Origin of the sequence: Flavonifractor porci (assembly GCF_037572415.1) — a bacterium.
Taxonomy (GTDB): domain Bacteria; phylum Bacillota; class Clostridia; order Oscillospirales; family Oscillospiraceae; genus Flavonifractor; species Flavonifractor porci.
This window is the reverse complement of sequence record NZ_JBBHLB010000007.1, coordinates 1-57,671: the sequence shown is the minus strand read 5'-3', so window position 1 is coordinate 57,671 and position 57,671 is coordinate 1. Positions and strand designations below refer to the sequence as shown.

General features: G+C 57.4%; 50 protein-coding genes and 1 tRNA gene (1 of these 51 running past the window's edge). 19 read left to right on the top strand and 32 right to left on the bottom strand.

What is annotated here, in order from left to right:
- Together WHJ28_RS08025 and WHJ28_RS08020 are read left to right on the top strand one after the other, a co-directional pair.
- A protein-coding gene (locus tag WHJ28_RS08025) for an N-acetylmuramoyl-L-alanine amidase family protein (protein WP_340041403.1) crosses the window boundary here: on the top strand, positions 1-798 show its 3' portion. The gene continues 579 nt to the left of window position 1, outside the view; only the last 798 of its 1,377 coding nucleotides appear in the window; the start codon falls outside the window, past its left edge; its stop codon occupies positions 796-798.
- A 1-nt stretch (position 799) separates the two neighbouring features.
- Complete coding sequence (locus WHJ28_RS08020; RefSeq protein ID WP_340041401.1) at positions 800-1,261, top strand: phage holin family protein; 462 nt, start codon at positions 800-802, stop codon at positions 1,259-1,261.
- 131 nt (positions 1,262-1,392) lie between these two features.
- On the opposite strand, the gene glpK is transcribed toward WHJ28_RS08020, so the two are convergent.
- The 10 genes from glpK to WHJ28_RS07970 form a co-directional block, all read right to left on the bottom strand.
- Positions 1,393-2,877 carry a glycerol kinase GlpK gene (gene glpK / locus WHJ28_RS08015; RefSeq protein WP_340041535.1) on the bottom strand — a complete coding sequence of 495 codons (1,485 nt, stop codon included), beginning with the start codon at positions 2,875-2,877 and terminating at the stop codon, positions 1,393-1,395.
- A 39-nt stretch (positions 2,878-2,916) separates the two neighbouring features.
- The gene (locus WHJ28_RS08010) at positions 2,917-3,261 is read right to left on the bottom strand and encodes a DUF1667 domain-containing protein (RefSeq protein WP_340041399.1); all 345 of its coding nucleotides are present in this window, start codon (positions 3,259-3,261) and stop codon (positions 2,917-2,919) included.
- Entirely contained in the window at positions 3,258-4,517 is a 1,260-nt protein-coding gene (locus WHJ28_RS08005) for an NAD(P)/FAD-dependent oxidoreductase (RefSeq protein WP_340041397.1), read from the bottom strand. Before WHJ28_RS08005 ends, WHJ28_RS08010 begins: the two co-directional genes overlap by 4 nt.
- A complete protein-coding gene (locus WHJ28_RS08000; RefSeq protein WP_340041395.1) occupies positions 4,510-5,946 on the bottom strand; it encodes an NAD(P)/FAD-dependent oxidoreductase in 1,437 nt (478 codons plus the stop codon). The genes WHJ28_RS08005 and WHJ28_RS08000 overlap by 8 nt, the downstream gene beginning before the upstream one ends.
- 218 nt (positions 5,947-6,164) lie before the next feature.
- Positions 6,165-6,734 carry a glycerol-3-phosphate responsive antiterminator gene (locus tag WHJ28_RS07995; RefSeq protein WP_340041393.1) on the bottom strand — a complete coding sequence of 190 codons (570 nt, stop codon included), beginning with the start codon at positions 6,732-6,734 and terminating at the stop codon, positions 6,165-6,167.
- Between the two features lie 271 nt (positions 6,735-7,005).
- Positions 7,006-8,415: a uracil-xanthine permease family protein gene (locus tag WHJ28_RS07990; RefSeq protein ID WP_340041391.1), complete on the bottom strand. Its 1,410-nt coding sequence runs from the start codon at positions 8,413-8,415 to the stop codon at positions 7,006-7,008.
- Positions 8,416-8,591: 176 nt separating this feature from the next.
- Positions 8,592-9,098 carry a xanthine dehydrogenase subunit XdhC gene (xdhC, locus tag WHJ28_RS07985; protein WP_340041389.1) on the bottom strand — a complete coding sequence of 169 codons (507 nt, stop codon included), beginning with the start codon at positions 9,096-9,098 and terminating at the stop codon, positions 8,592-8,594.
- On the bottom strand, positions 9,091-9,978 hold the full coding sequence (gene xdhB, locus WHJ28_RS07980; RefSeq protein ID WP_340041387.1) for a xanthine dehydrogenase subunit XdhB: 888 nt from the start codon (positions 9,976-9,978) through the stop codon (positions 9,091-9,093). The genes xdhC and xdhB overlap by 8 nt, the downstream gene beginning before the upstream one ends.
- A 16-nt stretch (positions 9,979-9,994) precedes the next feature.
- Positions 9,995-12,280, bottom strand: coding sequence for a xanthine dehydrogenase subunit XdhA (xdhA, locus tag WHJ28_RS07975; protein WP_340041385.1), 2,286 nt, complete (start codon positions 12,278-12,280; stop codon positions 9,995-9,997).
- 38 nt (positions 12,281-12,318) lie between these two features.
- Positions 12,319-13,020 carry a Crp/Fnr family transcriptional regulator gene (locus tag WHJ28_RS07970; RefSeq protein WP_340041383.1) on the bottom strand — a complete coding sequence of 234 codons (702 nt, stop codon included), beginning with the start codon at positions 13,018-13,020 and terminating at the stop codon, positions 12,319-12,321.
- 197 nt (positions 13,021-13,217) lie between these two features.
- On the opposite strand from WHJ28_RS07970, the gene WHJ28_RS07965 reads away from it, so the two are divergent.
- The 4 genes from WHJ28_RS07965 to WHJ28_RS07955 all read left to right on the top strand — a co-directional run bounded on the left by WHJ28_RS07965 (position 13,218) and on the right by WHJ28_RS07955 (position 16,769).
- On the top strand, positions 13,218-14,108 hold the full coding sequence (locus tag WHJ28_RS07965) for a helix-turn-helix domain-containing protein (RefSeq protein WP_340041381.1): 891 nt from the start codon (positions 13,218-13,220) through the stop codon (positions 14,106-14,108).
- 86 nt (positions 14,109-14,194) lie between these two features.
- A complete protein-coding gene (locus WHJ28_RS16585) occupies positions 14,195-14,275 on the top strand; it encodes a DUF6219 family protein (protein WP_490374919.1) in 81 nt (26 codons plus the stop codon).
- 18 nt (positions 14,276-14,293) lie between these two features.
- Positions 14,294-14,563 (top strand): DUF6110 family protein, encoded by a 270-nt coding sequence (locus WHJ28_RS07960; protein WP_340041379.1) that lies wholly within the window; start codon positions 14,294-14,296, stop codon positions 14,561-14,563.
- 61 nt (positions 14,564-14,624) lie between these two features.
- A complete protein-coding gene (locus WHJ28_RS07955) occupies positions 14,625-16,769 on the top strand; it encodes a heavy metal translocating P-type ATPase (protein WP_340041377.1) in 2,145 nt (714 codons plus the stop codon).
- Between the two features lie 84 nt (positions 16,770-16,853).
- On the opposite strand, the gene WHJ28_RS07950 is transcribed toward WHJ28_RS07955, so the two are convergent.
- The 5 genes from WHJ28_RS07950 to WHJ28_RS07930 all read right to left on the bottom strand — a co-directional run bounded on the left by WHJ28_RS07950 (position 16,854) and on the right by WHJ28_RS07930 (position 23,779).
- On the bottom strand, positions 16,854-18,191 hold the full coding sequence (locus WHJ28_RS07950) for an ABC transporter permease (RefSeq protein ID WP_340041375.1): 1,338 nt from the start codon (positions 18,189-18,191) through the stop codon (positions 16,854-16,856).
- Positions 18,192-18,194: 3 nt separating this feature from the next.
- A complete protein-coding gene (locus WHJ28_RS07945; protein WP_340041373.1) occupies positions 18,195-20,669 on the bottom strand; it encodes a COG1361 S-layer family protein in 2,475 nt (824 codons plus the stop codon).
- Positions 20,659-21,393: an ABC transporter ATP-binding protein gene (locus WHJ28_RS07940; protein ID WP_340041371.1), complete on the bottom strand. Its 735-nt coding sequence runs from the start codon at positions 21,391-21,393 to the stop codon at positions 20,659-20,661. The genes WHJ28_RS07945 and WHJ28_RS07940 overlap by 11 nt, the downstream gene beginning before the upstream one ends.
- A 126-nt stretch (positions 21,394-21,519) precedes the next feature.
- Positions 21,520-23,115 carry a HAMP domain-containing sensor histidine kinase gene (locus tag WHJ28_RS07935; RefSeq protein ID WP_340041369.1) on the bottom strand — a complete coding sequence of 532 codons (1,596 nt, stop codon included), beginning with the start codon at positions 23,113-23,115 and terminating at the stop codon, positions 21,520-21,522.
- A complete protein-coding gene (locus WHJ28_RS07930; protein ID WP_340041367.1) occupies positions 23,105-23,779 on the bottom strand; it encodes a response regulator transcription factor in 675 nt (224 codons plus the stop codon). Before WHJ28_RS07930 ends, WHJ28_RS07935 begins: the two co-directional genes overlap by 11 nt.
- A gap of 258 nt (positions 23,780-24,037) precedes the next feature.
- On the opposite strand from WHJ28_RS07930, the gene WHJ28_RS07925 reads away from it, so the two are divergent.
- The 3 genes from WHJ28_RS07925 to WHJ28_RS07915 all read left to right on the top strand — a co-directional run bounded on the left by WHJ28_RS07925 (position 24,038) and on the right by WHJ28_RS07915 (position 26,147).
- Entirely contained in the window at positions 24,038-24,994 is a 957-nt protein-coding gene (locus WHJ28_RS07925) for an L-lactate dehydrogenase (RefSeq protein WP_340041365.1), read from the top strand.
- A 316-nt stretch (positions 24,995-25,310) separates the two neighbouring features.
- Positions 25,311-25,649 carry a hypothetical protein gene (locus WHJ28_RS07920; protein WP_340041363.1) on the top strand — a complete coding sequence of 113 codons (339 nt, stop codon included), beginning with the start codon at positions 25,311-25,313 and terminating at the stop codon, positions 25,647-25,649.
- 114 nt (positions 25,650-25,763) lie between these two features.
- Positions 25,764-26,147 carry a RidA family protein gene (locus tag WHJ28_RS07915; RefSeq protein ID WP_340041361.1) on the top strand — a complete coding sequence of 128 codons (384 nt, stop codon included), beginning with the start codon at positions 25,764-25,766 and terminating at the stop codon, positions 26,145-26,147.
- Positions 26,148-26,217: 70 nt separating this feature from the next.
- On the opposite strand, the gene WHJ28_RS07910 is transcribed toward WHJ28_RS07915, so the two are convergent.
- From WHJ28_RS07910 to WHJ28_RS07895, 4 genes are all read right to left on the bottom strand, one after another.
- Entirely contained in the window at positions 26,218-26,913 is a 696-nt protein-coding gene (locus WHJ28_RS07910) for an S-layer homology domain-containing protein (RefSeq protein ID WP_340041359.1), read from the bottom strand.
- 16 nt (positions 26,914-26,929) lie between these two features.
- Positions 26,930-28,372, bottom strand: coding sequence for a hypothetical protein (locus tag WHJ28_RS07905; RefSeq protein WP_340041357.1), 1,443 nt, complete (start codon positions 28,370-28,372; stop codon positions 26,930-26,932).
- Between the two features lie 46 nt (positions 28,373-28,418).
- Entirely contained in the window at positions 28,419-29,672 is a 1,254-nt protein-coding gene (locus tag WHJ28_RS07900) for a hypothetical protein (protein ID WP_340041355.1), read from the bottom strand.
- A gap of 114 nt (positions 29,673-29,786) precedes the next feature.
- Positions 29,787-30,533 carry a stalk domain-containing protein gene (locus tag WHJ28_RS07895; protein ID WP_340041353.1) on the bottom strand — a complete coding sequence of 249 codons (747 nt, stop codon included), beginning with the start codon at positions 30,531-30,533 and terminating at the stop codon, positions 29,787-29,789.
- 150 nt (positions 30,534-30,683) lie between these two features.
- Between WHJ28_RS07895 and WHJ28_RS07890 the strand changes: the two genes are divergently transcribed.
- The 3 genes from WHJ28_RS07890 to WHJ28_RS07880 all read left to right on the top strand — a co-directional run bounded on the left by WHJ28_RS07890 (position 30,684) and on the right by WHJ28_RS07880 (position 32,946).
- Entirely contained in the window at positions 30,684-31,010 is a 327-nt protein-coding gene (locus tag WHJ28_RS07890) for a helix-turn-helix domain-containing protein (RefSeq protein WP_204707188.1), read from the top strand.
- Positions 31,011-31,174: 164 nt separating this feature from the next.
- Positions 31,175-32,158 carry an RNA polymerase sigma factor gene (locus WHJ28_RS07885; protein WP_340041350.1) on the top strand — a complete coding sequence of 328 codons (984 nt, stop codon included), beginning with the start codon at positions 31,175-31,177 and terminating at the stop codon, positions 32,156-32,158.
- The gene (locus WHJ28_RS07880) at positions 32,134-32,946 is read left to right on the top strand and encodes a leucine-rich repeat domain-containing protein (protein ID WP_340041348.1); all 813 of its coding nucleotides are present in this window, start codon (positions 32,134-32,136) and stop codon (positions 32,944-32,946) included. The genes WHJ28_RS07885 and WHJ28_RS07880 overlap by 25 nt, the downstream gene beginning before the upstream one ends.
- 68 nt (positions 32,947-33,014) lie before the next feature.
- On the opposite strand, the gene WHJ28_RS07875 is transcribed toward WHJ28_RS07880, so the two are convergent.
- Positions 33,015-34,382: an MATE family efflux transporter gene (locus WHJ28_RS07875; protein ID WP_340041346.1), complete on the bottom strand. Its 1,368-nt coding sequence runs from the start codon at positions 34,380-34,382 to the stop codon at positions 33,015-33,017.
- 232 nt (positions 34,383-34,614) lie between these two features.
- Between WHJ28_RS07875 and WHJ28_RS07870 the strand changes: the two genes are divergently transcribed.
- The 3 genes from WHJ28_RS07870 (at position 34,615) to WHJ28_RS07860 (ending at position 37,163) form a co-directional block, all read left to right on the top strand.
- The gene (locus WHJ28_RS07870; RefSeq protein WP_204707182.1) at positions 34,615-34,857 is read left to right on the top strand and encodes a FeoA family protein; all 243 of its coding nucleotides are present in this window, start codon (positions 34,615-34,617) and stop codon (positions 34,855-34,857) included.
- Positions 34,848-36,983, top strand: coding sequence for a ferrous iron transport protein B (gene feoB / locus WHJ28_RS07865; RefSeq protein WP_340041342.1), 2,136 nt, complete (start codon positions 34,848-34,850; stop codon positions 36,981-36,983). Before WHJ28_RS07870 ends, feoB begins: the two co-directional genes overlap by 10 nt.
- Before the next feature lie 103 nt (positions 36,984-37,086).
- A tRNA-Arg gene (locus tag WHJ28_RS07860) sits at positions 37,087-37,163 on the top strand.
- A 372-nt stretch (positions 37,164-37,535) separates the two neighbouring features.
- Here the strand turns inward: WHJ28_RS07860 and WHJ28_RS07855 are convergent.
- The 8 genes from WHJ28_RS07855 to dpaL form a co-directional block, all read right to left on the bottom strand.
- Positions 37,536-38,822 (bottom strand): cytosine permease, encoded by a 1,287-nt coding sequence (locus WHJ28_RS07855; protein WP_340041340.1) that lies wholly within the window; start codon positions 38,820-38,822, stop codon positions 37,536-37,538.
- Positions 38,823-38,839: 17 nt separating this feature from the next.
- Positions 38,840-40,144 (bottom strand): amidohydrolase family protein, encoded by a 1,305-nt coding sequence (locus WHJ28_RS07850; protein ID WP_340041338.1) that lies wholly within the window; start codon positions 40,142-40,144, stop codon positions 38,840-38,842.
- 3 nt (positions 40,145-40,147) lie between these two features.
- The gene (locus WHJ28_RS07845; RefSeq protein ID WP_340041336.1) at positions 40,148-40,645 is read right to left on the bottom strand and encodes a nucleoside deaminase; all 498 of its coding nucleotides are present in this window, start codon (positions 40,643-40,645) and stop codon (positions 40,148-40,150) included.
- A 191-nt stretch (positions 40,646-40,836) separates the two neighbouring features.
- Positions 40,837-41,769, bottom strand: coding sequence for a carbamate kinase (arcC, locus tag WHJ28_RS07840; protein WP_340041334.1), 933 nt, complete (start codon positions 41,767-41,769; stop codon positions 40,837-40,839).
- Positions 41,770-41,781: 12 nt separating this feature from the next.
- Positions 41,782-42,990 carry a YgeY family selenium metabolism-linked hydrolase gene (locus WHJ28_RS07835; RefSeq protein ID WP_340041332.1) on the bottom strand — a complete coding sequence of 403 codons (1,209 nt, stop codon included), beginning with the start codon at positions 42,988-42,990 and terminating at the stop codon, positions 41,782-41,784.
- 36 nt (positions 42,991-43,026) lie between these two features.
- Positions 43,027-44,121 (bottom strand): 4Fe-4S binding protein, encoded by a 1,095-nt coding sequence (locus WHJ28_RS07830; protein ID WP_340041330.1) that lies wholly within the window; start codon positions 44,119-44,121, stop codon positions 43,027-43,029.
- Positions 44,122-44,138: 17 nt separating this feature from the next.
- Positions 44,139-45,173, bottom strand: coding sequence for an ornithine carbamoyltransferase (locus tag WHJ28_RS07825; RefSeq protein WP_340041328.1), 1,035 nt, complete (start codon positions 45,171-45,173; stop codon positions 44,139-44,141).
- 175 nt (positions 45,174-45,348) lie between these two features.
- Complete coding sequence (gene dpaL / locus WHJ28_RS07820; RefSeq protein WP_425461112.1) at positions 45,349-46,560, bottom strand: diaminopropionate ammonia-lyase; 1,212 nt, start codon at positions 46,558-46,560, stop codon at positions 45,349-45,351.
- A gap of 175 nt (positions 46,561-46,735) precedes the next feature.
- Between dpaL and WHJ28_RS07815 the strand changes: the two genes are divergently transcribed.
- A complete protein-coding gene (locus WHJ28_RS07815; RefSeq protein ID WP_340041326.1) occupies positions 46,736-47,323 on the top strand; it encodes a TetR/AcrR family transcriptional regulator in 588 nt (195 codons plus the stop codon).
- 29 nt (positions 47,324-47,352) lie between these two features.
- Here the strand turns inward: WHJ28_RS07815 and WHJ28_RS07810 are convergent, their stop codons facing one another.
- From WHJ28_RS07810 to WHJ28_RS07800, 4 genes are all read right to left on the bottom strand, one after another.
- Positions 47,353-47,691: an integrase core domain-containing protein gene (locus WHJ28_RS07810; protein ID WP_340041324.1), complete on the bottom strand. Its 339-nt coding sequence runs from the start codon at positions 47,689-47,691 to the stop codon at positions 47,353-47,355.
- A complete protein-coding gene (locus WHJ28_RS16510) occupies positions 47,583-47,840 on the bottom strand; it encodes an IS3 family transposase (RefSeq protein ID WP_425461114.1) in 258 nt (85 codons plus the stop codon). The genes WHJ28_RS07810 and WHJ28_RS16510 overlap by 109 nt, the downstream gene beginning before the upstream one ends.
- Positions 47,841-47,899: 59 nt before the next feature.
- A complete protein-coding gene (locus tag WHJ28_RS07805) occupies positions 47,900-48,214 on the bottom strand; it encodes an imidazolonepropionase (protein ID WP_340041322.1) in 315 nt (104 codons plus the stop codon).
- Between the two features lie 98 nt (positions 48,215-48,312).
- The gene (locus tag WHJ28_RS07800; protein WP_340041531.1) at positions 48,313-48,903 is read right to left on the bottom strand and encodes a TetR/AcrR family transcriptional regulator; all 591 of its coding nucleotides are present in this window, start codon (positions 48,901-48,903) and stop codon (positions 48,313-48,315) included.
- Between the two features lie 533 nt (positions 48,904-49,436).
- On the opposite strand from WHJ28_RS07800, the gene WHJ28_RS07795 reads away from it, so the two are divergent.
- The 3 genes from WHJ28_RS07795 (at position 49,437) to WHJ28_RS07785 (ending at position 57,249) form a co-directional block, all read left to right on the top strand.
- On the top strand, positions 49,437-51,599 hold the full coding sequence (locus tag WHJ28_RS07795) for an S-layer homology domain-containing protein (protein ID WP_340041320.1): 2,163 nt from the start codon (positions 49,437-49,439) through the stop codon (positions 51,597-51,599).
- Between the two features lie 79 nt (positions 51,600-51,678).
- Positions 51,679-52,356, top strand: coding sequence for a prolipoprotein diacylglyceryl transferase family protein (locus tag WHJ28_RS07790; RefSeq protein WP_340041318.1), 678 nt, complete (start codon positions 51,679-51,681; stop codon positions 52,354-52,356).
- 6 nt (positions 52,357-52,362) lie between these two features.
- On the top strand, positions 52,363-57,249 hold the full coding sequence (locus tag WHJ28_RS07785) for an S-layer homology domain-containing protein (protein ID WP_340041316.1): 4,887 nt from the start codon (positions 52,363-52,365) through the stop codon (positions 57,247-57,249).
- Positions 57,250-57,671 lie beyond the last annotated feature (422 nt).

The following is a 57,671-nucleotide window of genomic DNA, read 5'->3' as shown; positions in this document are numbered from 1 at the left end:
TACATCATCGTCTATGTAAAAAGAGAACCGGCGGAGGTGCCGCCGGACAAGGAGGATAAGCCTGTGAGCAAGCCTATTGTATGCCTGGACCCAGGCCACGGCCCTGGCAATGTCAACGGTTCCGCCGATGGGACCTATAAGGAGCGCGAGTTTACCTGGGATATGTACATCCGCCTGCGGCCTCTGCTGGAAGCCAAGGGTATTACGGTGGTAAGCACCCGGGAAAAGGAGAGCGATTATCCCAGCCAATCCGGCCGGGCCTCGGTGAGCAACCGGGCGGGAGCAGACCTGTTTGTCTCCCTCCACTCCAACGCCGCTGGAAGCACCGCACAGGGCTTTGTGGCCTTCACCTCCGCGCCCCCGGAGACGGCAGCGCGGAATAAGCTGGCGACTGCCATCATCAACCGCGTTCACGCCGCCGGTGTGGTGCTGTGGGGGAGCGGGCTGGCCCATGAGCTATACACGGTGCTGGCCTCCACTACCGCCCCGGCGGTGCTGCTGGAGTACGGCTTCCACACCAACACCCAGGACCTGGCCCTGCTGAAGGACGCCGCCTACCGGGACAAGCTGGCTCAGGCCACCTGCGCCGGGATCTGCGACTATCTGGGGCTGGAGGTCAAGGAGCCGGACCAGGAGAGCGGACAGCCCAATGAGCCGGATTCCTGGGCCAGGGCGGCATGGAGCAAGGCGGTGGCTGCCGGGATCTTCGACGGTACCAGGCCCCGTGACGGGATGACCCGGCAGGAGGCCGCCGTGGTGCTGGACCGGCTGGGGCTGTTGACGGAGAAAGGAGACTGACATGGAGCACATCAATTCCTTCAAAGCGGCGGTGGCCGCTGTCTGTGCCGCTCTTACCGCCCTGTGGGGATGGTTTGGCTGGGTGGTGGTGGCCTGGGTGGTGTGTATGCTCATCGACTACGCCACCGGCTCCGCCGCCGCCCTGCGGGCGGGGGAGTGGTCCAGCAAGACCGCCCGGGACGGCATCTGGCACAAGCTGGGCAGCGTGGTGGCCGTCATCGTGGCGGCCATCCTGGATACGGTCATTGGCCACCTGCTGGGCAACGTACCCGGGGTGGAGCTGCCCTTTACTTACACGGTACTCCTCTGTCCGTTGGTGGTGATCTGGTACATCCTGACTGAGGCTGGTTCCATTATTGAGAACGCCGGCGCCCTGGGGGCACCTATCCCGTCCTGGCTGACCAAGATGATCGCGGCACTGGAGGCCAAGGTAGATCAGGCGGGGGACAATCTGGAGGAGTAGAAACAGATTTTACATATTTAGTTAAAATACCCCGACAGCACCGTTATTGAGGTGCTGTCGGGGTATTTGTGAGTGAAATCAAACGAAGGCTTTGAAGGTGTAATTATAAGACACGATCAGGGGAAATGTTCTCAACGGCTCCAGTCCCGGCTGCGGCCCACCGCTTTATGCCAGTCGGCCAGCAGCCGCTCCCGCTCCGAGGGGGCCATGCGGGGAGCAAAGGTTGTATCGCACATCCACAGCTGACGGATCTCATCGGTATCCTGCCATACATGAGCGGCCAGACCGGCCAGATAGGCCGCACCCAGAGCGGTGGTTTCCCGGATGGCGGGGCGGCGCACCTCACGGTCAATAATGTCGGCCTGGAACTGCATGAGGAACTGGTCCCGGCTGGCGCCACCGTCAGCCTTCAGCTGGGTGAGGGGCACGCCGGTGTCCGACTCCATGGCGTGGACCAGATCGGCCACCTGGTAGGCGATGGATTCCTGAGCGGCCCGGATGATGTGCTCCCGGCGGGTGCCGCGGGTAAGGCCTACCAGAGTGCCGCGGGCATACATATCCCAGTAAGGAGCGCCCAGGCCGGTGAAGGCGGGTACCAGGTATACGCCGCCGTTATCGGGTACCTTTTGGGCGTAATATTCCGCATCCCGGCTTTCAGTAAAGAAGCGCATCTCATCCCGCAGCCACTGAATCACCGCGCCGCCCACAAAGACGGAACCCTCCAGGGCATATTGAACGCTGCCTTCACGGCCCACGGCAATGGTGGTAATAAGGCCGTTGTGACTTTCGCAGGGGACCGAGCCGGTGTTCATCAGCAGGAAACAGCCGGTGCCGTAAGTATTTTTGGCGTCGCCCGGCTCAAAACAGGTCTGACCGAACAGCGCGGCCTGCTGGTCGCCGGCGATACCGGCGATGGGTACCTTGACGCCCTGAATCTCGGTATAACCGTAGATCTCACTGGAGGAGCGCACCTCAGGCAGTATGGCTCTGGGAATATCCAGAGCCTCAAGCATGGTATCATCCCAGCAAAGCTTGTGGATATCGTAGAGCATGGTGCGGGAGGCGTTGGTCACGTCGGTGACGTGGACTGCCCCGCCGGTCAGCTTCCACAACAGCCAGGTATCTACGGTACCGAACAGGATCTCACCCCGGCGGGCCTTTTCCCGGGCACCTTCCACATGGTCCAGCATCCATTTGATTTTGGTGGCGGAGAAGTAGGCATCGGGAATTAGGCCGGTTGTTTTGCGGATGTGCTCCTCCAGCCCCTGAGCCAGCAGATCATCCACAATGCCGGCGGTACGGCGGCACTGCCATACGATGGCGTTGCAGATGGGGCGGCCTGTGGCCTTGTCCCACAGGATGGTGGTCTCGCGCTGATTGGTGATGCCAATGGCGGCGATGCGTGCCGGATCTATGCCGGATTGGGCAATCACTTCCATCATCACCGCATACTGAGAAGACCAGATCTCCATGGCATCGTGTTCCACCCAGCCCTCCTGGGGATAGATCTGGGTAAATTCCTTCTGACTGACGCCGATGATGTTTTGCTCCCTGTCAAAAAGAATGGCGCGGGAGCTGGTAGTGCCCTGATCCAGGGAGAGAATGTACGTTTCCATCATAATAATACCTCCCAATGGGTGCCGCGGTATCCGCGGTCACAGATCTCGCGTAGCTACAAAGGAAATGCCGGTGTTGCAGATGTTGGATAAAACGATGTCGCCCGTGTGCACGGGGACGGTCAGCTCCACGGCGTCCAGACAGCGGACCGCCTGCGGAATCAGGGCTTTGGGGATGGGGGCGTCCGTCTTGACCGGGCAGCGGGGATGAGCTCCGCCGGTGCAGCGAACGGTGGAGGTGACCACCCGCGTGGGATGGGTCAGTTCTATTTTACCATATTCTTCGCCTCTTGGACAGCTATTTCCGGACACTTGATAATCTTGTGTTTCGTCCACCTTCAGATGACAGCCCTTGGGGCAGACAATACAGATCAGTTCCTTCATTTCGTCGCCACCTCCTGGATGGATACGGTAATGGATTCCGAGGCCCGCTCCAGCAGAGCCTTGGGCAGGACGATGTGCTCCATCTCGCCTGGGGCCAGATGGTCCCGGGAGAACCGGGCGATAAGGGTATCCCCCGACTGTACCAGAATCTGACTGTCTTTGCAGATGCGGTTGACCCGGAAGAAGAGGTCGCAGGCCTTTTCCATCCGGCTGGGCCGGATGTGCTGGGGGACAGTGTAGGTCACCCCGTCGCCGGTGTGTACCTCCAGGACGGCAGGATCGGCATGGGCCGTGCCCAGCACATGATCTGCCGCAGCAGCACCTGCCCGCTGGCTTTCAGCGGTGACAAAGTCCACCAGGTCATGGACATGGGCCACGTTGCCGCAGGCAAAGACGCCGGGCAGGGAAGTTTCCATATTCTCATAAACCACCGCGCCGTTGGTACGGGGATCAATAGTGATGCCTGCCTGACGTGTCAGTTCATTCTCCGGGATCAGGCCCACCGACAACAGCAGGGTGTCACAATCAAATACCATCTCGGTGCCGGGGATGGGTTGGCGGCGTTCGTCCACCTGGGAGACCACCACCTGCTCCACCCGGTCCCGGCCGCGGATATCGGTAACGGTGTGGGAGAGATAGAGAGGAATGTCGTAGTCGTGGAGACACTGGACGATGTTCCGGTTCAGACCGCCCGAGTAGGGCATGACCTCCACGCAGGCCAGCACCTTGGCCCCCTCCAGGGTCATACGGCGGGCCATGATGAGGCCGATGTCGCCACTGCCCAGAATGACCACCCGGCTTCCCGGCATCCAGCCCTCCATGTTCACATAGCGCTGAGCAGCTCCGGCGGTAAAGACGCCGGCGGGCCGCTGGCCCGGGATGGCGATGGCGCCTCGGGTACGCTCCCGGCAGCCCATGGCAAGGATGATGGCTTTGGCTTCTTCCATGCGGTAGCCGGTATCTTTACCCACCATATGGACCTGTCGGTCCTCTGTAATGGTAAGGACCATGGTATCCAGCCGCACCTCAACACCGGTGTCCTCCAGCATTTCAATAAACCGTCCGGCGTATTCCGGTCCGGTGAGTTCCTCTTTGAAATAGTGCAGGCCGAATCCGTTGTGGATACATTGGTTGAGAATACCACCCAGTTCCTTGTCACGCTCCACGATGAGAATGCGTTTCAGGCCCTTTTCCCAAGCGGAGCAGGCGGCCGCCAGTCCTGCCGGGCCGCCGCCGATCACAATCAGATCATACATGGTCACAGCCTCCCTTCGTCTGGCTTGCCAGCAGCCAACTGCCTGCTTTATCCTGTACAATGGCGCCGGGACTGACCTTCTGTTCCCGTGCCAGGATCTCTACTACCCGTGGTCCGCAGAAGCCACCCTGGCACCGGCCCATACCGGCGCCCACCCGGCGCTTCACCCCATCCACCGAGCGGGGGGGGATGGGACTGCGAAGCGTGTCCAGGATCTCCCCTTCTGTAACAGTCTCGCAGCGGCAGATCACGCGGCCGTAGGCTGGGTTCTGCTCCACCAGTCGTGCTTTTTCCGCCGGGGAGAGGTCGTGGAAACGGACCCGGTGGCGCTGGCAGGAGAAGCTTTGCTTTTCTTCCAGTTCCAGTCCGTCCTGCTCCAGCAGCTGGGCGGCGTATTCCGCGATGGCGGGGGCGGCGGTGAGACCGGGGGAGCAGATGCCCGCCAGATCCAGAAACCCGGGGGTCGCCCATTCAATGATAAAATCCCCCCGGTCAGTGGAGGAGCGCACTCCTGCAAAGTTGCGGATGGATTCCCGGAAATTGACCGAGGGCACCGACTTGATGGCGGTGCTTCGTACAAAGGCCAGCCCGTCAGCGGTGGTGCCCACATCGGCTTCGGAGACGGGATCGGCGTTGGGACCCACGATCAGGTTGCCGTGGACGGTAGGGGCCACCAACACCCCCTTGCCGCTGGGGCCGGGGCACTGGAAGATCACATGGCCCACCCGGTTCCCCTCGCTCTTGTCCAGCAGGAAGTACTGGCCCCGGGAGGGATGGATGGTAAAGCTGGGGGGGGCCGCCATTTCGTGGATGGCCTGAGCGGACACACCGGCGGCGTTGATCACATACCGGCTGTGGAAATCACCTTGGTTGGTGTGGACCAGCCAGCCGCCCTCCAGCGGCTCCAGCCCGGTTACGGCGGTCTCCAAGTGGAGGTCCGCCCCGTTGCATACAGCAGTCTCCGCCAGAGCCAGACAATATTCCCAGGGTGAGCAGATGGCGGCGGTGGGCGCCCAGAGGGCAGCGGTGACCTGAGAGGACAGGTTGGGATCCATGGCTCTGGCCTGATCTCCGGTGAGTATCTCCAGACCGGCTACGCCGTTGTCGCGGCCCCGCTGACAGAGGGTATGCAGGGTGTTTTCCTCTTCAGGAGAGAAGGCCAGCACGAAGGAGCCGCACTGCCGGTAGGGTACATCCAGCTTGGCGCACAGTTCTTTGGCCAGAGCGGCCCCACGCACGTTGAGCCGGGCCATGAGGGTGCCTGGCTCCGGGTCGTATCCGGCGTGAAGGATGGCGGAGTTAGCCTTGGTGGTGCCGTCGGCCACGTCGTTCTCCCGCTCCAGCACGGCGAGCTTCAGCTGATAGCGGGAGAGGTGGCAGGCGGCGGCCGCGCCGGTAATGCCGCAGCCGATGATGAGAACGTCGTACATGATAAAACCTCCTGGCATGAAACTTCGTATATATATGTGGGCTGCGCGTATAAGCCGATGCCATGGCGTATGAAGCTTTTGCGCATATGGGCCGTTCCGGCCCATGCGCTGAAATCATTTTTTGCTACGCGTTGGAATCGTAAAAAAGAGCAAAACAAAACCTCCCCATGGGGGCAGCTTTGTTTCGCTCTCATTCTCCTGAAACCCGGTATTTGATTTTACATAGCCCAGACAGCAGGGTTGGTGGAGGATACCGCTACTGCGCCGGCGCCCAGGGCCCCCGTCACGTCCTCCTTATCGGAGATCAGGCCTCCGGCAATAATGGGTTTTCCGGTAGTCCGGTTCAGCTGCCGAATGATTTTGGGCATCAGGCCGGGCAGTACCTCCACCAGGTCGGCTGACTCCCGGGAAAAATGGCGCTCCACATTTTTCAGCGCCATGGAGTCCAAAAGAAAGACCCGTTGGATAGCCACCAGGCCCAGTTCCCTGGCTCGCTTGGTGAGAGGGGGCTTGGTAGAGATGACGCCATCGGCAGCGGTATACCGGGCGATAAAGTCGGCGGAGATCTCCCGGGCAGACAATCCGTCCACCAAGTCTAAATGGACAAAAGCCTTTTTGCCGGCCTGATGGATGCGCGCTACCTTGTCTCCAATGGTGAGGATATCTCCATAAAGAAGGAACAGTACAGCCACCTCACTTTTCAGAGCCGCGTCCAGCCCGGTATCATCCTTTACTGCGGCGATCACCGGACCGTCGGCCAGCAGGTCAAGCAGGCTTGTGCAATTCATGGTCGTCACCTCATTTCGGCCCCATCTATGGGGAAGGATATAAAAATGCGCAAAGCAACCGCTGGCTGCCTTGCGCACTCTAACACTCTCCTGCACAGAGGACAATATCATCATAGCAGGGACACAAACAAAAGGCAAGTAAATTTGATTCGGTATAGCAAATTTGGAGACAGTAACAAAAGAAAAAGGTAAAAATTAGTGCAGTTCGCCAAAAGAAGGCATACAGATAGGGACCGCATAAAATATGCGGTCCCTGTCTGTATGGAGGTGATCATTTCTGCTCAGAAGATTTATCTTTGGGGAGGATGAGGCTGAGCAGAAGAGAGACTACAAATACGCCGGCCACGGCGTTGCCATTGAAGATGTCGCCTACCGCCGGGGGGAAGGCGGCAAAGAAATTGCCGGAGGTCTGGGTCAGGCCGATGCCGATGCAGAAGGAGAGGGAGACGATGATCATGGTACGGTCGTTGAAGACACACTCCTTGAGCATCTTGATGCCCTCATACATGATGGATCCGAACATCATGACGGTACAGCCGCCCAGCACCGACTGGGGCAGAGAGTTGAAGAAGGCGCCCAGCGGGGGGAAGAGGGAGGCCAGGACCAGGATCAGCGCGCCCATGAGGATGGTAAAGCGGTTGATCACGCCGGTCATGGTCACCAGACCCACGTTCTGGCTGAAGGAGGTGAGAGGCAGACAGCCGAAGCAGCCGGAGATGGAGCTGGAAAAGCCGTCCACTGCCAGGGAGCCCTGCAGTTCCTCGATCTTCAGTTCACGGTCCAGTGCGCCCTGAGCAACAGCGGCGGTGGCGCCGGTGGTCTCCGCGGCGGAGACAAGAAACACGATGGCGATGGTGAAGAAGGCACCCAGATCAAATACAGGGAAGTGACTGGTGAGGAATACCGGCCTGGGCAGGCTGAAGAAGCCCACCTCGCCGATGGTTTTCTGGATACCGGAAAAGTCCACCATGGGGGCAACCCCGGCTACGGTTAGGATGGCGGCGGCCACATAGCCCACAATGAGGCCCACCAGAATGTTCAGATTCTTGTAAACGCCCTTCAGGCAGTAGCGGGATACCAGACATACCACCAGGGTAAAGGCGCCGATGGCCAGATGATACCAGGAACCAAAGTCGGCCGCACCGTTGCCGCCGCCCCAGGAATCCATGCCCACCGACAGCAGGGAAAGGCCGATGGCGATGACCACGCAGGCGGAGACCACGGGGGTGAGGAAGCGTTTCCAGTATTTGGCGCTCAGACCAACCAGACCCTCAAAGATACCGCCCAGAATGACCGCGCCTACCATGCCTTCATAGCCCAGAGCAGGATTGGTACAAATCATAAGCAGGCTGCCGAGGAAGGTAAAGCTGACGCCCATGACGATGGGCAGCTTGGAGCCGATCTTCCAAATGGGATAGAGCTGCAAACAGGTACCGATGCCGGCTGCAAACATGGCGCACTGGAGCAGCTGAGTGATCTCCGCGGGAGTGAGGTGAGAATCTGTTCCCCGCACGATAGCGGCGCTGCACACGATGAGTACTGGCGCCAGGTTGGCCACAAACATAGCCAGAACGTGCTGCAGACCAAATGGAATGGCCTTGGACAGGGGGACCCGCCCGTTCAATCGGTAGATGTTGTCTTCGCTGACGGTTGTGACTTGAGCTTCCTTGTTTTCCATCATTGACACCTCGCTTGCAAAATAAAAAATAATTATTTCAAATACATATTTTTTTGCACAAAAGGGTGTAAAGAACCCCTTCGGTCTGAGGCCGAACTGTTTAAAAAACGTTATGGCAGATCAACAGGACCGAAGGGGCGCAACGTAGGAATCGGGGGATGGCTGGCTGTGGGAAGAACTTACACGGCGTCGGCCTCGGCGTTTTTGCCCAGGCGGCGGAGCATGGTCTTTTTCACCGCCCGGAAGATGTTCTCATATCCGGTGCACCGGCACAGGTGGCCTGACATGAGCTTGCGGATCTCATCGTCAGAATACTCCTTGCCGGACTCCAGAATCTCGGCGGCGCTCATGATGAAGCCGGGGGTGCAGAAACCGCACTGGACAGCGGCCTCATCGATGAAGGCCTGCTGGATGTCGGAAATCTCGCCGTTGGGACCGGCCAGCCCCTCCAGAGTGAGGATCTCCTTGCCATCGGCCCATACGGCCAGATAGATGCAGGAGTTAAAGCACTCCCCATTGACCAGTACGTTGCAGGCGCCGCACTCGCCCACCTCGCAGCCCTTCTTGATGCTGGTGAGCCGGTAGTCGTCCCGCAGCATATCGGTGAGGGAGGCCCGAACGTCGATCATCTTTTCCACCTGTTTGCCGTTGATGGTGCAGCGGACCAGCTTATACTGATTACTCATGGATCACACCTCCTGCCAGACGAATGGATTCGGTCAGGGCACGCTCGGCCAGAGCCACGGCGATGTGCTGCCGGAAGTCCTTGGCGGCCCGCCAGCTGTCCCGGGGATTGATATCCTCCAGCACGGCCTGGGCAAAGGCACGAATCTCCGCTTTGGTGGTGGACTTGCCCTTGGCGTACGCCTCGGCGGTGGCGGCCCGCATGGGTACCGGTCCCGCCACGCCGTAGGCGATGCGGACGTCCTCCATGGTGCTCTTGTCCGCCGACAGTTTTACGTTCACCGAGCAGCCGGTGGTGGCGATGTCCATGGCATTGCGCATGGCGTATTTGATGTAGTGGCCCTCATAGCCCTCATAGGCGGCCTTGGGGATGAGAATGGCGGTCTGGAGTTCGCCGGGGCGCAGGTCCACCTGGCCCGCCTTGATGTAGAAGTCCTGGATAGGAATGCGCCGCACGCCCTCCGGTCCGGTGATCTCGATAATGGCGTCCCAGGCGAACAGGGTGGAGGCTGAGTCGGCGGAGGTGACGCCGTTGCAGGTGTTGCCGCCGATGGTGCCGATGTTGCGGATCTGGGGACCGCCCACCTGGTCCACCGCTTGACCCAGTACATTGATGTGGGCCTGGATGATGGGGTCCTTGGTGATGTGGGAGAAGCTGGTGAGGGAGCCGATGCGGATGGCGCCGTCCTCCTCAAAGGACACGCCCCGCAGTTCGTCCAGACCATAGATGCTGACCAGCTCCTTGCCGGCCCGCTTGCCCTCCCGGATCTGGACCAGCACGTCGCTGCCGCCGGCAATGATCTGGGCCTCGGGATGTTCCAGCAGCAGCTGGACGGCATGACTTACGCTCTCTGCCTCGTAAAGGGCTTTGATATCATACATGGCCGGGAGCCTCCTTTCAAATCAGTCCCTCTTCCTTGAAGCGGCGGAAGAGGATATGGGGATTGACGGGCGCCTCGTTGACAAAGACGCCGGTAGCCTGATAGACGGCGTTGCGGATGGCGGGAGCCACCGAGCAGGTGGGAGGCTCGCCCAGGGCCTTGGTGCCGAAGGCGCTGGTGGGTTCGGGATTTTCCACGAAAAAGGCCCGCAGCCGGGGGTGATCCATAAAGGTGGACAGCTTGTAGTCCAACAGGTTGTTATTCAGAGCCTTGCCGCTCTTGGGATCGAAGAGCAGCTTCTCCGACAGACCGAAGCCGATGCCCATGCTCATGCCGCCGTGGACCTGAGCTTCCGCCAGAGCCGGATTGATGATGGTGCCCGCGTCATGGACGTTGACCAGATCCAGCAGCTTCACCTTGCACATGGGGATATCCACTTCCACCTCGGCGAAGGTGCAGCCGAAGGAGTAGGCGTTGGACTTGATCTGGGCGGTGCTTTCAGCGGTGAGGTGCTGGCTGTGGGTCAGGCTGTACAAAGCCTCGGTGGCCAGATCGCCCAAGGTCATCAGCACCCGGCCGTCGGTGATGCGGACGATGTTGCCGTCCACAATGTCCAGATTATAGGGGGGCATCCGGGTCAGCTCGTGGGCATAATTAAGGATGCGTTCCTTCAGCAGGGAACCGGTCTGCCGGATGGCAAAGCCGGCGGTATAGGTCTGCCGGGATGCGTAGGCGCCGGTACCGAAGGGGGTGACGTCGGTGTCCTGGCAGGATACCACATGGACCTTGTCCAGAGGAACGCCCACCACGTCGGCGGTCATCTGGGAGAAGGTGGTGTCGGCGCCCTGGCCGATCTCGGTCTCGCCTACCTGGACCTGGAGGGAGCCGTCCTGGTTCAGAACCATGCGGCAGGAGGAGGTCTCCAGAGAGATGGGCCACACGGCGGTGTTGTACCAGAACACTGCCATACCGATGCCCCGGCGGACGTCGCCGGTCTGGTTCTGATAGGCCTTATATTTCCGCAGGTAGTCGGTGACCTCCATGCCCTTGTCCATGCACTGGTTAAAGGTATCGGCGTACAGCTCGTTTTTGGAGAAGGGATCGGTGTAGCCCACCGGCATCAGATTCTTCCGCCTGAATTCGATGGGGTCCATGCCCAGTCGGGCGGCCACATCCTCGGTGTGGCACTCAACGGCCCACATGGCCTGGGGAATGCCGTAGCCGCGCATGGCGCCGGCCACAGATTTGTTGGTGAAGACGGTATAGGCGTCCACCTCCACATTGTCGCAGGGGTAGAGCTGGGGGAAGGCACCGGCGCCCTTGGCGCAGATGCTGTGACCGTGGGAGGCGTAGGCGCCCTGGTCAGAGAAGGCCTCCAGCTTGCGGGCGGCGTAGGTGCCGTCGGGCCGCACCCAGGAGATGATGTGGCTGCGGATGGCGTGGCGCACCCGGTTGGAAACAAAGGTGTCCTCCCGGGGAACGTCCAGCTTTACCAGATGGCCGCCCAGCTGCATACACAGCCAGGCGCACAGGGGCTCATACAGCACATCCTGCTTGTTGCCAAAGCCGCCGCCTATGTAGGGCTTGATGATTTGGATGCGTCCCCACTCGATCCCCAGAGCCTGGCCCACCACCCGGCGGACAATGTGAGGGATCTGGGTGGAAGAGACGATTTTGATCCGCTCTCCGTTCATCTCGGCGAAACAAATAAAGTTTTCGATGTGGCAGTGCTGGACGGTGGGGGTCTCATACCAGCCCTCCACCTTGATGAGGCCGGGCTCCTTGATGGCCTCATCATAGTTGCCCTTGCGGATGGTGGTGTGTTTGAGGATGTTGTTGGGATAGGCCTCATGGAGTTGGGGTGCATCATCTTTCATGGCCTCCTGCACATCCAGCACGAAGGGATACTCCTCGTACTCCACCTTGATGGCCCGAAGGGCCTGAGCGGCAGCTACCTCATTCTCGGCCACCACCGCGGCGATGTCATCGCCGTAGAAGCGGACCCGGTCGGTGAGCACCAGCCGGTCAGCCACGTCCTGGTGGCTCTCGTCGGTGGACCAGGGATGTCCGGCAGTGGGGAAGTAGTGCTTCTCCTTCAAGTCAAAGCAGGTAAAAACTTTGACCACACCGGGAATTGCCTCCGCCGCGGAAGTGTCCATGGACTTCACCCGGCCGTTCGCGATGGTGGCGTGCAGGACTTGGGCGATATAGGCGCCCTTATCGCACAGGTCGTCGGTATATCGGGTGCGCCCAATGACCTTGTCATAGGCGTCCACACGGGTGGCTTTCTTTCCTACATACATGGCGCGTTCCTCCTGTCTGTTGATTGATTGTCTGAACTTCAGCCGTTGATGTGATGCTCGATGTGGGTCTTCATACGGCGGTAACCGTCTTCGGTGATCAGAATCTTGCCGCGCTGGACCCGGATCAGGCCCAGCTCCTCCAGCTTTTGAATGCTGCGGTCCAGGGTCTTGACGGAAAAGCCGATCTCGTCCGAGATCTGAGCCCTGGTCTGCTTCAGCTCCAGCTGCTGGGGTGTAGGGATACGCTGCTCGAATTTGCGGATCAGATGGACCATCAGCCGGTCCTTGCCCTCCATAAAGAGGTACTTCCGCGCCTCAGCGGTCTGGGTGATGAGCCGGCGCATATTCTCCTGCGTGCGCAGAAAAAGGGCGTCCACATCCATCCGCATCCAGTCCATGTAGGTGTCCGCTGGAATGGAGAGTACCCGGCACCGGGTGGAGGCTACGATGCTGATGCGGTATTGGGGGAGTCCGGCAAAGCATTCAATCTCGCCAAAAAAATCCCCCGGTCCAAAATCCTTGAAGGAATAGGGCCGCTCGTGCATGGGCCACTCTACGCCGGTCACCTTGCCGGAGAGGATCACAAAGATATGGGTACAGTCTGTGCCAGCCTTGATGAAGGTCCGGTCTGCCTCAATGTCGATCAGGGTCATGTAGTATTTGACCTCTTCGGTACAGTTCCGGAACAGAAACTCCATGTAGTTTCGTTTCTGCGGCGGGAGCTCCTTAAAAATATCCACAAGACTGCACCTCCTTGGTTGTATTATATCGTTACATTCCTACAAAAGAAAAGGCCATGTGTCTCATTTTTTTATTTTTTTTATGGGACATGAAAAATTCTGTGGTCTTCCGTACTTGCAATTTTGGGAAAAATATAGTATCCTTTGGTTAGTTAATGCTAACTAACGGAGAGCGGAAAGGGAGCGGAGGGCGCTTTATGCTGATGGAGCGGTTGAGAAAAAACGGGCCCGGAGCGCGGACAGACTGGGTGTCTGCAATGTCAGGGGTACAGGTGTGCAGCTTTGCGCTGGCGGGAGAGCAAACGCTGCCCCTATATCTGGAGCCGCTGCATTTTGAGACATTGTTCTGTCTGAAGGGCGGGATGACGGTGGAATGCGGCGGACGGGTGCTTCGGGCTGAGGCGGGGGACATCCTGCTGCTGTCGGACGGGGAGTGGCTGCACTCCGCCCGAATCTGTGGGGGACTGGAGGGAAGCCTGGTGGTCGTGGACGCCGGGAAAGCTGGAGAGAGCCTGCGGACGCTGTGCTGTCTGATGGGCTATCTGGAGCTGGATACCGCAGCGGTGCGGGAAATCATGGATCGCCGGAAGGGATGTGGGCTGCTGAAGCGTACGCCGTGGAGTCGGGCGGTGTTTGAGGTCCTGGAAAGACTGGAGGGAGTGGAGCAGGGCCGCTACTGTATCTGGAAGACGGTGGAACTGCTGTATTTGCTGTGCAAATGGAACGGTATGTTGGAGGAGCGCGGCAGTGACAGCCCTGTTTGGCGCACCGGAGCGGAGATAGGCGTTTATTTGGAGAGACATATGGGGGAAAAGCTGACCATAGCTGAGCTGAGCCGCCGGTTCTGCTTGTCCCAGACAGCGTTGAAAAACTATTTCCGGCAGGTCTACGGGGTGCCGGTCCATACCTGGCTGAGGCGGCGCCGGATGGAGCGGGCGGCCAGGCTGCTTCGGACCTCCTCTCTGTCGGTACTGGAGATCTCCCAGGCGGTGGGGTACGAGGGCATCAGCCAGTTCAACGTTACCTTTAAAGACTGTTACGGAATGACGCCTGGGACCTATCGAAAAATGTCTGAAACCGGAGGATGAGGACTGTTTCCGAAAGACGGGGAGGCCTGATTCTGGTATACTTCAAGACTCAAGGATCCGATGCCTGATCATAAGGAGGGAGCCCATTGAAGCGTCATCGATTTTGGGCCTGGGGGGCCGTGATCTGTATGATCATGGTCATGCTGACCGGCTATCAGCGGAAATAACCGAAAGGAAGTGCTTGTATGAAGGTATATGCCAAGCTGGCCTGCTTTGTGGGCGGCGCGCTGTTTGGCTCGGTGGGCGTAAAGCTGCTCACCAGTCAGGACGCCAAGCGGGCCTATGTCCATGCCACGGCTGCCGGACTGCGGATGAAGGACTGTGTCATGAAAACCGTGACCACTGCTCAGGAGAATGCCGCCGATATCCTGGCCTCAGCCAAAGATCTGAACGAAAGTCGGACTGCCCGGCAGGCTGAAGCCGACGCGGAGGCCCGGTTGGACGACGAGGAATAAGCCGAAGCTGAGGGGGAGCCGTGGAAACGGCTCCCCCTTTTCATGGAGGAGAACAGCAATCATGAAAGCCATTATTTTGCATGAGAGCAGAGGCCGTATCCGCCTGCGGGTGGCCGGAAAAGGCATGAGCCTGGCTCAGGCCGATCTGCTGGAGGCCTGGCTCCAGCGGGAGCCCTGGGTCAGAGAGGTGACGGTCCACGAACGGACCGGCTGCGTGATTTTGCGCTATCAGGGGGACCGGGCGGTTGTGCTGGCGGCCCTGCGACGGTTTTCCTGGCGGGAGGCGGCGCGTACCATAACGCTGCCCCCCCACAGCAGCCGGGCCCTGAACCGGGAATTTGAGGGAAAGCTGGTGGGCAAGCTGGTGTGGAAGGCGGCCACTACCCTCTTTCTGCCGCCTCCCCTGCGGATCGCCCGGGTGCTGTGGCAAATGTGCCCCTTCCTCCGGCGGGGGCTGAGCTGCCTGTTCCACAGACAGATGAAGGTGGAACTGTTGGATGGCATATCCATCGGTATTTCGGTGTTCCGCCGGGATTTTGCCACGGCGGGGGCGGTCATGTTTCTGCTGGAGCTGGGAGAGTTGCTGGAGGAGTGGACCAGAAAGAAATCGGTGGAGGATCTGGCCCGGTGTATGGCCCTTAACGTGGATCGGGTGTGGCTGAAAACGGACCTGGGAGAGGTGCTGGTGCCCCTTTCTCGGGTCCGGCCGGGGGACCGGCTGGTGGTCCGCTCCGGCAGCATGGTACCGGTGGACGGTGTGGTGACAGAGGGAGAGGCCACGGTGAACCAGGCCTCCCTTACCGGGGAATCCATCCCCGTGGCCAAGCGGCCCGGCGGTGTAGTGTATGCCGGCACGGTGGTGGAGGAAGGTGAGTGTATCCTGGAGGTGCGCCATGCCTCAGGTCAGAGCCGATATGATCAAATCATATCTATGATTGAGCGTTCCGAACAAATGAAATCGGCCACCGAGAGCCGGGCGCTTCATCTGGCGGACCGGCTGGTGCCCTATACCTTGGCCGGCAGTCTGCTCAGTCTGGCGCTGACACGAAGTCCTGCCCGGGCCCTGTCGGTGCTGATGGTGGACTTCTCCTGCGCTCTGAAGCTGGCTATGCCTCTGGCGGTTCTGTCCGCTATGCGGGAGGCAGGCAAACGCCATATTACCGTCAAAGGCGGCAAATTCCTGGAGGTGGTGGCCCGGGCGGATACGATTGTTTTTGATAAAACGGGCACCCTGACCCGGGCCTGTCCCCGGGTGGCTCAGGTGGTCCCCTTCAACGGCCGCTCTGAGACCGAGATGCTGCGGCTGGCGGCCTGTCTGGAGGAACACTTCCCCCATTCTATGGCCAACGCCGTGGTGGAGGAGGCCAGGCGCCGGGGCCTCACTCACGAGGAGTTCCACTCCAAGGTGGAGTATTTGGTGGCCCACGGCATTGCCAGTACGGTAAACGGACAGCGGGTGCTGATCGGCAGCGCCCACTTTGTGTTTGAGGATGAGAAATGTACCATACCGGTGGCGGAACAGGACCGCTTTGACGGGCTGCCTTCGGAATATTCCCATCTATATCTGGCGGTGGGTGGAGAGTTAGCGGCGGTACTGTGCATTTCCGATCCTCTGCGGGAGGAGGCGAAGCCGGTGCTGGCCGCCCTGAAGGATCTGGGCCTGACCCGGACGGTGATGCTTACCGGCGACAGCTGCCGCACCGCCGCCGCCATTGCCGCCCAGGTGGGAGTGGACCAGTTCCGGGCGGAGGTGCTGCCGGCAGACAAAGCGGACTATGTGGCGAAACTCCGCCGGGCAGGACATACGGTCCTGATGGTGGGGGACGGCATCAACGACTCTCCTGCTTTATCTGAGGCTGACGGCGGCATTGCGATTCAGGACGGCGCGGCCATCGCCCGTGAAATCGCTGATATTACCATCTCGGCGGAGAGTTTGTGGGAACTGGTGGAGCTGTGGCAGATCGCCATGGCCCTTATGAGGCGCATCCGGGCCAACTATCGCTTTGTGATCGGGTTTAACGGGACGCTCATTGCCCTTGGTGTGGCGGGGCTGTTGGCCCCAGCCGCCTCCGCCGCCCTGCATAATCTCTCCACCCTGGGGGTCAGCCTGCACAGCATGAGCCCTTTGAAGCAGAAGATCTCGCAAAGGAGTGGATTGTCGAAAATCGGCGGGGAACAGGGGCGAAGTCAGGGGATAGAGTCATAAGAAAATGATCCATATCATACAAAAGGCCCGCCGCAGGTGCAACAACCTGCGGCGGGCCTTTTGAGTGCTCTGTGGAGAGAAGGGCTATTCGCTTTTGATGGCCTCCAGGGCGGGTATGCGTACCGCCTTGTTGGCGGGATAATAGCCAGAGCCCAGACCGATAAGAATGGAGAATACGATGGCGAAGAGCAGCAGCCAGGGCGGGATCACAGAGACTCGTGTCACTGTCTCGCCGCCTACAATGGCGGGCAGCAGATTTTCCATGGATGGACCCAGTGAAACCAAGTTGATGGCCACCGAGGCGATAAAGCTGATGACGCAGCCGATCAGTCCGCCGATCAGTCCAATGGCTCCGGCCTCTGAGAGAAACATGACTCTGATATCCGAGACATAGCAGCCCAGAGATTTCATGATGCCGATTTCCCGAGTGCGCTCTGAGATGGACATGATCATGGTGTTGGTGATGCCCAGGGCGGCGACAAACAGAGAGATGGCGCCCAGGCCACCCAGCATCATTTGCTTCTGGCGGGCCTCCTTTTCCATAGGCTTACGGATGCTTTCCATAGATTCGGTGGGGTAGCCCATAGATTTGATCTCACGCTCCACTGATTCCACCTGGTCGATGCTTTTGACCTTTACAATAATAGAGTCATAGACCGGTTTCTTGCCTTTGCGGCCCTGAACCTTTTCCATCAGCTTCAGAAGCTCGGGCATATTGAGCAAAATCCCTTCAGAGGTCTCGAGGCCTTTGGAGTAGTCCTCCTTCACTGTGCCAACTGGGTTGAAGGGAAGGGTGAGCTTTCCGCTCTGAGTTTCTATTTCCATGGTAAGGGGCTGCTTCAGAGGGTCCAGATAAGGGGGGGGAGGATCGACGGGGTTACCGCTGTCATCAAACTCCCCGCTCCAGCGGTCTATCATGTTGCGTCCCTCCGGGCGCAGGGTATCCTTAAAACTGTAGGCCAGATATTGTCCGGTCAGGATCTCGCCCTCTCGCTTGGGCAGCACACCGGTAGTCAAATGGTATCCCATCTGTTCCAGTACTGCGGTATCAACTCCTACCACGGTAGTCCAGTCGGCAATATAGCGCTTTCCCGTTCCGGTGAGGAGACGAACGGAGTCTGCATTCAGGCTCAGTTTGGGGGTCAAGGCCTCCACGCCGGGCAGGTTCTTTAGTCGACGCAGCAACGGGTCGTCCAGCTTGGCCTTGCCCCGGCCGCCCTGAGGGGCGCTCACAGTAATGATGGTCAGGTCCCCCATTTCAGCCAGGGTCCTGTCCTGGGCCTCCTTCATGCCGATGCCCAGGGATACCATGATGACGATGGAGCAACAGCCGATGAGGACGCCCAACACGGTGAGGAAGGTACGGGATTTGCGGCGCATCAGGTTTTGAAGACAGATGCGCAGCATATCTTTTTGCTTCATGTTTTATTCCCCCTCATTGGAAGGCGGGGTGTCGTCCCAATCGTCCCAGCTATTTTCGTCGGTCTTGCCGCCCTTTTTCTTTTTCCAGATCAGCAGGCCTACGACGCTGGCCAGGACCGCCGCTCCGGCGACCAGTCCCACAGTCAGCCAGGGGAAACCGCCCTCCCTTATATCGGCGTCAAGGTCATCGGGGAAATCCTCCGGCGGCGGAGGAGCAGTCACATGGAGGGTGACGGGAAATTCCCGAGTCTGGACCTGTTGGTCGGCGTTTTCATAGCTGATCTTCAACACCACCTTGACGTCTCCCTCGGTGTTGGGTGTGAGGGCAAAACCGATGTTGCCGTTGGCTCCCGCTGTGACGTTGCCCAGATACTGAGTGCGGGCGGGAGTATCCACCCCTTCGCCCTCCACCGTGGCCTCCAGGTTGGCCATGTCATCCTTGCCCTTGTTCACATAGGCCAGCAGCAGTTCGGTCTCCTCGCCCAAGGACACTGTTTCCGGTACGGCGGGAGCGTTGATCTGAAAGCGGTCTGGCTGGTAGACGGGAATGGACAGCTTGACATCAGAGTTGGTCTGGGTGCGCTTTTCGCCATCCACAAACTCATACTTGAAAGAGAGCGTCAGACCCTGGGCGCCGCTTTTGCCGGTGGGTACGGCCCGCATGGGAATCTCCTGGCTCTGGCTGCCTCCGGCCGCCAGAGTCTTATAGAAGTAGGTGTTGGTGCTGGCGTCCATGGTGAAGGTCTCTCCGCCGTCCACAGTGACTACCACGTTGGAGATGGGCACGGCGCCGGTGTTCTCAAAGGTAAAGTTCAGAGGGAAGGAGCTGCCGGAGGGTACGGAACTCTTACCATAGGAATAGCTGCGCACCACCACGTTGGGTACGGAGGTATCCGACTTGGAGGAGGCGTTGGCGGCAATATTTACCTTGTCGGAAGAAGTAGCCTGGGTCATGGTTTCGCCATTGTCATAAAGGTATTTCAGTTCGGTGTTCAGAGACTGGTTGGTGGAGGAGAGTTCCTTGGTGGCCTGTACCTTGACGGAGATAGAGGTACTTTTTCCCGGCGCCAGGTCGGGCAGCAGGAAGGTGGAGGTGGGGTCCATCAGAATGAGGGACTCGGAGGTGGTGACAGATACCACCGGCTTGACCAGAGCGGTGGTGCCGGCATTCTGGAAGGTCAGGGTGACAGGCAGGGTCTCGCCAGCGGAGATGGGCTTGCCTGTGGCCGAGCGGGTAACCAGCACCACCGGCTGGGGTACGGTCTCCTTGGCCAGGGTGGGCACCACTACTTTGTCGGAGACGGAGGCCTGGGTCATCATGCCGCCGTTGTCATAGCCGTATTTCAGCTCGGTGCTCAGGGTCTGGCTGGTGCTGCTGTTGCCCCGGGCCACCTGGATCTGTACATCCAGACTGGCGGTGGAGCCTGGCTGGATATCAGGCAGCAGGAAAGTGGCGGCGTCATTGAGGATCATCAGGGATTCGGAGGGGGTGACAGCCACTACCGGCTTGACCAGAGGGGTGGCACTGGTATTCTGAAAGCGGATGGTAACAGTAGCGCTCTCGCCCACGGCCAGGGGGTGGGGCAGGGTGGAGCGGGTGACCAGCACCACCGGCTGAGGCACGCTCTCCCGGCCGATGGCGGGGATGGAAATCTTGTCGGTGACATTGCCTTGAACGGTGGAGACGTTGTTGTAGTAGTTGAACTTCAGATCCACACCTAAAGATTGGGCGGGGGAGGGGATGGCGCTGGCGCCCTTGACCGTGATCTCCAGGCTGACGCTCTTTTTTCCGGCGATATCAGCCAGGGGGAAGGAAGAAGTGCCGCTCCCCAACAGCAGACCATCGGAAGGGGTAAAGGTCACCACGGGGGATTTCAGCTTGATATTGCTCAGGTTCTGAAAGGTGACCTTCAGCTTGACCTCCTGCCCGGATTCAATGGGTTTCTCCAGTTCGCTGCGGGAAACCAGAACCATGGGGGCGGGAGCGGGATCAGGGGCGGAGGGAGGCTCGGGAACGCTGGTGGGCGCTTCATATACCACCGCTTCGGTGATGGTAACCTCCAGGGTCTGGTAGGAGCTGGCGTCGCCGGCAGTGCCCACCTGGAGTTTCAGACTCTGTCCCACGCCTTTGTACGTCAGGCCGGTAAGCCGGACGGCATAGACCAGCGGGGCGGACTCAGAGGAGGTCTTTTCCACCGAGAGAGAGCCGCCGGTAAAGCTGTCGTCCAGCTTGGTGATGTCCAGTGTTTTGGGATCGCCGGCCCCGGTACCGTCGCCGGTATCCTTGACAGACACGGTGATATTGACCGTATTGCCTTTTCTGATACTGCCAACCGAACGGCCGGAGGGGTCGGTGACGGTATAGCCAGTGATGTACAGGTTGCTGCCTTCGGCGGCAAAAACCGCGGGCAGCGCCGCCGCCAGCATGGCCAGCAGCAGGAGCAGAGAAATGCCGGTGCGTAACACATTATGCTTCATGGGGAAATCTCTCCTTTGGATTGACTTGGTTGCTGACGATCTCGCCGTCGATAAGCTTGACGATCCGATTGGCGTAGGTGGCCATTTCCGGGTCGTGAGTGACCAGGATGATGGTCTGGTGGTAATCCCGGGCAAAGCTACAGATCATGTCCATGATCTCCACCGTGGTTTTGGAGTCCAGGTTGCCGGTGGGCTCGTCGGCAAAGACCACGTCGGGCCGTGCGATAAAGGCCCGGGCAATGCCGGCCCGCTGCTGCTGGCCGCCTGACATCTGCCGCGGAAAGTGGTCCAGCCGGTGGGCCAGTCCAACCCGGGTGAGCAGCTTGCGGGCAGCAGCTTCCCGCTGGGCTTTGGGCACGCCCCGAAACATCAGGGGGAGTGCCACGTTTTCCGTGGCGGTCAGGTTGGGCAGCAGGTTGTAGGACTGGAATACAAAGCCCAGGTGCTGCTGCCGGAAGGCGGCCAGCTGATTTTCATTCAGACGGGAGATGGGTACCCCGCCGATGAGGACCTCCCCACGGGTGGGCTTCTCCATACCGGCCAACTGGTTGAGTAAGGTACTTTTCCCCGAGCCGGAGGTGCCGAAGATACAGCAGATCTCCCCTCGGGACACACTTAAATTGATGCGCTTGAGCGCCACCACCGTCTCATCTCCGATGGGGTACTCCTTGCGGACATTTTTCACTTCGATGATGGGGCGGCTGCGCAAATCAGGCCCATTCATAGGTGTTGCCCCCTTTCTGAATGGGAGTATACCGGGCCACTCTTTATTCCCCGTGTGGGTTTGTTTAAGATTTGTAAAGGCGGAAGAAAGAAAAAAGACGCTCCGGACTGGAAAGCGTCCGGAGCGTCAAAATGATATGGAGGAGGGAGGCTGCCACAGGGGAAGCGTGAGAAGAAATTCGGTGCCCTGCCCGGCTGCGGGGCGGGCGGAGAGGGCGATAGAGCCGTTGTGCAGCTCCATAATGCGGCGGGTGATGGACAGGCCAAGGCCGCTGCCCTGACCAGAGCGGGCATCGCTGCCCACCACAAAGGGCTCAAAAATATACTTGATTCGCTGGGGGGGAATGCCGGCGCCGTTGTCCGCCACAGTGAGCAGAGCTTTGCCCTCCGCCTCGGTCAGCCGGAAGAAAAGCATGGTGCCCAGTCGGTTGTGGCGCAGGGCGTTGGACAGCAGATTATCCAGCACACGGCGGAATTGCAGGGGGTCCAGCTGGCAGCGCAGGGCCCGGTCGGGCAGATCAATGTCCAGCCCGAAGCCTGCCAGATCGATCTCGTCATATTTGTCCGCCAGATAAGCCCGCAGAAACTCGCACAGGTCGGTAGGCTCGGTGTGGAGCACAAACTCCGGGTGCTCCACTTTGCTGTATTCATGGAAGGCATCCACCAGTTCGGTGAGGGCAGCCGCCTTACCCTGAATGGCCCGCAAATAGCGCTCCTGCTCCTGTGGCGGTACCTTTCCGTCGCAAATAGCGTCGATATAGCCAGCAATAACAGTGATGGGGGTCTTGAGGTCGTGGGAGATGTCGGCAATCAGCTTCTGCCTGCCCTGATCCAGCCGCTGGCGCTCCGCCTCACTCTCGGCCAGCCGGTCGGAAAATCGGTCGAAGCTCTCTCCGATGCGCCGGATCTCCCGTGTACCGCCGCAGTCCCCCACCCGGACCATTCGGCCCTCGGACTGGGAGACCACCGCATCATTGAGCTTACGCAGGGGACGGCCGATCCGGTGGCTCAGCCACCAGATGAACAGCCCCGCACTGAGCAGGAACAGGGGAATGAAGAGCAGCCACACCTTCCAGCTGTCCTGATACTGCCTCAAATAGTCGGTGTCGCTGATCATTGCCTCTCGCAGCAGAATGGTCATGGGAGCGTTATTCTCATTTACAAAGCTCCCTCGGGTGAGGAACGCGTTGGGAAACCGCTTACCCGATAGATAGAGAAACTCCTGAGGCGTGTAGACGGTCTTACCATCCTCCAGGCCGCCGAATATAACCTGGTAGGAGGCGTTCAGCACCATGGTGTCCACCGAGCCATCAGTAGTGGACTGGCGGATCACCAGATAGCGGGAAGGACTGTTCCTGTTAGATTGAGTGAAGGTGGTAGTGAAGGCGTCGGCGTCCCAGGGTTGGACACAGGCCAGCTCGCCGGCGGTACAGAGCGGGTCAAATCCGCCGTCGGAGGCATAGACCAGCAGTCCCTCCCCGTCGTAGACGGCAAAGGCGCTGCCGGTGTCGCCGGTATAGTGGGCCAGGTTCTGGTAATTGCCGGACAGCAAATCTTTGTCGGCCATCAGTCCGGCCCAGTCCGGCGGCTGGTAGAGTCGGGTCAGCTGCTGATCCCACAGACAGAAGATTCCTCCGGCAATGACCAGCAGGGTAAGGGTAAACAGCAGGTAATTGCGTACCAGCAGACCAAACAGGCTGCCGGGAACCGGTCTATTTTTCAAGCTTATACCCCAATCCTCTCACGGTGATGATGTAGCGGGGGTCCTTCGGGTCGTCCTCCAGTTTGTCCCGCAGCTTGGAGATGTGGACCATCATGGTGTTGTCATCTCCCTCAAAGTATGGACCCACCGCCCCCTCATATAGCTGAATCTTGGTAAAGATACGGCCGGGGGAGCGCATGAGCAGCGCCAGGATCTTATATTCCATGGGGGTCAGGGCGATGGGAACGCCGCTTTTGGTCAGCTGGCAGGTGACAGTATCCAGCGCCAGATTCCGGACGGTGAGCACATCCTGACCAGTCCGGCCCGCCCGGCGCAGCTGGGCCTTCACACGGGCCACGATCTCCACAGGGTTGAACGGCTTGGCAATGTAGTCGTCGGCGCCCAGATTAAGACCCAGGATCTTGTCGTTGTCCTGGCTTTTGGCCGACAGGATCAATATGGGCAGCTGGCTATACTGGCGCAGGGCACGGGTCAGTTCAAAGCCGTTAAGACCGGGCATCATGATGTCCAGGATGGCCATGTCGGGGCTGTGGGTTCGGGCCAGCTCCAGCGCCTTGCCGCCGTCGTCCGCCTCCAGAACCCGGAATCCCTCCCCCTCCAGATAGAGCCGCAGCAGGCCCCGGATATCCGCGTCGTCCTCGGCGATAAGGATCATAGGTGTCATGAGCAGCGCCTCCTGTTGCTGTTTTATATTTTTATTGTAACAGAGCAGACCCGCTTGGGAAAGTCCGACCTGAGAAAAAAGCGGGTCCTTTGCAAATCTTAAGAAACAGAGAGTCGAGTGGGGACGCTGAGAAAATTGTATTTGTGTTGCATCTGCAACTGACAGAACAACGGAAAACATATATGATTTATATGAAATTTAAGATTGATAACAGTACGGACCGTGGCCAGATCCACGGAGTATTGAGAGGTGTATAGTATGCAAAAGACCATTATGAATCCCCGTAAGGCTGCTGTGATTGGCTGCGGCTTTGTAGGTTCCGCCACGGCCTTTGCTCTGATGCAGAGCCATTTGTTTTCCGAGCTGGTGCTGTTGGATGTGAACTTTGATAAGGCTGACGGCGAGGCCAAGGATATCGCGCACGGCATCCCATTTGCCGGAGCCATGAAAATCTATGCCGGCACCTATGATGATGTGGCGGATGCCGCTGTGGTCATTGTGACGGCAGGGGCCAACCAGAAACCCAACGAGACCCGGCTGGATCTGGTCCACAAGAATGTGGCAATCTTCAGGAGCATCATCCCTGAGATTGCCAAACGGGACTTCCAGGGCATCCTGCTCATTGTTTCCAATCCGGTTGATATCCTGACCTATGCCGCCCTCAAGCTCAGCGGACTGCCGGAGCATCGTGTGATCGGCTCGGGCACCGTGCTGGACACCGCCCGGCTCAAATACCAGCTGGGGCAGCATCTCCATGTGGACAGCCGCAGTGTTCACGCCTTCATTATCGGTGAGCACGGAGACAGCGAGATCGCCGCCTGGAGCAGCTCCAACGTTTCCGGTATTCCCCTCAACGATTTCTGCGAGATGCGGGGGCATTTTGATCATGCCTCCTCTATGAAGGAGATCGCCGAGAAGGTCAAGACCAGCGCCTATGAGATCATTGCCAAGAAGCAGGCTACCTACTACGGCATTGCCATGTCGGTAAAGCGGATCTGCGAGGTCATCGTCCGCAATGAGCGGTCTATTCTGCCGGTGTCCACCATGATGCACGGGGAGTACGGCATCGAGGGAATCGCCCTGAGTATGCCCGCCATCGTGGGTCTGGACGGCGTAGAGACCCATGTACCAATTGTGCTGGATCAGGAGGAGCAGGAGCAGCTGCGCCGCTCGGCAGAGACCTTGAAGCAGGTGGCTGCTGCCCTGGAACTGTGAGGCCTGAATCAAATCCCGTCAGTCAGGATCGCCCGCGTGACGTACAGGGCCTAATGGGGTAATATGCTTGTAAACCGGTGGGACGGCCTCTGTCCCGCCGCACAGGAAAGGAGCGGGTGACGTGGTGGAGTCTACCCTTTTGTGGGCAATTCTGTCTTGAAACTGAACGAAACCTTAAAGATCATAAAGGAAACCTTTTTTTGCTGAACTGTGACAACTTTCCGGCCTGGATAGGAGTCTAACCATCGAAGCCCGGGCGGCCACTCCGCCCAGGGGCAGACAAATCTGCTACAGAAGCAAAGAAAGGAACATGATGATGAAACAGAAAATCTGCCTGGTACTTACCCTGGTGATGGTAATGCTCGCCCTGACCGCCTGCGGCAGGATGGGCGGCGGGAAGACGGAGGACAGCGGCTCCGGTCAGCCCCAGTCCACGGAAAAAGCCGAGGAGAAGAAGGTGAGCGGCGTCATCAACCGGATGGGTGACTATCTGGTGCTCCTCACCGGCGATGGTGAGTACCAGGTCATGGACTTCGGCAAGGGGGTCAGTGCCGATGGCTTTGCCGAGGGAGACTCGGTGGAGATCACCTACACCGGCGAGTTGGGGGTGGACGGCGCTGTGCCGGTGATCACCTCCATCAGTAAGTCGAAGTAAGCTGAAACGGCCAAGAGCACCGTTGCGTTTAGATGGGATCTGTGGGATAATGAGTTGAAAGCAGGCCTGTCCTCACTCCACAGGCCAAACCATGGAAAGGATGAAGTGGATTTTATGGACAATACCTACATTCGCTTTACAGATGATCAGGAGGCCCCCTATTCCGACCTGGTAGTGGTGGACGGGAAGTATCTCTTCCTATCCGGCCTGGTGTCCGAAGATCTGGAGACCCAGGAGCTGGCCTGCGGTGATATCACCTTTGAGACTCGTCAGGTGCTGAACAATCTGGAGCAGCTGCTCAAGCGCTACGGTTCCGATATGGACCATGTGGTGCGGATCGACGTGCTGCTGCGGGATTTTGCCGAGCGGGACGAGATGAACGCAGAGTATGTGCGTCACTTTGCCCCCAAGCGGATGCCTGCCCGGCTGTGCTACGGCAACGTGGGCCTGGCGGACGCCTGCAAGATCGAGATCGCGGTGATTGCCGTCAAGTGCTGAATATGGAGAGATGAAGCGCCCCCCGCGCCCGGTTTGACCGGGCGTGGGGGGCACTGTTTGTTGTGTGAGATCAACCGGCCTGAGCGCCATACTGGCTGTAGATCCGCCAGCTCAGCAGAATGGCCTGCTCCACGGAGCAGGAGTCCTGGGGGGAGAGGGTAACGCTGGAGGTACCCTTCATAATGCCGTTGGCGGCCAGGGCGCCCACGCCCTCCGTCGCCCAGAGGGAGACGCTGCTCCGATCGGTGTAGCCCGCAATAGAGCCCGCCTTGGGGGCCAGGTCCGTGCCGGTGGCGGTTTCAATGGTGCCCACGGCCCGGTAGAGCATGGTGGCGATCTGCTCCCGGTTGGTGGTGAGGGTGGGGGCAAACTTGTCGCCGCCGGTGCCGGTGACGATACCCGCCTGGCTGGCCTTGCGGATGGCCAGACTGTTGCTGTCGGAAAAGGTACCCTCGGGGGCGGCGGGCAGTTCTTCCTTCTGAATGACCTCAACCAGCTGCACCGCCAGCTGAGCAAACTGCTCCCGGGTGATCTGATCCTGATAGGAGGGGTTGCCGGTGAACTGGGGAATCAGCCCGGCCTCGGCGGCCTTCGCCACCTCGGACTTGGCCCAATCGCTGGGGCCGATGGTGACGCCCTGTTCGACCTCCACCTCTACCTGAGTCATGTCCTGCTTGTCCACCTTCCAGGCGAAGGCAGGCAGGATCAGCACCGCAGCGGCCAGAACAGTACAAGTTATACGCTTGAATACAGTGAAATGTTTCATGGTCATACTCCTTTTCTCATCGTTCACAGACGCTGTGGTCCACTGTGTCGGCGGGGATGCCCTGCAGCTCATGGCCCGGGGGATAGTAATCGATCATGGACAGATAGTTTCCGGTACGCTGGAAGCCCATCACATCCGCCAGCCATGCCGTACCGGCAGGGCCATCGCATACGGGCTGGAATTCTCCGGTAGAACCCCTGGGATACCAGTACTGCTCGTAGGGAATGGTGTTATAAAATGCGTGAAGGTCGGCGTCATCGCTGAAGGTGACGATGGCGGCGTCCACATACCGCTCCATCAGCTCAGGCAGGCCGCTGCTCTCCCAGACTCCGTTAAAGATCCCCTGGTGAACGATGCCGGGGGTGGAAATGGTGTAGGTCTTGCTGCTCCCTGCGGGCACCTCGTAGGGGAGGAAGAACACGCCGGCTTCTCCCTGACTGCCCTCCTGACTGAATGCCACCAGAGCCACCACACCGGCGTCGGTCACATCGGTGGGGTTGGTCACGGTAACGTCCATGCCGCCATAGGCCGCCATACCCACATTCACGCCCGTAATTTTGGCAGTGGAGGCAAAGAGGCTGGGGGCATTTTTGTTGTACTCCGGCAGAGCCGGCGCATGGAACTCAGGAACAAAGGGCTGCTCCGGCTGTTCCGGCTGTCCGGTCTGGCCTCCGCTGCCGGGCTTGTGGGGATCGCTGACGCTGTTGCCGTGCTCCCGGTGGCCGATCCATACGCCGTCCTGGTCGTACAGGGGCAGCTTGGTCACTTTTTCCCAGTCCTGGATCAGGGTCCAGCCGGTGAGCAGCTTCCCGTTGGGGTCGATGTAGGCGTATTCAAAGCCATACCAGCGCTCAGGCGCATTGGGATTGTAGGTGGTGGTATCCCGATAGGCGTCGGTACCAAAGCCAAAGGAGGGCACCTCCGGCTTCCGCAGGACGAGGGCCCTGCCGTTGATAAAGCTGCCGGCATAACGGATGGTGGTGCTGCTGCCCACCTCCAGCCAGGTATAGTCTCCGTGGGGAGAGACCACCTTATTACCCTTGGTGTTGACATAGCCCAGACCGGAGTACACCCCGCCATCGTCGCCGATGACGGCGGCATAACCGCCGGAGAAGGAGTACATATCCGCATAGCGGCCCCGGTTCAGGTCGTGGAGATTGCCGTTTTTGTCCACATAGTTGGTCCAGTAGCCAGTATATCCGTCGGGAGGACTGATGCTGTCGTTGACCCGCAGCAGGCCGTCGTGGAATTCCGCACAGAAGTTCCAGCCGTCGGCGGACACCTCATAGATTCCCCGGTCGTTCAGAAGATATTTGTGCTGAGTCCAGAAGTCCAGGGTCTCCTGGTTGGGGGTGATGGTAAAGCCGTCAGGCTCCATGGTGTAGGCCTGGGCCGCGCCAGGCAGCAGGCTCAGGTAAAGTAAGCCGCACAGGCACAGACTGCCCATCCGGACAGTCAAACCTTGTTTTCCTCTCATAAGACTCATTCCCTTCTAAAAGCTGATGTTACAGTTCCTTATAGTCGAACAGGATCGGGTTCTCCCGGTCTTCCATATAATAACCCTGGCTGGTATAGCCCAGCAGCTCTGTGCCTCTGGGCACAAAGGTGTTTTCCCGGTGCTCTCCGGTGGTCAGGTCATATACCATATGCACAGGTTCCTCTTCTTCCCAAACATGATACAGCAGCTTATCGGCGATGATGGCATCCAGAAATACATCCTGGTCGCTCTCCCAGAGGAGCCGCTGGTTGCCGCCGTCAGGGTCTCTGGCCTCGATGGTCCAGAGAGTTTGATCTTCATTGACGGTATTGCGGATAGCGATCTCGTCGGTAAGCAGGGTACACCAGAGGGCAACCTCTTCAGTGGCCGCCGGCTGGAGCATATCATCAAACCAGTATGCTTGGCCATACCCCAAACACCATGCTCCATTTCCCACATGGTAGGAGGAGGTGGGGATACCAATAGTCTGCCACTCCTGCAAGGTCCCGTTGAGCGCATCCACAGCCACTGTCTCCGATGCGCCGGGACCCATTCTGTGGTTCAGGCTGATACAGGTGACTTCCACCATCTGATCCTTCTTCTCCTGCCATTCCCACGCCGCCTCCGGCATCATGGAGTACTGCGTATAGCCGTATTCCCCCTCATATTCCGCCCAGGTGGTGTACTTGATAAATAGGTTCAGGTGATTGACCGACCCGTCACTGGGGATATAAACGGTCTCTTTCTCACCGGTCTGGATGTTCCGGCGCATGAGGAAATATTTATAGATGATGTATTCGTGGCTGGAATCCTCGTCCACCAGGGTGCTGGTGGAGTCAAAGGGGATCTTCACCCGGTAGGTTCCTTCCATCAGCGGGCCGATGGTATGGGTCTCCGGGTCCACCAGACGGACCCGGACGTTGGACACCCCCCGCTCCAGGGGGATCTCCCCGTTTTCGGCACGCTGGCCCACATAGTTTGGCTCCATCTCGTACAGCTCCACCGGGTCCAGGCCGTTGATGGTGTAGTAGAGCTCCAGCTCCTCCGCCCCGCTGACGGTAAGCACCTGGGACTCTGTGTACAGTCCCGGCTCCAGGGAGAACTGGCACTGGGAGAAGGCGGTGTCATCCATACAATAGGGCGTCGGCGCAGGGGTGGGAGACGGGGTGGGTTCTGCCTCTGTGCCTGTTAAGGCGGAAGGCTGAGAACCAGCGTGACACCCCGCCAGGGCCGCGCACAGCGCGAGGCCTGCCAGACACAGCTTCCAGTGATTACATTTCATTGCTTCTCCTCCTCATCCTGCTCCACAGGATTTGCGCAAGCAGGTATCCTCTTTCGATGTTTGATGCAGGCGGCAGCCGCCGGAACCATCCGGCGGCTGCCGCCCTGGATTTTGTCAGCCCGCGGAGGCCTCCGTGAAGGTCACGTTGTAGAAGTAGCCGTAATCGATGAGAGTCCCATGATTATTCACACCACTGATTCCAATATACAGGTAATCGCAGCCCCGGATGTTGGTGTGAACGGACACCGGTTCATCTCCGGATTTGAGCTCATAGCTGTCGATGAGGTTTTTGGTGCCATACTGATCCACTGCGTAGATGGACAGTGTGCCGGTATAGTCGCTGTTCAGGGTGTCTTGCTTGGCTACAAATTCCCCGTTGAGCTCGGTGTACCGCCCATCCAGTTTTACAGTTTCGCCATCTCTATACAGGTTAAAAGGAGTCTGGGTCTCACCCAGCAGCTTGAATTGGGCATTTGACCCAGTTCTGGCCACCGCATAGGATTCGTTATAGGGCTTCAGCTCATCGGCCCGGACCACCTTGCCTGCGCCGGGCTTGAGGCCAATATACACGCTCTCAGTCTTGGGGTCCCACTCCACCGGCTTGTCGGTGAGCATTCCGGTGAGGGCACGGACGGGCAGGTAGGTGGTACCGGCGTAGATCAGGGGCTCCACCTCGTTGCCGTTGACGTCGGTGGGCACCTGCAGCTTGCCGTCCACATAGAGGGAGATCCCGCCCATGGAGACGTTGATCTGCTTGAAGGCGGACATGGCGTAGGCAGGCAGGCCGCTGCCGGCGATGACGGCGGCAGCCAGCAGGCCGGCGCCGAAGCCCTTGATGGTGTTGTGGTTGAACTTTTTCATTTTTGTTTCCTCCTGTTTTTCATGATCTTGGCTGTCTTGCCATGTTCTATTGTAGTAATAATATTTCTAAAGTCAATAGAAATGGTAATAATAGTTCCAATTCATGCAACGGTTAAAATTATCCGTTATCATGAATCTGAGGTGAGTTCCTTGACCTTTGGAGAACGGCTGCGACAGCTGCGGGAGGAGCGGAACCTGACACAAAAAGCCATTGCCGGGATCATCGGCATATCTCCGCGGATGGTCAGCTTTTATGAGAGCGGCGCCCACTTCCCGCGGGAGGAGGGGACTCTGCTCAAGCTGGCACAGTTTTTCGGGGTCTCCACCGACTACCTGCTGGGATATTCCGATGTGCGCTGTGTGGAACAGCTGCGTAAATTAAATCAGGCTTTTCAAGGGCTGCCCGAGGCGGAACGCGAAAGTCTGATGGATTATTTGGACTTTCTGTCCGCGAAACAGAAACGTCCGAAGCCTTGACCGCCCTTCGCCGTTCCGCTCCGGCAGCGGTGTGAGTTGGTCCGCTCACGGAAAGTAAGACCTGCCGAGTTGTCGGCAGGTTTTACTTTTCTGAAAAAATTTTAAAATTTCGTTGCGGGACTTTTTCCCCTTTGTTATGATGGAACAGCGAGGGAGGAGAGTCCATGAAACTGATCGAGCAGGTGCGGCTGGCCCGGCAGGGAGACCCGGAGGCCCAGACCGCCCTTTATGAGGCCATGTACAAGCGGGTCTACTACCTGGCCTTTCGCATGACCCGCAGTGCCGAGGACGCGGAGGACGCCGTGCAGGAGGCTTTTCTGTCCGCCTTCCGGGCGCTGCCCAATCTGGCCGATCCAAACGCCTTTGAGGGGTGGATGTTTCAGATCACCGCCAATAAATGCCGCAATGTGCTCAGTAAGTCCGGGCGCTATACCCAGCTTCCGGAGGATGAGGACGGCAATACGATTCTGGACGAGCTGCCCGAGGAGAATGAGGGCCTGATCCCAGCCTCCGCGCTGGAAAACCGCGCCCACCGGGAGATCATCCTCTCCATCATTGAGGCTTTGCCCCAGCAGCAGAAGGAGTGCGTGCTGCTGTTTTACTATTCCGAGCTTACCGTGGCGCAGATCGCTCAGGTGCTGGACTGTTCTGAGGGTACCGTCAAGAGCAGGCTGAACTATGCCCGCAAAAAGCTGCGGGATGGTATTCTGGAGACCGAGGAGCGGGACGGTATCCGTCTGCACACCCTGGCGCCTCTGGGCCTGCTGTTCCTCCAGGATTTTCAGGAGTTGACCGCCGGTATGACTGCTGGCGCTCTGGGCGGTACGGCAGCGGTCGCAGCAGCAGCCGGTTCCGGCACCGCGGCCGCAGGTTCCGGTACTGCCGCGGGCGCAGCAGCCAAGACAGGACTGTTTGCCACTGTGAAAGCCAAGGTGATCGCAGGCGTGACGGCAGCCGCTCTGGTGGTGGGCGGCGGCGTTGTGGTCTTCAGCCAGCCTAAGCCCTGGCCTTTACCGACCCGGCGCTGGAGGCCAACCTGCGGATACTGCTGGACAAACCGGAGGGAGCCATTTATCCGGCGGATGTGGAGAACCTGTACGCCCTCTATATCTTTGATGACGGCATGGCAACTGAGACCGGGTACATGAGCCAGCCGGTGACCCAGGCGGAGCGCGGAACCACGGCGGTGAGCAGCCTGGCCGATCTGGAGCAGCTGTCTGGATTGAACAGCCTCTACTATATGTCATCCGATCCGGCCCTGTTGGACACCCTGGGACAGCTGCCGGAGCTGCGGGAGTTGATCATCACAGGAGAAAATGTAAATGTGCCTGACTTCTCCTTTGTGTCCGGAATGTCGAACCTGAACCATCTCTCTGCCCGTGTTGCTGGAGATGCCGATTTAAGCGCAGTGGAGGAGTGCGCGGCCCTGCAGCGGCTTATGCTGTGGTCGGAGGGAAGTATCTCCCTCAATGCCGGAAAACTTACCGAGCTGCTGGAACTGAATCTCTCGGGGAATCAGAACGGAATGCAGCCGGAGTCGACTTGTGTGCTGGAACTGGACCAGCCCTTGCCTCAGCTTCTGTCCCTGACGGTCCATGGCGGAGCGTTGCCGTCCCTGGACTTCCTGTCCAATACCCCGGCGCTCCAGTCCCTGGATCTGTATAGCAACAACCTGGGTCAGCTGGATCTGGGTCCCATTGGCGGCCTGAAGGAGCTGCGAGCCATTAGTTTGATGGCATCCTACGACCAGATCCTGGATCTGGCGCCTCTGGCCAACTGCCCGGCGCTGGAGGTTTACCTGGCTTTCAACGGTACGGTGCTCAATCCGCCGTCCCAGGCTGTTACGGATACAGAAAGCAGTTTGCCCATTTATAATCAGGTGATCTTGAGCATCCAAGACGAGATTTATGCCAGACGGGCGGAGCAATGGGACTGACTGTATGAATCAATGTGAAAAGGGCGCGCTGCAAGTTTGCAGCGCGCCCTTTTCACAGGTTTGACAAATTATTCGACGTCGCCCAGAGGAGCGATCACATTGCGGTAAACAAGGCGGAGGAAGAGCAGGCTCAAAGTCAGGGAGGCCACCTCGGCGATGGGGAAGGCCCACCACACGGCAGTCACGTTTCCGCTCAGAGAAAGCAGATAGGCCGCGGGAAGGAGCACGACCAGCTGACGTACAATGGACATGATCATGCTCAGCACGCCGTTGCCCAGAGCCTGGAAGGTGGAGGAACAGATGATGTTGAAGCCGGCGAAAGTAAAGCACAGACTGATGATTCGCAGCGCCGGTACGCCGATGCGCAGCATCTCATCCGAAGCCTCAAAGAGACTGAGGATGGGGGCGGCGAAAAACTGAATGATCACCAGGCCTGCCAGCATGATCCCTACGGCGAGAATGGCGCTGAAGCGCACGGTTTCAGTGAGGCGCTTGCGCTTCCGGGCGCCAAAGTTGTAGGAGACAATGGGTACCATGCCGTTGTTCAGACCGAATACCGGCATGAACACAAAGCTTTGAAGCTTGAAGTAGACGTTGAATACCGCGACGGCGGTGGAAGTGGAGATGGCGCCCAGGATCAGATTCATGCCGAAGGTCATGATAGAGCTGATGGAGTTGAGCACAATGGTGGGGATGCCCACGCTGTAGATTCGGCTAATGATGTGTCCACGGGGGCGGAAACCCTTCAGCTTGGGCTGGATCTCATGGTTGTGGGTGATATTGAAGATCAGCGCCAGAATGGCGGCAACGATCTGGCCCAGCACGGTGGCTCCGGCGGCGCCGGCCACACCCATCTTGGGGAACGGCCCGATGCCGAAGATGAGGATGGGGTCCATGATAATATTGATCACCGCGCCCACGCCCTGGGTGATCATCGTATAGAAAGTGCGTCCGGTAGACTGGAGCAGCCGCTCAAACATGATCTCCATAAAGAGACCCACGGAAAGACCGGCACAGATCCGCAGATAGGCTACGCCCTGGTTGACGATATCCGGGTCGTTGTTCTGAGCCAGGAAGAAGGGCTCGGCAAATGCCACACCAGCAATGGAAAAGACCAGCATACTGAGAAAAGCCAAAAAGACGCCGTTTTCCGCAGTATGGTTGGCTGTCTCAAAATCTTTGGCGCCCAGGCTGCGGGAGAGGAGAGCGTTGACGCCCACGCCGGTACCCACACTGACAGCAATCATCAAATTCTGATAGGGAAAGGCCATTCCTACGGCAGCCAGTGCGTTTTCGCTGACTTTGGCTACAAAGTAGCTGTCCACCACATTATACAGAGCCTGCACGAGCATGGAAATCATCATGGGCAGGGACATGGAGAGGACCAGTTGTTTGACAGGCATGACGCCCATTTTATTTTCTTGCAATTCCGACATAAAAAACCTCCCAACCGAAAAGAGAGCCGCAGCGATCCGCTGCGGCAAAAAAGAATACATTTCGCTGTTATTCTAAACGATTATATATGGTTAGTCAATAGATTTTCAATATACGAATTAGTTTTCAATAGGAACCTGCCTTTTTGCTCCGCAATATGATAGGTTGTGGGGGCCTGCACCGGCTGACGGTAAGCCTCCATCCATTTCAAGCGACAGCGAGGAGCGTTATGATATGAGTACCATTACCTTGGATGCCCTTCGGGTAGGCCAGTGGGGAGAGGTGGCTGAGGTGCTGACTGAGCCCGCCATGCGCCGACGGCTGCTGGACCTGGGATTGGTGCCGGGGACTGCGGTAAGCTGCACGGCGGTCAGTCCTGCGGGGGATCCGGCGGCTTATCTGATCCGTGGGGCGGTCATTGCTCTGCGGCGGCGGGATGCCAGGGGCGTCAGATTGGCAGGCGCGCCATGGGACTGACGCGAGCTGCCACAGGAGCGGGCGCGGCTGCTGCCGCCCAGCCGCTGGGGGCTGAGGAGGCGGAGCGGGTGGTAGCTTTGGCGGGCAATCCCAATGTGGGTAAGTCCACCCTGTTCAATGCATTGACCGGCTTGCGCCAACATACCGGGAACTGGCCGGGTAAGACCGTAGCGGTGGCCCAGGGGCGATGCCAGTGGAAAGAAACTACCTACACGCTGGTGGATCTGCCAGGTACCTATTCGCTGCTGGCCCACTCTGCCGAGGAGGAAGTGGCCCGAGATTTCCTCTGCTTTGGCGGGGCTCAGGGTGCGGTGGTGGTGTGTGATGCCACCTGTCTGGAGCGCAACTTAAATCTGGTATTCCAGACTTTGGAGCTGGAGCCCAGAACAGTGGTGTGTGTCAACCTGATGGATGAGGCGGCCCGCAAGCATATCACGGTGGATCTGGAGGCTCTGTCCGCCTATTTGGGCGTTCCCGTGGTTGGGAGTTCCGCTGGCCGGGAGGAGGGGCTGGAGGAACTGATGGATGCCTTGGATATACTGCTGGACAGAGAGACGCCTCCTCAGCCCCGGCCGGTCCGCTATCCACCGCCAGTAGAATTTGCCGCCGCATCCCTCAAACCACTCCTGGAATCCAGGCTGCAGGGCAGACTGCCTGTCCGCTGGGCGGCCCTGCGACTGCTGGAAGGGGATCCCACTCTGCCTGCCAGTCTGGCGCGGCAGACAGGCTGGGACCCGGATAGGGACCAGGAACTTCAGGAAGCACTGATCAGGGCCAGGGAACAGCTGGCCCACAGCGGGATAACGGATCTGAGCGATCAGCTGGCGGCCAGTATGGTCCATGCCGCTCATCAGGCGGCCCGGGCAGCACTGCCCCAAGGTGCTGCCATTGCAGGCGGCGAACGTCTGGACCGACTGCTTACGGCCCGGGCCACCGGCATTCCAGCCATGCTGCTCCTGCTGGCGGCTGTGCTGTGGCTCACCATAGAGGGGGCCAACTATCCCTCCCAGCTGCTGTCCGATGGGCTATTCTGGATTCAGGACCGGCTTACCGACCTGTTTGTCTGGCTCAATGCCCCAGAGTGGCTCCACGGGGCGCTGGTCCTGGGAGTGTACCGAGTACTTGCATGGGTGGTCAGTGTCATGCTGCCTCCTATGGCAATTTTCTTCCCTCTCTTTACATTACTAGAGGATTTTGGGTATCTTCCCCGTGTGGCTTTCCTGCTGGACCATGGATTCCAAAAGGCCAAAGCTTGCGGTAAGCAGGCCCTGACCATGTGTATGGGATTCGGCTGTAATGCCGCAGGGGTGGTGGGGTGCCGTATCATCGATTCACCCCGGGAACGAATGATTGCCATTCTCACCAACAGTTTTGTTCCCTGCAACGGACGGTTTCCTACCCTCATCGCTCTAATTACAATGTTTTTTGTGGGTGCGGCAGGGGGATTGTGGCAGGGAATGGCGTCCTCACTGCTGCTTACCGGGGCTATTCTGCTGGGGGTGGTCATGACCTTTGGCATATCTCGCCTGCTGTCCAATACGCTGCTGAAAGGAATGCCGTCGGCCTACGCCCTGGAACTGCCGCCTTACCGACGGCCCAGAGTGGGGCAGATCCTGGTCCGCTCGGTGCTGGACCGCACGCTGTTCGTGCTGGGCCGGGCTGTGGCTGTGGCCGCCCCTGCCGGATTGGTGATCTGGCTGTGCGCCAATGTTACTGTAGGCGGTGCCAGCATTCTGGACTGGTGTACCGGCTTTTTGGACCCGTTTGGCCGGCTTCTGGGTATGGATGGTACTATTTTGATGGCCTTTTTGCTGGGCTTCCCCGCCAATGAGATTGTGATTCCCATTATTCTCATGTCCTATCTGTCCACCGGAACCTTACAGGATGCGGGTAGCCTTGAGGCCCTTCGGGAACTGCTGGTTGCAAACGGCTGGACTTGGACTACCGCTCTGTGTACCATGCTGTTTTCTCTGTTCCACTGGCCATGCTCCACCACTTGCCTGACCATTGCGCGGGAAACCCGCAGCGTAAGGTGGACGGTGCTGGCAGTGCTTATCCCCACAGTGCTGGGAATCTGTCTTTGTTTGCTGACAGCTTCCGTCTCACGATTACTAGGGGCGGCGTGATAAGTTTTGACCGGAAGTTTTTTTGATAAAATCAAAATTAGCTCTTTACAAACAGAGGGATGGTTGCTATAATAATCTGGCACGTTAAAAGAGCGTGCCAGACGCGCCCGTAGCGCAATTGGATAGAGCGTCAGATTCCGGTTCTGAAGGCTGGGGGTTCGAGTCCCTTCGGGCGTACCATGAAGAAATCCTGTAACCACAATGGTTACAGGATTTCTTTATGCGAAGGAAGGGCCTGTTGCAAGATGCGCTCTCAGACCCAAAAGGGAAATTTGTGTATTAAAACAGTTAGCCAAAACCGCCGCCTGGACGGTTCTGGCTAACTTTTTCTTTGGCCTATTTTTTCGGGATTCTATTTTGCAACAAGCCCGTTCTGCAATATAAATTTAAGGCCTCCAGAAGTAAAACGCGTAAGACATGATGATAATACTGATTACCAGCAAAATGCTTCCGGTCAATAGGACGGCAGGGGTAGTTCCCAGACAGGCCACAAAGGAACTGATTCCCATCAGTACTGTTCCAAAGAATGCGATCCATTTATATTTGGTCATTTTAGTTGCCCTCCTTGATTTCGGCCTTTACCGGCTTGAGTTTCATAAGGATGACATAGAGAATCATGGAGATCACGATACCGTTGACGGAAGGCTGTCCAAAGGGCAGAAGATAGACAAGCGCGACAGAAATTGCCCAGGTGATCCAGGCCACGATATTCCAATCTCCGATGTCCGCTTTGGCCAGCTCCTCATAGTGACCGCGCTTGATGATGTAGTAGTCGGCAAAGATGATGCCGGCCAGGGGCGGGACGATGTTGCCCAACACATCGAGGAAGGTAAACAGGAAGGTGATCTCATAGGGCTTTAACATGGTCAGAAGGGCACAGATCACCAGAACGCCCATCAGCATCTTTTTCCGGCCCATATTGAATGCGTTGGAAAGATTCAGGGACATGGAATACAGATTGGCTGCATTCGTGGTGAAGATGTTGGTGGTCATAAGAATGATGCTGGGCAGGATCAGTCCCATAGAGAGCAGTACAGCCGTCAGATCGCTGTTGTTCAGGGCAATGGCTGTAATTGCACCGCAGATGACCAGGAGACTGTTGCCGCCCACCAGACCGGTGACGCCGCTGAGCATGGCCTCCTTGGTATTTTTGGCGTAGCGCATGATATCGGCGATACAGGCCACCGTACCAAATACCCAGGTACCGATGATCAGAGTGGTTCCCTCCACGATGGTAATGGGAGTGGTGGGAACATAATTCAGAATCATAGAAAAGTCGCCTGTTACCGTCACCGCTTTGATGGAAGCGGCGATGGACAGGAAGATTACCGCCGGAATGGCCACATAGCCCAAGATCGAAATGGCGTCAAAGCCAAACAGAGCAAACATACCCATCACCAACGCGCTGAGCATCATACAGATGATCTCACCCACGCCGCCCAAATTGAGTACCTGGGCGATCAGATGGCCGTAGGTGGCAGACTGAATGGCATACCAGCCGATATTGACAACAGGAACGAACAAAGACGTAATTTTTGACCCTTTTAATCCAAAACTGTGTCTGGTCAGCAGGGCGAAGGTAAGGCCGGTACGGCTGGCAATGATACTGACCAGAATGGCCAGAACGCTTAAAAAGACATTTCCCAGGATGGTGGCCAGAATGATTTCGCGGAACGTCAGACCGGCGGCCAGGCCGCCGCCTGCCACCATGCTGGTGATGAGGAATACATAGCCGGTCCAAATAATGGTGATGCTGGCGAAACTCTTTCGTTTGTCCCGTGGGACCTCGCACAGTTCATAGTCGTTGTCTGCTGCCTTGACTTTTTCCTTTTCCTTCATGAATGACGCCCCTTTCATCATTTCTGCTGGGAAATACGTGCCCATACTTTCTGAGCACTTGCGCGGCTCTTTTGGCAGATCTCAGATTCATCAAACTGTACCTGGTAATTTCTCATCTTTGCTTCACCGGCACACCAGACGTCGCTGGGCCGGTAGCTGTTGAATATGCCGTCCAGGATGTGTGCCCAAACATTTTCCTGGGTGATGGGGGTAGGCGGGAGATAGGGTGCAAGGGCAAAATCGGCTTCACAGCCGGTATCCAGCCGGCCAAGCTGGATGTGCAGCAGCCGGGAGGCAAATTCATAACCGCTGCGGATGCAGTCCAGCAGCATACCGGAATCAAACCACCAGGGATTCTTGGTACGCAGGTGCATCCCAAACATGGTGTTGCGCAGATCTGCGGCGATATTGGTGCCCAGTGTGTCATTTCCTACCATGACGGGTACACCATACCGGCGGAAGAGGCGAAAATCAGGGATACCGTTTCCGGTGTTCAGGTTTGAGGTCACATTGATGGCTGCTGTGGCGCCGTATTCAGCCATCAGCGCCGCTTCCCGATCATTGATGTTGACACAGTGGGCGAAGATGCTGTTGGGAGTAATCAGGCCGTGATCTGCAAAACGCTCCACGATCCGTTTTCCGTAACGGGCTACCGACTCCTCTTCGTCCTCCAGGCTTTCGCCCACATGGACGTGCAGCGGGATATTACCGATCTCCTGTGCGACCCGGTCTAGGGTCCGTTCACTGAGTGACAGGGAAGCGTGCATTCCAAACATGGCCCCGTGCATTTCACTGCCGCCTTTTTGGGCAAAGGACAGGTTTTCACGAATACAGGCATCCACATCAAACCGATCGCTGGTTTCAAAACAGAAGAGGCCGCGCAGTCCGCTTTCGTCTACCCAGGCCTGCTTGAGTGCATCCAGCGTGCCCTCTATCTGGGTTCCGCTAGCGTGGTGGTCAAAAATGGTGGTCACGCCGCAGCGGATATGGTCCAGAGCCAGTGTTTTTGCGCTCCAGTAGGAGCTTTCCACATCAAGAGCACCATCCACCGTCCAGTAGAGCTGCTCCAGCTGTTCCCGGAAGCTGGTGGAGCGGATGGGCGGCAGGGGACAGCCTCTCATATAAGCGCCGTATAAATGGGCGTGGCAGCTCAGCAGACCGGGCAGCAGAAACGCACCCTTTGCGTCGAGCACTTCACAGCTCTCTGGCTGATGCCACTGACTCATGGGGCCGGTTTCGGTGATTTTACGGTCAAAGATAAGATAGCTGTCCGGACGGTAGGAGTAGAAGTCGTAAATATTGGCATGAATGATGGCTTTCATGGCTCAGACTCCCTCAGGTGGGATACCGGGAATCCCCAGGGAGCAGACCCAATCCCGAATGATCTTGTTTGCCGGAGGGAAGGGAGCGCCGCTTTCCGAAATCATGGGTTTTGGGCTCCGGGCCGCAAATTCCTCGCTGTGGATCTCCAGGCCGCCGGGCAGGAGTTTGTTCAGATCTGCCTCGGACATGGCGTATTTGACCTTGGGGATCCCAGCCCAGAACAGAGCGCCCATACACATGACACAGGGCTCCATCAGGGCGTAGACCGTACATTTGGACAGAAATTCCTGCGGATATGCCTGTACCGCCCGCTGGGCCAGGACAATGGTATCGTGGGCGGTGGGATCGTTCCGGGTGTGAGCCAGATTTCCCTGCTCCATCACGATTTCTCCATTCTCATCCACCAGGATACTGGCAAAACCGTCGTCTCCCCGGTCCATGGCTTCTCGGGCAAGTTCGGCGGTTCGCTGAAAGTAAAATTCGTCCGCTTTCCACTTCATGCTGCGAAACCTCCCTTCAGAATTGCCTATATTTTATCGATTAGTCAGTCTGTGGTCAATTCACAAAGTGACCGCATTTTTGAGACAAAAATTGTGCAATATAGACAATAAAATGCGATAATTATTATTAAAAACGACGAATAAACCATGCTTCATTCAGCACGGCTTATTCGTCGTTATACGATGGCTTTTTATTGGGTGATCACAGTGCCGGTCAGACCGTTCAGCGCGTCACCTGCTTTTTCCAAAAGGGTAATCAATGCTTTGCGTCCCGGTTTGGAGGCAGCAAACTCCATGGCGGCCTGTACTTTGGGCAGCATGGAACCGGCGGCAAATTCTCCGTCGGCCACATATTTGGCAGCCTGACCCGGTGTCAGGCGATCCAGCCAGACCTGATCCGGCTTTCCAAAGTGGATGGCAACTTTTTCTACGGCGGTGAGAATAATCAGCTCGTCGGCGTCCAGGGACTTGGCCAGCACGCAGCTGGCAAAGTCCTTGTCCACCACAGCGCCCACACCCCGCAGGTAACATCCCTGACGAACAACAGGGATACCGCCGCCGCCTGCCGCGACGACCACCTGTCCGGCCTGAAGGAGGGTGCGGATGGTGTCGATCTCCATGATCTCCTGAGGCTTTGGGGAGGCAACCACCCGCCGATAGCCCCGGCCGGCATCCTCCATAAAGCGATAGCCCTCTTTTTCCAGCTCTTTGGCCTCCTCCAGGGATAGAAAGCGGCCAATCGGTTTGGTGGGGTGCTGGAAGGCGGGATCGTCGGGGTCTACCCGGGTCTGGGTGATCACAGTGGTGACCGGCTTATCAATGCCCCGATTCAGCAGTTCCGCATGGAGGAAACTCTGAAGATCATAACCGATGTAGCCCTGGCTCATGGCCACACAGACGGACATGGGAATGATGGACTGTCTGGGATCGGCCCGATGGAGTTCCGACATGGCCAGATTGATCATGCCAACCTGGGGGCCGTTGCCGTGGGAAATCACGATTTCGTTTCCCTCTGCGATCAGGTCAGCCAGAATGCGGGAGGTATATTTGACCGCCTCCATCTGTTCAGGCAGGGTGTTTCCCAGGGCGTTTCCACCCAGGGCCACCACAATGCGCTTTTTCATCTGTCCCGCTCCTTACTTCAGGATGTAGGGCAGCATGGTGTAGAAGGCGCTGCAGGTGACCAGATCGTTGACGCGGGTAGTCTCATTGGGCTTGTGGCAGGCCTCCACGTCGCCAGGCCCCATGATGACGGTGGGAATGTGATGGCGGCCGCAGAAGGCTACGGCGTTGGTGGAGTACACACAGGGGCCGGGCACCAGATCCTTGCCGTACAGCTCCTGGAATGCCTTGCGGGAGGACACCACCAGCTCATGATTCTCCTCGGTCTTCCAGGTGGGGAAGTAGAGCTCCTGGGTAAAGTCGGTGTTCTTGTAGCCGCGCTTGGCATAGGAGGGCATATAGACCTTGTAGGGAGGCTCGCCCAGAGCCTTGGTGATGTAGTCCACCACCTGGCCGATGGCGATCTCTTCGTTCTCACCCCAGGTCAGGCGGCGATCCAGATAGAGCTTGGCCTCATCGGGAACGGAGCACTGGGAGGGGCCCTTGACCTCCATGGAGGAGACCACCACGGAGCCCTTGCCCAGGAAATTGTCCTCATCGGGCTGCAGGTCCTCGTTCAGCTGCTCCATGGCCAGAGCGGCGCGGGCGGCCTTGTAGGCGGCGCTGACGCCGTTGTGGGGCAGGGAACCGTGAGAGGAGATGCCCTTGAGGAGGATCTCAATCTCCATGCGGCCCCGCTGGCCCCGGAACAGACGGCAGGCGGTGGGCTCGCTGGACACGATATAGTCGGGCTTCAGGCCCTCCTTTTCGATCTCATAGAGCCAGCACAGACCGTCGCAGTCCTCTTCCATAACCGTAAAGGTGTAGTAGATGGTGAACTCGCCGTCGTAGCCCAGTTCCTTCAGCATCCGGGCGGAGGCGATCATACAGGCGGCGCCGCCCAGCTGATCGGAAGCGCCCAGGCCGTACACCAGGCCGTCCTCGGTGACCTCGCCGCAGAAGGGGTCCTTGTTCCACTGGGTCCGGTCACCCACCTCTACGGTGTCGATGTGGGCGTCAAAGGCCAGCTTCTTGGGGCCATGGCCCACCCGGCCCACCACGCTGCCCAGACCGTCAATGTGGACCTCGTCAAAGCCGGCCTCCTGGCACAGCTGCACGATCAGTTCACAGCGGTCCTTCTCGCGGCCGGAGAAGCCGGGGACCCGGATCATCTTTCCCAGCAGCTCGGCAGTATAGGCCCTGTACTTCTCACTGAGCTCACGAATGCGTTCGGTCGGTACCATGATCATAAATCTCCTTTACAAATAATCTTATAATCTTCAGATTTCAGGAATGACATTGGTAATGGCACGGGTGGGGCATCTGGTCTCACACAGGCCGCAGCCAAAACACTTGGACTGGTCCACCACAGGCTTGCCCTGTTCCATATGCAGCGCAAAGTAGGGGCAGCAGCGCTCACACAGACCGCAGCCGGTGCAGGTATCCTGATCAAAGTGGGGGAAGGAGGGGGTGTTGCTGGGAACAGTGGTGGTCAGGCCGGTGGCTTTGACATCCTCCACGCTGGTAAAACGATAGCGCTCCAGGGCGGCGGGCAGATCCGCCAGGATCTTGCCGTACAGATCCCGGCCCTTCCGCATGGCTTCGGACAACATCTGGACCGCGTCGGCTCCCGCCAGCAGGAACTCGATCACGTCCTCTGCGGTGGCGCAGCCGCCGCTGGCAATGACCGACAGGTCGGGGAAGGCCTGTTTGATCATGTGAACGTAGGCCAGAGCCAGAGGTTTGATGGCGGGGCCGGAAGTCCAGACGTAGCCGTCGGCGGTGCCGATCAGGGGGCGGCGGTGCTCGATATCGATGACCATGTTCGGGCCGAGAGAGGTGATGGCCACGATACCGTCCGCGCCGCTCTCCCGGCAGGAGGCGGCAAAGCCCACGGGATCGGAGATATTGGCGTTCATTTTGACCCAGATGGGCTTTTTGGTGAGGCTCCGCAGCACTGCCACGATCCGCTTGACCTCATCGAAGTCTTTGCCCACATACCGGGGAATGTACTCATAGCCAGCCACAAGGGGCTCCAGCTGGGGGATCATCTGCCGCAGGTCTTTGTCGTCATACCCCACACTGGCAATAATGGGCGTGTCACACTGCTTGCGTACCTCGGGGAGGTACTCCCCGATCCATTGGGATGCGGGATGCTCCGACCAGGCTTCGGAATTGAAGATCATGGTCCGGTTGCCGGCGATACAGGGGCGGCCCACTTCCGCCGCATCCGGCGCAATGGTTTTTGTTACGATGGCGCCCAGTCCCTGCCGGGCCAGATAGAGAATCCGTTCGGCGTCTCCAGTCAATGGGCCAGAGCCGGGGAGCAGGGGAGAAGAGAGCTTCAGCCCGGCGGCATTCGTGGAGATATCCATGAAAACTCCTCCTTTACTCAGCGTCTGCCACCCATAGTCAGATCCATGACTGCCTTGACTGTATGCAGCCGGTTTTCGGCCTCCTGATAGATGATGGAGTGAGGACCATCAATGACGGAATCCTCCACCTCATTGACACGGTCGGCGGGCAGGGCGTGCATATAGATGCTGTTCTCAGAAGTAAGATCCATCAGCGCCTGGGTACACTTCCAGGACTTGTTCTGAGCCAGACGGTCCAGTTCCTCCTGTGTCAGAGTGGTGTTGCCCTCGCGCTTCTCATCGGTGGGAGCCTTCTTGCTGTCGGCGTACCAGCTGCCCCAGTTCTTGGGGATCACCACGTCGGCTCCCTCAAAGGCCTCGCGGATGTTGTGGGTGATGCGGATGGTGCCGCCGTTCTTCCGGGCGTTCTCCTCCGCCTGGGCGATCACCCAGTCGGGCAGTTCGTAGCCCTCGGGATAGGCCAGGGTGACCTCCATCCCATAGCGAGGGAAGAGCAGGGCCTGGGTAACGGGCACAGAGATGGGCTTTTTATGGGTGGTGGCATAGCACCAGATGATGGAGACTTTCAGACCCTGGGTCTTGGTGCGGCCGAAATGCTCCTGGATGGTCATCAGATCGGCCAGACCCTGCATGGGGTGGTACAGGTCGCACTGAAGATTCAGAACGGGCACTCTGGAATACTTGGCCATCTCACGGATGTAGGCGTTGCCCACGCCCCAGCCGCAGTGACGGCAGGCAATGGCGTGGCCGTAGCTGGAAAGGATCATCGCCGTATCCTTGGCGGAATCGCCGTGCTGGATCTGCATCTTGCTGGCGTCCAGGAAGTGGGCGTGGGCACCCAGCTGGGTGGCGCCGGCCTCGGTGGAGTTGCGGGTGCGGGTGGACTCATCAAAGAACATCATGAACACAGTCTCGTCCCGCAGGCTGGCGTGGGGGATCTTCCGCGCAAATTTCAGTTTCAGATCATAAGCGGTGTCCAGGCAGGTATCAATTTCTTCGTTGCTCCACTCCTGCAGAGTGATCAGGTGCTTGCCGCCCATAGAAGTTACCATAATAATTCCTCCGTTTTAGACTGATTGATTGATCAAATACGAGGCCATTTAAAACGAGCTCATGGCTCGCATTAGTTTGATCAGTCAGTCAGATTTTCTGTGCTCATTATATGCCAAAGCTCTTTTTGTGTCAATCTTCTATTCTGGACAAAAAAACCAAAAGAAATTTAGGCATTCAGACGGAGATGTCGGCCCCATTCCATACGATATCGCGATACCGCTGGGGATCAGTGTCACCCTCGGTAGAAAAAAGAAGTACGCTGGAGGTTCCATCAAGGCCGATCGCCTCCCGCAATGCGCGGTACTCCGCGTTCTCCATCAAAGTGGCCAGAAGCCCCATTCCCACGGCGCCGCTTTCTCCGGAAACCACCTGGGGATCGCCCTTACAGGGAGCGGACAGCATTCTCATGCCTTTGGTGGCCACCCAGTCCGGACAAGAGACGAAGAAGGAAGCGTGATTGCGCAGAATATCCCAGGAAATGGTGTTTGGTTCTCCGCAGGCCAGGCCCGCCATCATGGTTTGCAAATCGCCGTCCACGGTACGCAGCTGTCCATCGCCTGCCACGGCACCCTGGTAGAGACAGTCGGCAGCCTGGGCTTCCATGATGATGGTTTTGGGAGGATTTTCGGGGAAGAGATTGTGGAAGAAGCCTACCACAGCGCCAGCCAGAGAGCCTACTCCGGCCTGGACAAAAATATGGGTGGGGCGGGCGGCGTCGAGGGACTTGAGCTGCTCGGCGGCCTCCATAGCCATGGTTCCGTAGCCCTGCATGATCCAGGCGGGGATCTCCTCATAGCCATCCCAGGCGGTGTCCTGTACTATGACGCCGCGCTCTGTCTCTGCGGCTTCAGCGGCGGCAATGCGCACACATTCATCATAGTTGACCTCCTCAATGGTTACCTTGGCCCCTTCCCGGGCAATGTTGTCAAAGCGGGACTTGCTGCTGCCCTTGGGCATATGGACTACGGCCTTTTGCCCCAGACGGTTGGCGGCCCACGCCACACCCCGGCCGTGGTTGCCGTCTGTGGCGGTAAAGAAGGTGGCCTGTCCGAATTCCCGCTTGAGCTGGTCGCTGGTCAGGTAATCATAGCTCATTTCCTCTACAGATTTACCAAGCGCTTTAGCGATGTACCGGGCCATGGCAAAAGAACCGCCCAAAACTTTAAAGGCATTCAGGCCAAACCGATAGGACTCATCCTTGACAAACAGGTCCTTCAACCCAAACTGTCCGGCCATGCGGGAAAGCCTGGCAAGAGGGGTAACGGCGTATTGGGGAAAACTCTGGTGAAATCCGCGGGCCCGCTGCACCTCATCCAGAGCCATGACGCTCAGCTGCTGGTCCCCGCTTTTGGGCATTTTGTTGGCGCTCCACTTGATGACTTCCATAATAATCCTCCATTTCTGACCGCTCTTCTGTCGGTCTATAGCGAATATATCATACTGCCCCAAATAAATCAACTAGTCAGTCAGTGGAGGGGGTTTGATTTTTTGAGCCTGGTTTGATATACTGATTTTACAAAAGAATGCAGGAAAGAGGCTGCTGTCAATGGAGTATAATCCTATGGAAGAAACCATTCTCTCTGCGGCGTTTGAGGTGGTGGACAGGGAGACGCTTGCCGGAACCCGTATGCGCCTGATTGCTGAGGAAGCCGGAGTGGTGCAATCCAACCTTCACTATTATTTTAAGACCAAGCGGGACCTGCTGTTGGCCCTGCTGCGATATATCCAGAAAAACTTTTCAGAAAAGCGGGACGCGGTGCTTGCGCAGCGTTCGAATGATCTAAAGGATAAGCTGTCTGGCTTTTTTGAACAGAAGAAGCAGATTATACAGGACGAGCCTCAGTATGACAGAACTCAGTTTGACTACTGGTGCATGGGACGGGTAGACCCTGAAATCAATGAGGAATTTTATCAGTCCTATCAGATCTGGAGAAAGCATATTGCGGAAACAGTCCGCCTGTACGATCCCGCGGTGGAGCCGGAGGAGGCTGATCTGCTTGCTCATGTTATGGTTTCCATGATGATGGGCGAATCCCTTCAGGTTCTAAACTCCAAATTGACAGTTGATCTGGAGCTGTATGCAACCCTCTGCTGTGATATGCTCATGGAATATCTTCGCCCCACTCCCTCGTCCGTACAGACATCATAAAAATGCCCCTGGGAGGTAAGTATCAAGTTTTAAGAGGAGAGGCGTCGCGTCAGCGGCGCCTCTCCAGTTTTTAGCAGGATGCGCTCATGGTTGTAGAAGTAAATATAGCGATCAATCAACTCGTTGGCCTGTGAGAAGGTAGCCGGTTTGTGGCGGTAAATACATTCTGTTTTGAGAACAGAGAAAAAATTTTCCGCCATTGCATTGTCATAAGGGTTTCCACGCCTTGACATAGACGGCGTAATGCCGTATGTTTGAGTTAGCTCAAAATATGCTTGTGAGGCGTACTGAGCACCCTGGCCGCTGTGGAGCTGCAACTCCGCAGCACAGTTTTGGGGTTGCGGAAGATATTCTGACTTTTCAGCCATAACCACATCCGCCGGTAGCCATAGGTTCGGAAACTGCGTTCCCGCTGCTGTGCAATGAGCTCCGAAAGAGCTGCGTCCTTTTCCGGCCTGCCCTGGCGATGGACAAAGGCGTAGTAACCGCTTCTGGATACTCCAAAGAATTTACACATGACTGCCACGGGATACTCTGTCCTGTGACGATAGATGACATAGTATTTAACCTGTGCCTTCACTTCCTTTCTGCGCAGCGCAGAAAATCCCGCAGTAGTTTGTTCTCCATACGCAGCCGCTGGATCTCATAGGCCTGCTCCGCCACAATGTCTCTTGGTACGGCATCTTTTCTCGGCCGGCCTTTCGGCCGTGGGCAGATTCCGGCTTCCAGCTTTCGTTCTTTTCTCCGCTCGCGCTCAAGCAGCCTTTTTACCACCTGTTTATCCCGAAAGCCGTAGTATTCCGCTACTTCCCGCTGACTTTTCCCCTCTGCCAGCATGGCCTTGATCTCTGGCAGCAGCGCTTGAACGTGTGTGTAATTCCGTTTTCCCATGATAAGACCCCCTGATGTAGTCTATTTTCCTACATCAGGGGGCCTTTTGTCACTGTCCGTTTTTACTGGATCAGTTCATTATGTTTGATGAGTCAGAATCAACCACTTTGCTGCAGTTTGTTCAATTCCAAAACAATCAGTTTTGTACAGACTTCAAAATAGCGATCCAGGTCAAAATCGGCCCGGTTTATGATCTGCATGACAGCCCCGATGAACATGGATACCATGATGTAGCTCAGGGCTCGCTGCGTATTGGCGGGAATGCGGGGGTATGCCTCAGTAATCATACGGACCGCCTGATCCCGCCAACCTTCATAGCTTTCGTCAAACAGCGCCTGCATTTCCGGCTCTGTATGGGCGTACAGCCAGAAATCGATCTGTACCGTCTCATAGCGCCAGTCCTCATCCAACAGACGCCTGGGTTCCTGGAAGAAATGTGCGATCCGACTTTCAACGGGGGTATTCTGGTCCGCGGTATCCTGTTTGCGCCGGGCTGTAAATGTATCCTGAATCATACAGAAGAGGGACTTCATTAACGCATCTTTTGTTTTAAAATGATAGTGCAGGTTTGACTGGGACATCCCGGCCTCTTCGGCAATCAGGTGCATCCTGGTGCGGCTGATGGTTTCCCGCGCCACGACCTCCAGGGCCGCGTCCAGTATGATTTTTTCCTGTGGTGTAACCTTCATTTTTCCCACGCCTTAATTCTTATTTTTATTATTTTATCGTTTCCGGAAGAACCTGTCAAGAAGCCGGGCTTGGGATGCGGCGGTTTGAATTGACTTTGGTTTTCATTCATATTAATGAGGTTTCCCGTTGACGCCGCCTGAGAAAAAGATACGCTTTTGCTCTATTACAGGAAGAGACTGGAAAAATTTTTTTTATCGGAATAGCGGTGGGCATTTCCAACATAGGAATTGCTCTGCTACAAAAGAATATTTCCAGTCGAATCCAGGTTTGTATAAATGTGATGTATTTTTTGGCTGCTGAAAAGAGGAAAATACAGGATTTTATATAATTATCAGAATATTTGTTTTGGACAAACTTTCCTCCATTGGAATTATGGACTTGCCTTCTTTGACTGTTGGTGCTACAATGCCAGTACAGATACAGCCGTTTTGCCTTGATATGCACAGCTGTAACATTGGAGGTGAAAGCGCCCAAGTATACATTCCATGCGCGTTTTGTACCCCACATTCTATTGGATTGGAGGAATCTCATCGTGAAGAAAACAATTTTGGGAGCATCTCTCGCTGTGTGTATGTCTATGTCTCTTATGACAGGACCTGCATTTGCTGCCGAATCTGATGCCTTTACAGACATCGAAGGACACTGGGCGGAGTCCAGCATTGAGCGTTGGACTGATTATGATGTTGTGGACGGCAAGGGGAACGGTATTTTTGATCCTGACGGCGTCATGACCCGCGCCGAGTTTGCCAAGGTGCTGGCTACCACTATGGGCCTTGAAAAGAAAGCTGACGTCAGCGCTTTTGCTGATCTGGAGGAGGGCGCCTGGTATGTCTCTCCCATTGCTCAGTGCGTGGAGGCCGGTATCCTGAACGGCACTGGCAACAACACTATGTCTCCTCTGGCTCCTATCTCCCGTGAACAGGCGTTTACCATGATCGCCCGTGCTTTTGGCATTGTGCCCGTGGAGAAGGAACTGCCCTTTGCCGATGCTGATACTGTTTCGGACTATGCGCTGGGCTATGTGGCAGCCATGAATGAATATGGCTGGGTCAATGGCGTCAGCGGCGGTGGTTTTGCTCCTCTGGATGATATCACCCGGGGCAGTGTTATGTCCCTGCTGGACCGTATCGTAACCGTCTACAGCAACACAGACAAGGCTGAAGTGACCTGTGACGGCGGCGTGGTGCTGCTGACCGGCGACAACGCCACCCTGACCGGTAAGGCTGATCTGGTCGTGGTGACGGGCCAGAACGTCAACCTGGATAAGGGCCAGTTTGAGCAGGTGATCGTGCTGTCCGACGACGGTAAGATCGTGGCCAATAAGGATGCTGTGGTGGAGCACCTGCAGCTGGACGGCAGCGGCAACACCGTCAGTGGTACCGGTACTGTAAAGGACGTACTGGCCAACGGCAATAACAATACCATCAACACCAAAAACACCAAGGTAACCGCCGGTGAGGAGACCACCGGTACCAAGGCCGGCAACAAGAACGTGGCTGCCGGTGGGAGCGTTACCACACCTTCCGGTTCCACCGGCGGCGGTGGAGGCGGAACCGTGGTTCCCGATGAAAATGAGGCTCAGCTGGCTGTTGAGGGGGCCTGGGATGAGCTGAATAAGGCTCTGGAAGATTTCAAGGGTCATGACGGTGCTCAGCTGGTGACTGCTACCCGCAGTGGTGACCAGTTTGCCCTGACCCTGAACGTGGACGCCATTATGGCCGGCAATGCCGCTGTGGGCGAGGATGTGCTGAATGGCCTGGCTACCCGGCTGAAGAAGGCGCTGGATGATCATTTTGGCCAGTATGTTCTCACCGTAGCCGATCAGAAGGTCTATGACAAAGGTGCGTTCCAGAACACTGAGCTGAAGAACGCACTGTTTGCCGTATCCCAGGGTTTCTTTGAGTATCTGAGCAAGATGGAAGCCGACGCTAACGGTGTTTATACCTACAAGACTGTGAGCGCCAAAGCTGAGGGCACCGATTCTTACAACTTCAACATCAGCGTAAAGATGACGGGAGAGGACGTTGCCAAGGTGCAGAAGCTGGCCAAGAGCCTGGCCGACCACCTGAGCATGGAGAAGCTGAGCAGCGATGAAATCACGAACCGCTACGGGATCACCGTCAATGAAACCGAGGCCTTTGTGGTCACCATGGAGATGCCCGACGCCCTGATGAAGAAGGCTGTGGAGATTGCCGAGGGGAAGGGCATCAGCGCGGAGCAAATGCAGAATACCTTTGATAGCGTTACTGTGGGCCGGCTGCTGAATGAGTTGGCAAAGCTGAATCTGAACGATATCCTGGGCAGCGGCGCCGACGAGATCAATTCTGTTCTTACTACCGTGAACAGCAATGCAAATGTGATCAACAAGGTCCTGAGCAAGCTGACGGTTCAGGTTAATGATACCCCCTTCTTCACTGGTGACCATGGCGTATTTACCCCCGGTACGGAGGGATCTGCCTGGCAGAATTTCATGAGCGGCGTTGTTGGAATGACCAGCGACGGGATCAAGGAAATGACGCCCGGTCAGTTTAAGGATGCTGATGGTTCCATGAGCAAGGATAATTACTACGCCGTTCCTGTGACTGTGACCGTGGATCTGGAGTCCTCCATGGGCTTCACCGCCACCGAAACTGTGGTTGTGGTGCTGCACATTGATTTTAGCGCCTACGCCAATACCAACACCGAGACTCCGTAATTGTACACAACCACCCGGCCGGGGCGGGCAAACTGCCCGCCCCGGCTTTTCTATTCCACATCAAGAAGGGAGCGAACCTATGGAACCGGCTTTGCTGCTCTGCCTGGCCGCCGGTACGCTGTGCAGCGTGGTGTGGCTGTGGCGCTTTCGCAAACAGCTGGCCTTGCCCGCAGCGGCGATCATACCGGCGGCGGTGCTGCACACGGTTGCCGGAGTGCTCTGTGTAAAGCTGTTTGCCGGTCTGGAGGCTTTTCAGCTGACATTGAGCGGCGGCATGAGCCTGTATGGAGGGATCTTCTTCCTGCCATTTTTTTATGTTGCGGTGGGGAAGGTTTTTTCCCGTTCCCTTCCTGAACTGTTTGATGTGCTTACCCTGTGCATGATTTCCACCTTGCTGTTTGCCCGGATGAATTGCATCCTGTCCGGCTGCTGCCGGGGGCTTCCTCTGCCGGGGGGCAGCACGCTGTGCTGGCCCACCCGCGAGGTGGAGATGGTCTTTCACGGGGTGCTGCTGGTGCTGTTTTACCGCCGGCTGCGCCGGCAGAAGCAGCCGGGAACCATCTATCCGCTCTATATGATGGCCTACGGGACCTTCCGATTTGTGGAAGAGTGGTTCCGGGAGGGAAAAGCCCTGTTCTGGGGCTTGCATCCGGCCCACTTCTGGTCCCTTTTGTCCATCGTGATCGGATGCAGCTTTTATTTTGAACTGAAGGCGCGGAACGACCACAAATCATCCCGCGCCAAGAGAAGGAGGTAATGCCTGATGGGAAAAGGCATACTCAAACGAATGACGTCCATGCTGCTGGCGCTGGTGCTGGTGCTGGGCCTGCTGCCGGCAGTAGCGCTGCCCGCCTATGCAGCCCCTGTTTCTGGCCTGAGCGATCCGAGCATCGGGCTGGACAGTAATGGCGGGACATGGAACGCAAAGGGTACCGGCGTCAATGGTTCGGTTAGCGGAAAAGATAAAGAGGGGTGTAGCTCAGCTTCTCCCGGACAGGGTTCTCTGAAAATCAGCAACAACAAGGGTACGGAGGCCGCATTATCCTTTGACTATGCGCTGACGCTGGACGGTGGTTCGGTTGAGATCAACGGCGGTAAGGTTACAGAGAATGGCCATTATTCTACCTCTCTGGCTGCCGGGGGTTCTGTAACGATCTCCATCACCAGTCAGGCAGGTGCGGCACATACTACCAGTATTGCTCTGACCAATTTGTATTTGGTGCGGGACGGCAGTGTTACCGTTACCTTTTTGCCGGCACAGGGCGGCAGCTATACGGTGGACGGCGAAGCGGTAGGCCAAGATGGCCTGTCAAAGACAAACAAAACATCCCATGCCTACACTTTGGCCGCCACCCCGGCGGAAGGGTACCAGTTCCTGGGATGGAAAAACGGGGATGGTGCAGTTATCTCCACCGAGGCCTCTGCCAAGATGTATTTTGACGCAGATACAGCGGTGACCCCCTGGTTCATACCGGTTGGTACGGCGGCCTTTACGGTGGATGGTGCCTATTATACCGACTTGAACCTGGCTGTTGAAAAGGCGCAGGATGGGGGTAAGTTGGTGGTGGTGGCGCAGGACGGCATTTTGCCGGCGGGCGAGTATACTATTCCTAACGGTGTTACATTGCTGGTGCCCTGCGACAGTGCCAATACGATTTATCAGACAGAGCCGGAGACTACAGGCAAGGGTTATACCAAGCCTAGTTGCTACAGAAATCTTATTCTCTCCAACGGAACAAGCATCTCGGTGGAGAGCGGAGGCGCAATCTCCGTGGGGAGCAAGCATACTGGCCTTCAGAATCCAGGCCCTGGCTCCAATACCGGCCCCTATGGACAAATTCAGATGGAAGAGGGCAGTTCCATCACCCTGAATTCCGGAGGTAAACTATACGCTTACGGCTTTATTACCGGTAGCGGCTCCGTTACGGCGCAGAGCGGTTCAGAGGTGCGAGAGTACTTCCAGATTCATGGGTGGCGAGGCGGAAGAGCTTCTCTGAGTATGAAGGGCAGACAAGAGCGAGTGTTTCCCTTCTCACAGTATTATGTTCAGAACGTCGAGGTGCCACTGACTATATTTGCAGGCGCCTCTGAGATACTGTACACTACGGTGTACAGCAGTGTTTCCACTGAATCGGTTGAGGTTCCTTTTGTAGGTAACGGCGGATTGTTCCAGTTAGGGGAGGGAGGGTCCTTTACCAAACGGTATCTGCCAGAGAAGGATAGGATGGAGATAGAGGTCTCCGGGAATTTGACCTTAAATGAGATCAATATCCAGGGCTTTGGTTCCAGCGCCTATGTTCTTCCCCTACATGGAGGACTGTCGGTGACCATACACAACGGTACGGCATCCTTTAACAGCGACATTTCCTTGCTACCGGGCGCAGAACTAACGGTAGATGAGGGGGCCCGGCTCAACCTATCTTCCAATCTCTTCCTTTATGATTCGGAAGAGTGGGTAGACAAAAAATATGTGTTTTCCAATGCGGACCTGCGCCCGGTGAACTATTCGCCTACCCGAAGCTATACCCGCACGGCGGCAGACCTTACTGATGTCACGCTGGATCTCAATGGAACTCTTATAGTGACTGCCGGCGGAATATACACCACGGCGGGCGGTGCCAATATTACCAGCAGCAGCGGGACGGGGACACTCATTCTGCAAAGCGCACCCAGCGAAGCTCAGAAGTTGTACGAAGTGACCCAGTCCGGCAGCGATGTCACTTATTGGGATATTTCCATCACACCCGCCATCCTGCAAAACAGTGACGGCACCGTGACCGCCACCGCCGGGGCGGCGCCAGGTACGATGCTCACCTATCTGCAGGCGGAAGGAAAGTGGATCAAGCAGGAAGCCTTCCCGGGCGTAACGCTGGAACCTGTGTCCATACCCTATGACGGAACTCCGCATACGGTAACGACACAACCTGTTCCGGGCAATCCGCTCCAGATCCAGTATAGCCCTGCGGGCGAAAACGCCTGGACCGGTGACGCCCCGACGGATTCCGGGACCTACGATGTGAAAATCACTCGTCCTGCCGACGCCTATTATACGGAGTATGAGCAGACATTTGAGAACATCGTGGCAATTACCCCGCGACCGGTTGAAGTCACCTGGACAGCAGACAGCTTTATCTATGATGGCACTGTCCACCAGGTCACACCGCAGATTACCAACCTGATACCCGGGGATACGGTGCAGACGACCCTGTCCAATGCGTCTGCCACCAATGCGGGCAGCTATACCGCGGAAATCACCGGGCTGACCGGCGCGGACAGTGGAAACTACACACTTGACGGTGGCTCTGGACTTTCTCAGAAATGGAGCATTGGAAAGGCTGCAAAACCGGAGGTTACGTTCCCCACTGCCGAGGATGCGACTTATAATCCCAAGCAGGTACTGTCCTCTGTTCCGCTGATTGGCGGCAGCACCACATTAGGAACCTTTGCCTGGGCCAATCCAGATATGATTCCTACTCCCGCTGTTTCGGAATATGATGTGATCTTCACTCCTTCGGATCTCTCCAGGCAGAACTACGAGGGAATGGAGGATCCCGTTCAGCAGTCGGTATCTCTCACTGTCAATAAGGCAAAACAGGATGTTCCCACCGGTATCATGGCAGAGCAGCCTTCCGTCATTGACGGCAGCGGCAAACTGACCGGACTGACTGTTGCAATGGAGTGGAGCGCCGATCAGCAAAGCTGGAGCCCCGTTACCGCGGATGAGGCGGCAAACGGTATGGTTGTGGAACCTCCGAAGACGCTCTATATTCGTCTTGCTGAAACGGAATATTATCTTGCCGGCACGGCCGCGGAATTCACCTTTGAGCCGTATGATCCCAATCAGGAACCCACGCCGGCAGCCCGGATCGACTACCAGGAGGAAATGCTCATTGGCCTGGAGGCAGGCAGGGAATATCGTGTCAACGGTACGCCTGTGAGCGCGGATGAACAGGGACGGATCGATTTGGAGGAGGATTGGCTGGGTACCACTGTTCAGCTGATTGCTGCCGGCAACGGCACTACGACGATCGACAGCCAGCCCCAGTCCATTCCCGTTCCCGCCCGTCCGATCGCGCCCACGCTGACGACTCTGAAAGCGACCGAAGATAGTGCGGCTGACGGCGCCATCAACGGCCTGCTTGCTGAGAATCGTTATGAATACCGGGTGAGCGGGGCAGACAGCTGGACGACAGTAGAGGCGGGCAGCACTTCCATTCATGGCCTGCGGCCGGGCAGCTATGAGGTTCGTCAGGCTGCAACAGAAGCTGCCTTCTGCGGGATTGCAGCGACGGTTGTTATTGATGTGCGGAAGCCGGTGTCCATTGCCCTAACCATGCTGCCTGTCCGGTCCTTTTATCTGGAGGGACAGCCGCTGGATCCCACTGGCGGCCAAGTGACCATTACTTATGACGACAATACCACCCGTGTTCTGGAATTGAGCACCGAAATGCTCTCTGGCTACGATCCGGCAAAGCTGGGTCAGCAGGAAGTTACCATCACCGTGGGCGGTTGTACGGCCACATGGATTGTCACAGTGGAAAAGAAGTCGCTGGACTCCATTTCCATTACCAAGCAGCCTGAAAAGACCTCCTATGTTTCCGGCGAGACCTTCTCTGCCAAGGGTATGGAAGTGACAGCACACTACAATAACGGTACCAACGCAGTCGTTACAGACTACACCATTGCGCCGGATGGTCCGTTGAGCACCAATACGACCCAGGTAACCGTCAGTTATACAGAAGGCGAGATCACCAAGACCGCTGCTGTCAGAATTGAAGTTACCACCTCCGGCGGCGGCGGTGGCGGCGGTGGCGGCACCACCGTCAGCAAATACAGCATCACTGTGACAAAGAGCGACAACGGCTCTGTGGCTGCGGATCAAAAGACTGCGGAAGCGGGAGAGACCGTGATTCTCACAGTGACTCCTGATGAGGGCTACAAGCTGGACACCCTTACCATCACTGCCAAGGATGGCAGCAAGGTCAAACTTACCGATAAGGGTGACGGCAAGTATACCTTTACCATGCCTGCCGCTGCGGTCACTGTGAAAGCCGCCTTTGTAAAGGATGACGCCCCTGTAGTGCCCGAGCTGCCTTTCGCTGATGTGAAGGCCGGCGAGTGGTTCTACAATGCGGTGAAGTACGTCTACGACAACAAATTGATGGACGGCATTTCCGCCACTACCTTCGCTCCTTTTATGACCACCAACCGGGGTATGGTCGTCACGATTTTGTGGCGTCTGGAGGGCCAGCCCAAGGCTGAGAATACACTGCCCTTCTCCGACGTGGAAAGCGGTATGTGGTACACCGACGCGGTAAACTGGGCGGCATCTCAGGGAATTGTCAAGGGTTACAGTGATACTGTGTTTGCCTCCGACGACACCGTGACCCGGGAGCAGCTGGCTACCATCCTGTATCGCTATGCTCAGGGTAAGGGTTATGATGTATCTGCCGCAGGCGATTTGACAGCCTTCTCCGACAGTGCTGATGTTTCCGCTTGGGCCGCAGAGGCTATGGAGTGGGCGGTAGGATCCAAACTGCTGTCCGGTAAGGGTGGCAACATACTGGATCCTACCGGCACTGCCACTCGGGCTGAAGTGGCGCAGATCCTGATGAATTTCTGCCAGGTACTGGAGACGGGATTGGGTTAAGGCTGCATATGAACTGAGAACCTCTGGACGTATCAAGAAGCGCCCTTGTAACCAATTTGAACAAGTCCAGTAAGAACGGACAATGACAAAAGGCCCCCTGATGTAGAAAATAGACTACATCAGGGGGCCTTGTCATGGGAAAATGGAATTACACACACATACAAGCACTACTGCCTGAGATTAACGCTATACCGGCAGAGACAAAACCCAGCGGGAGCGGCGGGAAAAACGAAAGCTGGGGACAGGAATCCCGCCGCAGTCAAAAGGCTGGCCAGCGACTGCACATGGAGAATCAGACCTTTTATCACACAAAGCAGCGGATCAGGTTGTAAACACTGATGCCGGTAATGACCAGCAGCAGCCAGAAGAACAGCTTGTCCACAGCCTTGTTATCCATACGGCGGCTGAAGCTGCGGCCCATG

Excerpts from the sequence above, each read along its gene's own strand:
- arcC (WP_340041334.1), bottom strand. The coding sequence starts at position 41,769 with ATGAAAAAGCGCATTGTGGTGGCCCTGGGTGGAAACGCCCTGGGAAAC.
- WHJ28_RS16510 (WP_425461114.1), bottom strand. The coding sequence starts at position 47,840 with ATGTGTAAATTCTTTGGAGTATCCAGAAGCGGTTACTACGCCTTTGTC.
- xdhC (WP_340041389.1), bottom strand. The coding sequence starts at position 9,098 with ATGAGTAATCAGTATAAGCTGGTCCGCTGCACCATCAACGGCAAACAG.
- WHJ28_RS07940 (WP_340041371.1), bottom strand. The coding sequence starts at position 21,393 with ATGAATGGGCCTGATTTGCGCAGCCGCCCCATCATCGAAGTGAAAAAT.
- WHJ28_RS07915 (WP_340041361.1), top strand. The coding sequence starts at position 25,764 with ATGGACAATACCTACATTCGCTTTACAGATGATCAGGAGGCCCCCTAT.
- WHJ28_RS08020 (WP_340041401.1), top strand. The coding sequence starts at position 800 with ATGGAGCACATCAATTCCTTCAAAGCGGCGGTGGCCGCTGTCTGTGCC.
- WHJ28_RS07925 (WP_340041365.1), top strand. The coding sequence starts at position 24,038 with ATGCAAAAGACCATTATGAATCCCCGTAAGGCTGCTGTGATTGGCTGC.
- WHJ28_RS07855 (WP_340041340.1), bottom strand. The coding sequence starts at position 38,822 with ATGAAGGAAAAGGAAAAAGTCAAGGCAGCAGACAACGACTATGAACTG.
- WHJ28_RS07895 (WP_340041353.1), bottom strand. The coding sequence starts at position 30,533 with ATGAAAAAGTTCAACCACAACACCATCAAGGGCTTCGGCGCCGGCCTG.
- xdhB (WP_340041387.1), bottom strand. The coding sequence starts at position 9,978 with ATGTATGATATCAAAGCCCTTTACGAGGCAGAGAGCGTAAGTCATGCC.
- WHJ28_RS07825 (WP_340041328.1), bottom strand. The coding sequence starts at position 45,173 with ATGGTAACTTCTATGGGCGGCAAGCACCTGATCACTCTGCAGGAGTGG.
- WHJ28_RS07830 (WP_340041330.1), bottom strand. The coding sequence starts at position 44,121 with ATGGATATCTCCACGAATGCCGCCGGGCTGAAGCTCTCTTCTCCCCTG.
- WHJ28_RS08000 (WP_340041395.1), bottom strand. The coding sequence starts at position 5,946 with ATGTACGACGTTCTCATCATCGGCTGCGGCATTACCGGCGCGGCCGCC.
- WHJ28_RS07910 (WP_340041359.1), bottom strand. The coding sequence starts at position 26,913 with ATGAAACATTTCACTGTATTCAAGCGTATAACTTGTACTGTTCTGGCC.
- WHJ28_RS07880 (WP_340041348.1), top strand. The coding sequence starts at position 32,134 with ATGGCAACTGAGACCGGGTACATGAGCCAGCCGGTGACCCAGGCGGAG.
- WHJ28_RS07790 (WP_340041318.1), top strand. The coding sequence starts at position 51,679 with ATGGAACCGGCTTTGCTGCTCTGCCTGGCCGCCGGTACGCTGTGCAGC.
- glpK (WP_340041535.1), bottom strand. The coding sequence starts at position 2,877 with ATGGAAACGTACATTCTCTCCCTGGATCAGGGCACTACCAGCTCCCGC.
- WHJ28_RS08005 (WP_340041397.1), bottom strand. The coding sequence starts at position 4,517 with ATGTATGATCTGATTGTGATCGGCGGCGGCCCGGCAGGACTGGCGGCC.
- WHJ28_RS07785 (WP_340041316.1), top strand. The coding sequence starts at position 52,363 with ATGGGAAAAGGCATACTCAAACGAATGACGTCCATGCTGCTGGCGCTG.
- WHJ28_RS07805 (WP_340041322.1), bottom strand. The coding sequence starts at position 48,214 with ATGGGAAAACGGAATTACACACACGTTCAAGCGCTGCTGCCAGAGATC.
- WHJ28_RS07990 (WP_340041391.1), bottom strand. The coding sequence starts at position 8,415 with ATGATGGAAAACAAGGAAGCTCAAGTCACAACCGTCAGCGAAGACAAC.
- xdhA (WP_340041385.1), bottom strand. The coding sequence starts at position 12,280 with ATGTATGTAGGAAAGAAAGCCACCCGTGTGGACGCCTATGACAAGGTC.
- WHJ28_RS07945 (WP_340041373.1), bottom strand. The coding sequence starts at position 20,669 with ATGAAGCATAATGTGTTACGCACCGGCATTTCTCTGCTCCTGCTGCTG.
- WHJ28_RS07815 (WP_340041326.1), top strand. The coding sequence starts at position 46,736 with ATGGAAGAAACCATTCTCTCTGCGGCGTTTGAGGTGGTGGACAGGGAG.
- WHJ28_RS07810 (WP_340041324.1), bottom strand. The coding sequence starts at position 47,691 with ATGGCTGAAAAGTCAGAATATCTTCCGCAACCCCAAAACTGTGCTGCG.
- WHJ28_RS07885 (WP_340041350.1), top strand. The coding sequence starts at position 31,175 with ATGAAACTGATCGAGCAGGTGCGGCTGGCCCGGCAGGGAGACCCGGAG.
- WHJ28_RS07870 (WP_204707182.1), top strand. The coding sequence starts at position 34,615 with ATGAGTACCATTACCTTGGATGCCCTTCGGGTAGGCCAGTGGGGAGAG.
- WHJ28_RS07950 (WP_340041375.1), bottom strand. The coding sequence starts at position 18,191 with ATGAAGCAAAAAGATATGCTGCGCATCTGTCTTCAAAACCTGATGCGC.
- WHJ28_RS07800 (WP_340041531.1), bottom strand. The coding sequence starts at position 48,903 with ATGAAGGTTACACCACAGGAAAAAATCATACTGGACGCGGCCCTGGAG.
- WHJ28_RS07850 (WP_340041338.1), bottom strand. The coding sequence starts at position 40,144 with ATGAAAGCCATCATTCATGCCAATATTTACGACTTCTACTCCTACCGT.
- WHJ28_RS07995 (WP_340041393.1), bottom strand. The coding sequence starts at position 6,734 with ATGAATTGCACAAGCCTGCTTGACCTGCTGGCCGACGGTCCGGTGATC.
- WHJ28_RS08010 (WP_340041399.1), bottom strand. The coding sequence starts at position 3,261 with ATGAAGGAACTGATCTGTATTGTCTGCCCCAAGGGCTGTCATCTGAAG.
- WHJ28_RS07930 (WP_340041367.1), bottom strand. The coding sequence starts at position 23,779 with ATGACACCTATGATCCTTATCGCCGAGGACGACGCGGATATCCGGGGC.
- WHJ28_RS07955 (WP_340041377.1), top strand. The coding sequence starts at position 14,625 with ATGAAAGCCATTATTTTGCATGAGAGCAGAGGCCGTATCCGCCTGCGG.
- WHJ28_RS07965 (WP_340041381.1), top strand. The coding sequence starts at position 13,218 with ATGCTGATGGAGCGGTTGAGAAAAAACGGGCCCGGAGCGCGGACAGAC.
- feoB (WP_340041342.1), top strand. The coding sequence starts at position 34,848 with ATGGGACTGACGCGAGCTGCCACAGGAGCGGGCGCGGCTGCTGCCGCC.
- WHJ28_RS07835 (WP_340041332.1), bottom strand. The coding sequence starts at position 42,990 with ATGGTACCGACCGAACGCATTCGTGAGCTCAGTGAGAAGTACAGGGCC.
- WHJ28_RS07900 (WP_340041355.1), bottom strand. The coding sequence starts at position 29,672 with ATGAAATGTAATCACTGGAAGCTGTGTCTGGCAGGCCTCGCGCTGTGC.
- WHJ28_RS07875 (WP_340041346.1), bottom strand. The coding sequence starts at position 34,382 with ATGTCGGAATTGCAAGAAAATAAAATGGGCGTCATGCCTGTCAAACAA.
- WHJ28_RS07920 (WP_340041363.1), top strand. The coding sequence starts at position 25,311 with ATGAAACAGAAAATCTGCCTGGTACTTACCCTGGTGATGGTAATGCTC.
- WHJ28_RS07960 (WP_340041379.1), top strand. The coding sequence starts at position 14,294 with ATGAAGGTATATGCCAAGCTGGCCTGCTTTGTGGGCGGCGCGCTGTTT.
- dpaL (WP_425461112.1), bottom strand. The coding sequence starts at position 46,560 with ATGGAAGTCATCAAGTGGAGCGCCAACAAAATGCCCAAAAGCGGGGAC.
- WHJ28_RS07845 (WP_340041336.1), bottom strand. The coding sequence starts at position 40,645 with ATGAAGTGGAAAGCGGACGAATTTTACTTTCAGCGAACCGCCGAACTT.